Raw genomic sequence first — 57671 nt, 5'->3', positions numbered from 1 at the left:
CGGCTCGTCGCGCATGAAGAACGGCTCCCCGCTGTACTCATTCGCGCCCGGGCTGCCGCCCTGGATGACGAAGTTTGGCGCAATGCGGTGGAAGGTCAGGCCGTCGTAGTAGCCTTCACCGGCGCGGCGCGCAATGCGAAGCACTGACAGTGGGGCGGCATCCACCTCGAGCGAGATGTCGAACGATCCGCGGCCGGCCATGTGGAAGCGGAGCGCCTTGCCGCGAAGCGCGTTGACGGCCGCCATGGTCACGCCCGGCGCCGGCAGCGGCTGCGGCTCTGCCGGGCGCGGCCGGCCGGTCCAGGCCGTCAGCATCTCCGCGGCCTTGGCGGCCACCGCCGGATCGAAGTCCTTGAGGTAACCCTCGATGTTCACCGCCTGCGTCGCATCGCCGTAGGCGTGCAGCCGGTTCAGGATGGCCATCCGCGGATCGCGCGAGGTGTCTTTGTGCTCCTTCGTGATGCGGCCCAGCGCCGCGATCAGCGGCGCGGTGGCCTTCGGCGCCAGCGTCTTGTCTTCCAGCGCGCGGACGGCGGACAGCACCAGTTGATAGTCGCTGCGGCTCAACGAATCGATCGCCGCCGGCACCACCTCGGGACGCTTCAGTTCGATCAAAGCGGTCAGCGCGGCTTCACGCACGTTGTCGACGCGGTCGCCCATCAGCGTGGTGAGCGCCGCCACGGCGCCCAGCGCGGCCGCGGCGCGGGCGGCGTACATCCGCACCTGCCACGTCGGGTGTTCGATGAAGCGCGGCAGCGCCTTCCGGGCGTCGTCCGGCTGCGTGCGGGCGAGCGACACGACGGCGTGCGCCGGCGCGTGCCACATGCGCGGCTGCATCGACAGCGACTCGACCAGTGCGCCCAACTCAGACGACGGGCCTTCCGCCGCGGGGCAGCCGGCGCCGAGCTGATCGATGGCCTGCAGCCGCACGTGCGGGTCGGCGTCCTTGAGGGCGGCGCGGACCGGCGCGCACGACGTCTTCTGCAACTGGCGTCCCCACCCGCGCAGGCCTTCCAGCCTGACGCGCGCTTCCCTGTCGGCCATCGCGCGCTTCAGGAGCGCGTCGCGATCGCTCAACGCCGCATCAGTGGCCGCGGCTGCCGCCGCGAAGCGACGGACTTCCGCATCCGCATCGAGCAAGCCGCGCTCGATCACGGAAGGGGTCGCCTGGTTGCCGGTGACGAGCGCCGCCATTGCCAGACGGCGGGTCAACACTGATCGCGGATCGGCCGCCGGCCGCTGCGCGGTGGCCGCCCACCGCAGCAGATCCCAGGTCCGCTGGCCCAGTGGCGGCAGTTTCTTCGCGCGCACCGTGCGCGCCAGCGACTCGAAGCCGCGCGCGGATCCGATCAGCGCGGCCGAGTCCACGTCGTTCATCGAGTCGGGCGACGGCAGGCCGGTCACCAGCACGGCCTCGGCGGCCGCCGCCTGTTCGGCGGTATCGTACGGCAGCCGGCCGAGCGCGGCGGCGATCTCGCCCCAGGGCTCCCACGTGTTGAGTTCGGCGTCCACGGCCGCCCGGTCGAGGAGCAGCTTCTCCACGTCGATCACCGCCGCGGGCGTGCGCGCCATTTGCGCGAGCGCGTTGGCGGCCTCGGCGCGAATGCCGACGCCATCCGCCAGCGCCGGCGCGATCAGCGGGATCAGCGCCGGCCGCTCGAGCCGGCCGATCGCTCGAATCGCGGTGCGCCGCCCGTTGCCCTTCAGGCCTTCGAGCAGCGGCGCCAGCCCCGGTTCGGTGGCCGGCCGTGCATCCTCGGCGACCAGCATCCGCTCCTGCAGGGACTGCGCGGCTGCCGGCGTCGCGAGACAGATCAAGAAAACCAGCAGTTTGTTCATGAAGCCCGTCGCCCTGAGTACTCCAGCATCTGCGCCGTGAGATCGCAAGGGTATGAGATCTTGACGTCCGTGACGGCGCCGGATCCGTCTTTGACAGCCTCGAGCCTCGGCATCACGAAGCCGGTGTACGACGGCAGCTTCAGGTGATCCACGCGCGCCACCACTTCGTCCCTGAGATCCGGGTCGAAATGCACCCCGTAGGATTCGAACAGCTCGCGAGCCGCCTGGTAGTCGCCCTGCGACTTGATCCGCTGGACCTCGGCGAGCAGCCTGGCCACTCCGGTCCGGAACGCATCCGAGTCGATCATCACGAAATAGGTCTTGCCGTCGCGCCGCCGCACGTCGATGGCCTTGGTGTTGGCGAGCAGCCAGTGAACGATGGCCTGGCGGTTGCGCATGTGGTCTTCTTCGAGCTGCGCGCCCTCGCGGACGCGCCGCAACTGGACCAGCGCATTGCGGGCGTAGGCCTCGTACTCGGTCTGCACCACCGCTTGCTGCTCGTCGGCGGGGACCAGCCCCATCTCCGCCAGATACGGATCGGCGACGAAATACAGCGCCACCAGGTCGGCGCGCGACTCCTCGAGCGCGGAGTACTGCTCCTTCAGCAGATCCTGCGGCGTCGCCTGGATGCCGTCGGCCATGCGGCCGGAGCCGTGCCCGAGCACCTCGTGAATCTCCGTGGTCAGCTCGCTCGCGAACGCGCCCCACCGCTTCGCCCGCTCCACCTCCGCATCGTCCCACGCGAACTCGTGGCGGAAGGTGTCGGGCATGGAGCGCTCGTAGGCCTCGAGCACGTTGGAGAGCGACACCGACTTGCTGCCGTGCACTTCGCGGATCCGCTGATCGTTCGGCAGGTTCACGCCGATCGGCGTGACCGGGCCCGAGTCGCCAATCTCGACCACCACTTCAATGGCCATGGCCGACACGCCCTGCACCTTCGGCTTGCGGTACCTGGGATCGATTGGCAGGTGATCCTCGAACCACTGCGCGTGCGTGGCCAGGGCGCGGATCTTCTCGGTCTTCTCGTGGTTGGCGTAATACACCACGGCTTCCCACGCGCCCTTCATGCCGCGGGCGTCCATGTAGACCTCGATGAAGCCGTTCATGGTGTCGACGGCGGTGTCGCGGTTCTGGACCCAGGCAATGTCGAAGGCCTCGCGATCGGCGTCGTCGCCCGTCTGGTAGAACTTGATCAGCGCCGCCAGCGCCTTACCCAGCGCCTCCGGCGCAAACGGCAGCGCGTCGCCAAGATGGCTGACGATCCGGCGGATCGGCGCATCGTACAACCCGCCGACGCGATACACCTCCTCGACCAGCTTGCCTTCGCGCATGGCGAGCCGCGAGTTCAGTTGGTGCTTCTCGGCAAACCCGTCGAGGTCGGCCATGGTGACGCCGTCGTAGAGGTTGTTGGCGCTCGAGGCGAGAATGTCCTGGCCACCGCCCGGGGTCTTCTGGGTGACCATGGGCTCGAAGTCAGGATCGAAGAACATGCGGGCGTAGCGCTCGACCCGCTCCCCGATCGTTTCACCCTCGCCCAGCGTGAAGTCGGCGCCGTTGCGCGCCGCGATTTCCATCGCCTCCTTGACGCGCCCGCGATCGAGATTCAACAGGAACTTGCGCGCGGTCAGGTTGTTGTACGGGCCGGTGTTGAGCCAGACCAGTTTGGTGTAGCGCGTCAGCTCCGCCAGCGTCTCGGCCGGCACGCCCTGCGCGTGGGTCAGGACCTCTTCGAGCAGATCACGGATCCCCAGGTTGTGGCGATGGCGCTGGTCGTAATAGATGTCGCGGCCGGCAATCGCCGCCTGGTAGAGGTGCCAGACCAGCGTCTTCTCCTTCAGGGTGAGTTCGTCGAAGCCGTCCGCGTACAACTGGACGACGGCGGCGTCGGCGATCTGTTCGAGCAGGTACGGGCGGGTGGGCGTCATGCGTTACAGCGGAAGCTCGACGGTTTGTCCATGGGTCGGGATCTCGACGTTCCAGGCCAGTTCCTTCTGGATGGTCGCTTTCAGCACGTCCTGGGCAGCAGGCTCGCCGTGGACGAGGTACGTGATCTTCGGGGCTCTCGGGATCGTGCGCAACCACTTGATGATCTCACCCGAGTCGGCGTGCGACGACATGCCGTTGATCTTGGCGACCTTGGCGCGCACCGGCACCTCCTGCCCGTACATCTTGATGTAATGCGCGCCCTCGATCAGGTTGCGGCCGCGGGTGCCCACGGCCTGGTAGCCGACAAACAGCACGGTGTTCCGCTCGTAGGGCAGCTCGGCGAACAAGTGGTGCACGACGCGGCCGCCGGTGGCCATGCCGCTCGACGCGATCACGATCGAAGGTCCCGGCGTCTGGACCAGGCGCTTCGACTCATCGGCGGTTTCCACCGCGGTGAAGCGCGGCAGGGTGCGCTGCATGGTGGACACATCCTGGTCCAGTTCGTGAGACCGGCGCCGGTAGAACTCGAGGCCTTCGAGGGCCATCGGGCTGTCCACGTAGATCGGCAGCTTCGGGATGCGGTTCTGGTCCTCGAGGCGGTACAACCAGTAGAGGAGCTCTTCGACGCGGCCAATCGCGAAGGACGGGAGAATCAGCTTGCCTCGCCGCGTCACCGTGTCGTTGACAATGGCCGCGAACGCCGCGCCGTCGTCTTCGGGCGGGTGGAGGCGATCGCCGTAGGTTGACTCGACCAGCAGCACGTCGGTTTCGACGCCGGGCGACGGATCGGGAAGGATCGGCCGGTTGTAACGGCCCAGGTCGCCGCCGAACAGGACGCGACCGCCGCCGTTGCCGCGCCGCGTGGCCAGCACGAACGACGAACCCAGCAGGTGGCCGGCGTTGATGAACTCAACGTCCAGGTGATCGGCGACCTGGACCTTCTTCTCCATCGGGCACACCTTGAATCGGGAGAGCGCCGCGGTGGCGTCTGCTTCGGTGTAGAGCGGCAGCGCGGGATGATGTTTCGAGAACCCGTGCTTGTTGGCATGGCGGGCATCCTCTTCCTGGATGCGGGCCGCATCCGGAAGAATGAGCTTCGACAGATCGTGCGTCCCACCGGTGCAGTACACCTTCCCCTTGAAGCCAGAGGCCACCAGGCGCGGAACCAGCCGGTATGGTCCAGGTGCGCGTGTGTGAGGACGACGGCGTGAATGCTGTCGGCGGGAACCGGCAGCGCCGCCCAGTTGCGCAGGCGCAGCTCCTTGAGCCCTTGAAACATTCCGCAGTCGAAGAGGATGCGCTGCCCGTCGATCTCGAGCAGGTGCTTGGAACCGGTGACCGTGCGCGCGGCCCCAAGAAACGTGAGCGAAGGCATGGACGTATCATAAACAGCAATCGCCATGAAAAAACTGCTTGCTTCCCTCCTTTTGCTGCCCGGGTTGGTGTTTGCGCAGGGACGGGCACTCACCATCGACGACCTCTACGACCCGGCCAAGCGGATCGACTTCTCAGGCGGCGCGCCGTCCGGCTTGGCCTGGATGTCAGACGCCGAATACGCGTGGCCGAAGCCGGGCGAGCGCGGCAGCGTCGAGTGGGTCAAGGTGGACGCCGCCACCGGCGCCAGCACGCCCCTGTTCGACGCCGCGAAGATGCGCGCCGCGTTCGATGCCTTGCCGGGCCTGCGCGCCGAGGACGTGGCGCGGCTGCCCAACTCGCGCGGCCTCGAGATGAACCCGGCCCGCACGGCGGCGGTGGTGTCGATCGGCGACGATTTGTACTACTACCCGTTCGGGACCGACCGCGTGTTCCGCCTCACTTTCGACCCCGCGGCTGAAGAGGAATTCTCGTTCAGCCCCGACGGCAAGCTCCTGGCCTTCCTGCGCGGCAACGACCTCTACGTGATCGAGGTGGACCAGCGCCGCATCGAGCGCCGCCTCACCACCGACGGCGGCCCGCAGCTGCTGAACGGCAAGCTCGACTGGGTCTACCAGGAAGAGATCTACGGCCGCGGCAACTACCGCGCGTACTGGTGGAGTCCGGACTCCGTCCACCTCGCCTACCTGCAGCTCAACGAAGCGCCGGTCCCCGAGTTCACGGTGATCGATCACCTGCCGAAGCGTCTCGGCATCGAGACCTGGGACTACCCGAAGGCCGGCGACCCCAATCCCACCGTGAAGCTCGGTGTGCTCCCGGTGGCCGGCGGCGCCACGCGCTGGGCGAACCTCGAGAAGTACGCGCCGGCGGAGTTCCTCATCGTCAACGTGAGCTGGACGCCGGATGGGAAGCAGGTCGCCTACCAGGTGCAGAACCGCGAGCAGACCTGGCTCGACCTGAACCTGGCCGAGCCGAACGGCGGCGCGCCGCGCACCATCCTGCGCGAGACCACCAAGGCGTGGGTGGATCCGATTGGCCCGCCGACGTTCCTGAAGGACGGCACGTTCGTGTGGGCGAGCGATCGGTCCGGCTGGCGGCATGTCTACCACTACAAGATGGACGGGTCGCTGGTGCGCGCGATCACCAGCGGCGCGTGGGACATCAAGGCGTTCCACGGCGTGGACGAGACCGGCGGCTGGCTGTATTTCTCCGGCACCGAACGGAGCTACATCGGCAGTGATGTGTATCGCGTGAAGGTGGATGGCACCGGCCTGACGCGCTTGACGCAGACGCCCGGATCGCACCGCGCCGCCTTCTCACCGGGACTCGCCCACTACATCGACAACTTCAGCGACCTCACCACGCCGCCACAAGTGCGCATCCATCGCGCCGACGGCACCCAGGTGCGCCTGGTCCACGAGAGCAAGGTGGATCTGTCGCCGTTCAAGCTGTCGAAGCCGGAGCTGCTGCAGGTGAAGGCGCGCGACGGCTTCGCGATGGAAGCCATGTTGATCAAACCGGTGGACTTCAACCCGTCGCGGAAGTACCCGGTAATGCAGTTCACCTACGCCGGCCCGGCGGCGCCGATGGTCCGCAACGCGTGGCCTGGCGGAACGATGATGTATTACCAGATGCTGGCGCAGCGCGGCATCGCGGTGTGGATCATGGACAACCGCTCGGCAAGCGCCAAGGGCGCGCAGTCGGCCTGGGGCATCCACAAGCAGCTCGGCGTGTCGGAACTCGCCGACATCGAAGACGGCCTCACCTGGCTGAAGAAGCAGCCGTGGGTCGATGGCTCGCGCATCGGCCTCGACGGCTGGAGCTACGGCGGCTTCATGACCACCTACGCGCTCACTCACAGCACCAGCTTCGCGATGGGCATCGGCGGCGGCAACGTCACCGACTGGAGCCTCTACGACAGCGTCTACACCGAGCGCATGATGCTGATGCCGCAGAACAATCCCGAGGGCTACGAGAAGTCGTCGGTGCTGAAGGCGGCAAAGAACCTGCACGGCCAGTTGCTGCTGATCCACGGCGTGATCGACGACAACGTGCACATGCAGAACACCATGTCGCTGGCGTACGAGCTGCAGAAGGCCGGCAAGCCGTTCCGGCTGATGACCTACGAGCGCTCGCGCCACGGCGTCGCCGACCCGGACCTGGTGAAGCACATGCGACAGATGATGCTGGACTTCACGGTGGAGACGCTGCTCAAGCTAGTGCCGCAAGCAGCCACGACTGCATCGAAGTAATCACCGGGGACTGAAGTATCCTGTTTCGCATGTATGCCATGGTGATCGTCCGGTACCGCCGGCCCATTGAAGAAGTGCTCGCCCAGCAGGAGGCCCACCGGGCGTTCCTGCGGAAGCTCAAGGAAGAAGGCACCCTCCTCGCCGCCGGCCCCAACGAGCCGCGCTTCGGCGGCATGTTCCTGGTGCGCGTGCCGGACGAGAACCCGCAGCAGGCGCTGGATGCGATTCGCGACGCGGACCCGTACTACCTGGCCGGTGTGGCGCAGTACGAGTTGATGCAGTGGAATGTGGTGATCGGAAAAGACGCGCTGGACAAGCTCTAGCATCGAGACCAAGAGGCCTTAACAGGAGGCCAGAAGATCAGAAGAAGAGTTGTTACTTCTGGACTCCTGTTACTTGTCTTTACGCTGACGCAACCACTCCCCGAGCGTCCACGACCCGACCATCAGGGCGATCACGGCGAGGAGCGCGACGAGGAGGGGGCGGCCGGCCACTTACGCCTTCCGCGGCCCGGTGAACTCGCTGATGATCATCCCGGCCACGAACACGACGACGGCGCCGATCAGGTTGTGCCAGAGGAAGGCGATCGACGTGAACACGGTGACGTAGCCGACCACGGCCATGCCGGTGATCAGCCCCACGAACGCGCCGGTCGAGTTGGCGCGCTTCCAGCCGATGGCGAGCAGGAACACACCGAGGATCGATCCGTAGAAGAACGATCCGAAGCGGTTCACCACTTCGATCAGCGACCCCAGCTCCGCCGCCCAGATCGCGACCACCGACGCCAGCACGCCCCAGAACAGCGTCGCCACCTTCGAGACCCGCAGCAAGTGCTTCTCATCGTCATCGTCTCGCACCCAGCGGCGGTAGAAGTCGATCACGGTGGACGTGGAGAGGGCCGACAGCTCCCCTGAAATCGTGGACATCGCGGCGGCGAAGATGGCGGCCATCAGCAGGCCGATCAAGCCCACCGGCAGGTGCGTGACGATGAAGGTCGGGAAGACGTAGTTGATGTCGTTGTAGGTCGAGTCGCCCGACACGTCCTTGACGAGCGTCACCGCCTCGGCGCGCACGGCCTGCACGCGCGCCTCTTCGGCGTTGAACGCCGCCGACCGCGCGTCCCTGGCTGACACGTCGCCCGACCGATCGGCCGCGGCGAATTGCTCGGCGGCCAGCTTCCTGGCGGCGATCGCCTCGCCAAACTTCTGCTCGAGCGCAACGTACTCGCCCGCCCGCGCGCTCTCGCGCACGCGCTGGTCGTGCGCCGGGTTGAACAGCATCGGCGGCGGCGTGAACACGTAGAACATGAACATGAACACGCCGATGATCATCACCAGCGCCTGCAGCGGAATCTTCCAGTAGGCGCTCATGAAGAGCGACGAGCGGGCCTGGTCGATCGACTTGGCGGTCAGGTAGCGCTGCACCTGGCTCTGGTCGGTGCCGAAGTACGACAGGAACAGGAACAGCGCCCCGATCGTGCCGGTCCAGAACGTGTAGCGCACGCTCGGGTCGGTCGAGAAGTCGAACACCTGCAGGCGCCCGGTGGTGCCGGCGATCCGCAGCGCCTCACCGACACTGACGTTGTCGGGCAGGCCCAGCATCAGCGCGAGGCACGCCGCCACCAGGCCGCCGATGATCAGGTACATCTGCTTGACGTCGGTCCAGGCCACCGCCTGCACGCCGCCGAACATCGTGTAGATGGCGGTGGGCACGCCCATCAGCAGGCAGGTGGTGGTGACGTCGAGGCCGATCATCACCGACAGCACCACCGCCGGCGCCGAGATCACGGCGCCGCACGCGAGTCCCCGTGAAAACAGGAATAGCAGGGCGGTGAACGAACGCGTCTTCGCGTCGAAGCGCTTCTCGAGGTACTCGTAAGCGGTGAAGATGCGCGCGTTGTGGAAGAACGGGACGAAGGTGACGGCGATGATGATCATCGCGATCGGCAGCGCGTAGTACTGCTGCAGCAGGCTCATGCCGACGGCATAGCCCTGGCCGGTGGTGCCGATCATGGTGATGGCCGACAACTGCGTCGCCATCACCGACAGCCCGATGGCCCACCACGGCAGGCTGCGGCTCGCCAGGAAGTAGCCCTCGAGCCCGCTGGTGTTCTTGCTGAGGCGGATGCCGTCCCAGATCACCCACGCCAGGTAGACCGCGATAATCGTCCAGTCGATCGCGGACATCAGCGTGTGAAGTAGGTCTGGAACATGTAAAGGGCGGCCAGGGTGACGGCCCACACGACCGCCACCTTGAGGTAGGTCCGCGACATGGCGGTCACAGTTGCGTCACCAGCGCTTTGAGGTTGGCGCCGGCTGAATCGAGCCGCTCGCGGCGGATCGACCAGTTCTCCCGATCCATCTCCAGCAACCGCTGCGAGGCGGCGACGGCCCGCGCCGTGACCTCCGGGGCCGGGCCGCCGTGGGTCTTCCTGACGGCGACGAAATGCGCGGGGCTCAGCACCGTCTGCAACTCCGCCTCGGAATATTCCAGCGGACGTCCAAGGATGGCGCTCGACGCGCTGTGAAGCGCCGCCGACAGCGACACGTTCGGGTCCTCGGTCCGCGCCTTGAGCAGCAGCGCGGCAATCCCGTGCGCCGACCGGAACGGCAGGTTGTGATCGCGGACCAGCGTGTCGGCCAGCTCGGTCATGGTGGTGCCGCCGTGCGCGGCCCGCGACGCCAGGTGTTCCACGTTGAAGTCGGCCAGCCGCATCGCCGCCGCCACCAGCGTCACCATGCGGATGGCATCCCCGAACATCGACGCCACCAGCGGCTGCAGGTCGTCTTCGGTATCGACGATGTCGCCGAAGGGGGTGTTGTGGACGGCGGTGGTGATGGCCTGCGCCTGGCCCACGGCCTTGCTGCCGATGGCGCGCGCGTGCTCGAGGGCGACCGGGTTCCGCTTCTGCGGCATGATGCTGCTGCCCTGCACGAAGCCGTCGCTGAGGCGCAGGTAGCCGAACTCCATCGTGCACCAGAGCAGGAAGTCCTGGATGACGCGGCCGAGGCCGACAATCAGCACGCTGGTGGCCGACACGCTCTCCAGCAGGTAGTCCACCGTGGCAATGCTGCCGTAGGTGTTGCCGGTGGGGCCGCTGAAGCCCAGCAGCTCGCTGGTGCGGTGGCGATCGATCAGAAAGCCGGTGCCGGTGATGGCGCAGGCCCCGAGCGGATTGTGGTTCGTGGACTCGTACGCCGCCGCCAGCCGCGTGGTATCGCGCTCGAGTTGTTCGATCACCGCCAGCAGGTAGTGCGCGATGGTCGAGGGCTGCGCCGGCTGCGTGTGCGTGTGCGCGCCGTAGACGGTGCCGGTATGGCGCCCGGCCAGGACCAGCAGGTTGCCGCGCAGGTCGAGCAGGGCCGACGCCAGCGCCGCGATGAACTCGCGCTGCCGGATGCGGTACATCGTCATGTCGATGTCGTTGCGGCTGCGCGCGGTGTGGAGGCGGCCGGCGACATCTTCATCACACGACTGCTTGATCAGGCGCTCGATATAGAAGAACAGGTCTTCGTAGGTGCCGTCGTAGAGGACCTTGCGGACACTGTCGAGGGAGATGCCGTCGAGCGCGGCGTGGAGGGCACGGGCATCCTCCTTCGTGATGATGCCCTGCTCGGTGAGCATGACCAGGTGCGCGTAGTGAATCGCCATCAGCGGCGACAGCAGCAGCTCTTTGGCGTCTTCGAAGTTCTCGTTGAGTACGTTGGCCACGTACTCGGGGGCAAATTTCATTACTAGCAGTATATTGCGGGTCATGAAGCTTCGACCCATTGCCGTCGTGCTCCTCTTGGCCCTGACATCGGCCGGCAGCAGTGCCCTGGCCCAGGCGCCGGCCACCAGCCTCCAGATGGCCGGGCTCAGTCAGCCCGTGGAGATCATCCGCGACCGCTGGGGCATCAACCACATCTATGCGCAAAACGAGGCCGACCTGTTCTTCGCGCAGGGGTATGCGGCGGCGAAGGACCGCCTGTTCCAGTTCGAGATGTGGCGGCGGCAGGCCACCGGCACGGTGGCGGAGATTCTCGGACCGCGGGAAGCGCGCCGCGACCAGGGTGCGCGCCTCCACATGTTCCGCGGCGACCTCGATGACGAGCTGAACCGGTATCACCCGCGCGGCAAGCTGATTGTCGAGGCCTACGTGCGCGGCATCAACGCCTACGTCGCCGAAACCGAGAAGAACGCCGCGCTGCTCCCCATGGAATTCAGGATGCTCGGCATCACGCCGGGCCGATGGACGCCGGCGGTCGTGATCTCGCGGCACCAGGCCCTGGCGTCCAACGCCAGCGAAGAGGTGCGGTCGATTCGCGCGATCAAGGCCATCGGCCTCGACCGAACGCGAGAGCTGCTCTACTTCCAGGGCGGCGATCCGCGCTTCGACCTCGATCCCGCCATCGATCCGAAGGTGTTCCCCGACAACGTGCTGGACATCTACACCGCGTTCCGCGCCAGCATCCAGTTCAGGCCCGAGGATGTGTTGCCGCAGTACAGGGGAGGCGCGGTGATCGCCGGCGGCGCCCCGAATGCCATCGCGGCCGACCCGGCCGGACCGCTGTCGCTCGAGGCGGATCCGCGGGACATCGGATCGAATAACTGGGTGGTGTCGGGTTCGAAGACGGTCAGCACCAGACCGATCCTCGCCAACGATCCGCACCGCGTGATCGCGGCCCCGTCGCTGCGCTACTGGGTGCACTTGGTGGCGCCGGGCTGGAACGTGATCGGCGGCGGCGAGCCCGTGCTCCCCGGCGTCTCGATTGGCCACAACGAACATGGCGCGTGGGGCCTGACGATTTTCGGACAGGACGCGGAAGACCTGTACGTCTACGACACCAACCCGGCGAATGCGAACGAGTATCGCTACAAGGGTGGCTGGGAGCCGATGCGCGTGATCGCCGACACGATTCCCGTCAAGGGCGCAAAGCCCGAGCCGGTGGAGTTGAAATACACGCGTCACGGTCCGGTGGTGTTCGAAGACCGCGCCAACCGCAAGGCCTACGCGCTGCGCGCGGGATGGATGGAGCCCGGCGGCGCGCCGTATCTCGCCAGCCTCCGGATGAACCAGGCCAGGAACTGGGAGGAGTTCCGCGAAGCCTGCAGCTTCAGCCAGATGCCGTCCGAGAACATGGTGTGGGTCGATCGCAGCGGCACCATTGGCTGGCAGGCGGCGGGCATCCAGCCGATCCGGCGCAACTGGAGCGGCGTGCTGCCGGTGCCGGGCGATGGCCGATACGAGTGGGACGGCTACCTGCCGATCAAGGCGCTGCCGTACGACGCCAACCCGTCACGTGGCTTCATCGCCACGGCCAACAACTACCTGCTGCCCGACGACTATCCCAATAAGGATCTGTTGCACGTCACCAACTGGGCCGATGCGTTTCGCGCCTCGCGCATCACCGAGGTGCTCGGCTCGGGCCGGCTGTTCAGCGTCGCGGAAATGACGCGGCTGCAGAACGACGACCTGTCGGTGGTCGCGCGGGCGCTGACACCGCTGCTGAGGCGCGTCACCCTGTCGAACGCCGCGAGCGCGAGGGCACGAGACCTGCTGACGAATTGGGATTTCGTGCTCGACAAGGATTCAGTCGCCGCCGGCGTGTACGCGATGTGGCAGCGACGCATTCTCGACAATGCCCGGCAGGTGGTCGTGCCGGCTGAGGCGATCAAGGCGGTGGGCGCCAACCTCGTGTCGACCAAGCGGGTCATCGATTGGCTCCATGCACCCGATGGCCGCTTTGGCGCCAACCCCGTCGCCGGCCGCGATGCGCTGGTGGCGCGCAGCATCGACGAAGCGGTCGCCGAACTGACCAAGCGGTATGGCCCCGACATGCAGGGCTGGAAGTACGGCCAGGAGCGCTATCACCACGCGCTGTTGCGTCACCCCTTATCGGACGTCGTCAACGCCGTCACGCGCGCGAAGCTCGAGGTCGGTCCGCTGCCACGCGGCGGTGACGGCATGACGGTGAGCGCGACGGGCAATGCCGACAACCAGGCGTCGGGCGGGTCGTTGAAGATCATCGCCGACACCGACGACTGGGATAACTCGGTTGGCCTCAACACCCCGGGCCAGTCCGGCGATCCAGACAGCCCCCATTACCGCGACCTGTTCGAGCTGTGGGCGCAGGGGACGTACTTCCCCGTGGCCTACTCCCGCAAGAAAGTGGAGTCGGTCACCGAGGGGGTGACGCGCTTGGTACCAGGCGCGCGCTGAAATTCAGACGCCATACCGTTCGTGAAGCACGCCCAGATGATGCTGCGCGTGGCCGGGAATGATCCAGCAGATGGCCCGGGCCGTCACGGGGCTGTTGTTGGCCACACCCGCGTTCGCCATCGCGGTGTCGTCCAGGGATTCGATCAGCGCGATGGTGGATCGCCGGACGGCGATGAGCTCGTCAACGACGTCGGCCAGCCGGCGCTTGCCGTGCGGCGCCACCGCGGCCCAGGCGTTCTCGTCGAAGCCGGCCAGTGGCGCCTGGTCGGCGCGGGCGATGCGGAGCAGGCGGTAGGAAAACACGCGCTCGGTGTCGGCCATGTGGCCAACCAGTTCCTTCACGCTCCACTTGCCCTCGGCATAGCGGTGGTCGCCGACGGTCTCGGCCAGGCCGCGGAGCTTCTCGAACGCGGCAATCTGGTCCTTGAGCAACGCGACCGGGTCGCTGACTTTGCCGACGTAGCCGGCGTAGAAGGGGTTGAACTCGGAGGCTGCGGGGCGGGCGATGGTCATCGTGAGAGAGCTCCGTTAGGTATGAGGATGTCGGACAAGGCTTCAAGTGTTTTGACGCCGTGTACGTCTGAAGGTAACTGCGGCACGCGGACGCGCGACAGCTTCGCGAACCGGCGGTCGATCTCGTCGAGGTAGACCACCTCCTGGGCGTGGCGCGACTGCAGGAACGGGTCGGGGCTGGTCGCCGGCAGCACGCGGTTGACGACCAGGCCGCCGATGCTGACGCCGGCCTCGTTCAACTGCTCGATGGCGCGCGCGGTCTCTTCGATGGGCAGGCGCTCGGCCACCAGCACCAGGATGAAGGCGCTCACGCGCGGGCTGAGCAGCCGGGCGCGGAACTCGCGCAGGCCCTCGAGGCGCGCGGTCAGCGAGATCATCACCGGGTCGGTCTTGTCGTCCTGCTCGATGCCCAGCATCGCCTGACGCGAGCGTGACAGCGCGCGAATCCACGCCTCCATCAGCTCCGGCATGCGGATCAGGCGGAGGGTGTGTCCCGTCGGCGCGGTGTCGAAGATGATCAGGTCGAAGCGCGTGTCTTCGCCGCGGATCAACCCGCCGATACGGTCGAACAGCGCCATCTCCTCGGCGCCGGGCATGCTGGCGGCGAGGTCAATCTGCTTGTTCGCTTCTTTCAGGATGTGATCGCCGAACAGGCCCTTGATCTGTTCCTTGACGTTGGCGACGTAGCGCTGCGATTCGATGGCACCATCGATCTCGAGGCCGCTCAGGTTCGGCAGCAACTCGACCGGCTCCGGGCCAATCTCGCGCTCGAAGATGTCGGAGGTCGAGTGCGCCGGGTCGGTAGACACCAGCAGCACGCGTTTGCCGGCGTGACTGGCCGCCAGCGCCGTCGCCGACGCGCACGTCGTCTTGCCGACGCCACCCTTGCCGCCGAAGAAGAGGACTTTCTTCTCGAGTAGATTGCGCATCGTCAGCAGCAGGGCAAGGTGCCGAGGGGTGAACGGTCCATGCCCATCCGCTTGTGCCACACGTGGAACTGCTCGAGCAGGTAGGGATAGACGTCGAGCAGGTAGAGCGTCGCCGGATTCGGGAGCCCGACGATTTCCATGTAGCAGAGGAGCAGGAACAGGTCGTTCAGCTCGGCGGCCTGCATCCGCAACTCGCGTTCGTAGGCGCCATAGGCGGCGCCGTGGAAGAAGTCGCGGATGTTCTGGCGGACAGACATTGCTCGATGATAGCCCCTAGATATTTCCCTGGCGCTTGAATGTGCGCACTATAATCTTTTCAGTAATCATTTCACATTGTGGCTATTTGTGGCAGTTTAGGTTATAAATAGCTGTTTTTGTGTGTGATATTATCATTTCATAATGAGCGCCATAACTGAGCAGTTGAGCCGCGGGGTCCTGCACTCGGCTGATCTGCGCCAGAGGCTTGGCGTTTCGTCGGCGACGCTCATGCGGGCCGTTCGGAATGCGGGGCGTGACGTGGTCCGAATCGGTCGAGGTCGCGCCACGCGCTATGGGTTGCGCCAAACGTGGCCAACCCTCGATGCCGCGAGCTTCCCGCTGTTTCGAGTGACCGAAACCGGAACTGCCCGGTCGGACGGCGAGTTGCTCACCCTGGCCGCGCGGCAGACGGTGTCGATGCCCGCGGGCACGGTGTCGAACGGGCTCCCGATCGAGCTCGTCGATGCGCGCCCCTCAGGATTCCTGGGACGGCACTTCGGGGCGATGCACGCCGACCTCCGGCTGCCGGCGCGCCTGGCTGATTGGTCTGATCATCACATTCTGATCGCGATGTCGCGGCGTGGCGAAGACCTGCCGGGCAATCTCGTCGTCGGCGACGAATCGTTTGCGCGTTGGCAGGCACTCGAGATGGCCGGCACGACCCGTGACGATTACCCGGCACTGGCAGCCGCCACGATCGCGGGACATCCTCCGGGATCGTCCGCCGGTGGCGAGCGGCCAAAATTTGGCGTGCTCGTGGACGGACGGCATCAGCTCGTCAAATTCGCCACACGCGGAGGCACAGGCGATGTGGTGGCCAGACGCTGGTGCGATCTGCTCGTGCTCGAAGCGCTGGCGCTGGCCGCCGTGTCGGCGCACGGCATCGCCGCCGCGATCACGACCATCGTCGAGACACCGTCGCACTGCTTCCTCGAAAGCGAACGATTTGATCGCGTGGGCGTACGCGGACGTGCGGCGGTGTTGAGCCTGGCGGCCGTTCACGACGACCCCGCCGACACCTGGGCCCGGGCGGCCGCGCGGCTGGGGGACGCTGGCCGTCTCGCCGGCGAAGATGCGCGCCGCCTCCGCTGGCTTGATGCCTTTGGTGCGCTCATCGCCAACACCGATCGGCATCAGCACAACATTGTCTTCTTCGCCGATGGCGCCGGTCTTCGCCTGGCGCCGGCGTTCGATCAGGTATCGATGCAGTACGCGCCGTCGGCGGATGGCCAGTTGCCCGCGCGGCCCTTTGCGTTGCCGTATGCGACCGCCGACACGCTGGATGTGTGGGACGATGCGCGCCTGGCGGCGCGGGAGTTCTGGCAGCGGGCCAGCGATGACGGCCGCGTGTCGGATGACATGCGGCACTGCTCTGCCGCCAACGCCAGGGCGCTCGCGAACTGAACCAGTTCCAGATTCCCGCGGGCACTCGAGGTGCCTTCCCGACGGGCGGCACCCTCCCGACGAGAGGTGCCCTCCCGTCCAGGATTGCCCTCCCGACAAGGAGCGCCCTCCCGGCAGAAGTTCTCCTACATGTTTAGCCAGTAAGAGAACTTGATGAGAAACACGTTGTGTGACGGCGCCGCGAACACGCCCCGGAAGTCGCGGCCGAAGCGGAAGTCGCCGAAGTCCTCGTAGTCCGACTTGCCCTGCTGCCACACCAGGAACAGCGCCGACCCCGGCTTGTATTCCCACCGCAGCACGTTGGTGGTCCGGAACGAGCGGATGTTGAAGTCGGGGTTGCCGTCGTAGGCGAGCGGACGATAGCGGTCGCCGTAGTTCGCGGCGCGGCCGTCCACCAGCTCCTTGAAGTTCGAATACCCGCCCGCCGACACGAACGGCTCGGCGTAGACCTGCAGCGACAGGTTGGGCGACATCGTGTAGTTGAAGCGCGTGTTGATCGACACCGTGCGCTGGTTGATGCGCCCGAACACGTAGCGCCTGGCGCCGTTGTCGAGGTCGAGGTTCTCGACCCACTGCGAGTCGTCTTTGTTGATGCTGTAGCGCAGGCCCATGTTGAGCGACATCGACGAGGTCGCCCGCCAGTTGAAGCCGGGGCTGAAGCCATGGCGCGTGGTGTTGAAGCGGTCGCCGCCGTGGTCGCCGTTGTAATAGAACGACAGGTTCTTGCGGTTGTCGGTGTTGGCGTAATACCAGAAGCTCTTGCCCGGGTTGCCGAGCACGCCGGGGCCGCCGCGGGTCACGCGGTCGCGGAACGGCGCGGCATCCACGTTGAGGCCGCCGCCGATGCTGTAGTAATTCGTGAACGTCCAGTGCGAGTTGACATTGGCGCCGGAATACAGCCGGTCGCCGCCGAAGTTCCACGCCGCCCACTGGTTCAGGTTGAAGTTGCGCGTGCGCACGTACTTGCCGGGCTTGAAGTCGCGCCACTGGAACCAGTTCCCCATCGTCTTTTCGTCGGCGCGGCGCATGAAGCCCAGGTCGTTGCTGTCGAAGCCGGGCGACTTGTAACCGAAGTTCGAACTGAAGCGCGTGCTCTCGCCGGAAATCTTGCTGAAGGACAGCGAGCCGGCATGGCCCTGCAGCGTCGTGGCGTCAGCGTTCAAGTCGACGTAGTCCGCGTCGGGACGCTGGAAGCCATGCACCGTGCTCTCCTGGAGCCGCGTGATCGCCTCGGGGCTGCCCTGAATGCGGCTGCCGGCCCAGTAGCCGGTCACGCTGTACATGGGCGACAGGCGCATGTCGTAGTCGACACCACCCGCCAGCGCGTTCTTCGACAGGAACGACACCGCATCATCCAGTTGCCGATTGGTGGACGTCGCCATGAGGCCGATCGACGACTGGTTCTTGAACTCCTTGCGCGCGCGCAGCACGGTGTAGCCGGTCAGCGGCTCCACGGTCTGATCGCGGTGGGCGATCGAGTGGACCGACGCGATTTCCGCGTCTTCGCGCGCGGTCACCGCGGTCAGCGCGCCCAGTGAAAACCCGCCGAGCCGGCCCGTCAGCTTGCCGGCGCCGACGATGGTGGCGGCGTCAGGCGCTTTCGAATACTCGTTGTCTCCCGCATTGGCCGAGCCCTGCGGGGCGCGGCCGATGCGGCGCGAGTAGAACAGGCCGGTGCATTGGCCGTCGTTGCAGTCCATGTTGAAGCGGAACGTTCCGGAGCCTTCCACGAAAAACGGGCGGCGCTCCGGGAAGAAGGTTTCGAAGGCGTCGAGGTTGACCACGGCGGGGTCCGCTTCCACCTGCCCGAAGTCGGGATTGGCCGTGGCCGTCAGCGTGAGACCGGGCGTGACGGCGTACTTCATGTCGAGGCCGAACGATCCGCCCGCGTTGGGAGAGTCGGTGAGCGGATCAAGGATGTCCACGTCCCGCGTGTCGATCTTGCCGACCGCATAGGGCAGGATCTCGAACTTCTTCGGCGTGCCGGCCACCTTCAGGCCGCGCATTTCGCCGAACTGCGACACGAAGCCGTTGGCGTTGCGCGACAGCAGCGGCCAGCTCACGGTTTCCGCCAGGCGTCCCACTTCGCGAATCACGGCAAAGCCCACTGGGCCGCCGGCCATCGTGTTGAAGCGCAGTTGCGAGAACGGGATGCGGAACTCGGCGCGCCAGCCTTCGGCGTCTTTCTCCACTTCCACGTCCCATACCGCGTCCCAACTGTCGTCGTTCTGGCCGTCGTTGAAGTAGTAGCGGTCGGTCTTCACGCCAACCGGGTTGACGCCAAACTCGTAGGCGGAACGCTTGTCGAAATAGGAGTCGATGACAATGCGGATCCAGTCGGATGGCGACCGCTGATCGCGGCGGGTGAGGATGCCGGAAATCTTGCCGGCATCGGTGTCGAACGCCCGCACCGCCACGTAGAGCGCGCCATCGTCGTAGGCGACGCGCGCTTCGGTGCGCATGGTGGGAGGGTTGCCCTCCGCCGGCTCGCGCTGTTGGAACTCGCTGATCACCGGCGCCTGCTGCCAGGTCTCTTCGTTAAGCTTGCCGTCCACGACGATGGGGCCATTGGTGGGCACCGCCATCGCGTCAATGGCCATGGTGACGACGCGCCGTTCGGCGGACGCGGTTGCCAGTGTGGGCACGAGTAGAACAAGGGCGGCAAGCGCGCCGCAACGCATGAATTGCATAACCACGTTAATAGACGGAAGTTCTTCCGGAAAGGTTGGGAGCGGGTGGGGACGGGGCGCATTCCAGGCGTGACGAACCCCTGAAAATGCGCCCAACGCTGGCGGTGCGCGCGGTTTTCTAGCTGTTAGCCGTTACTTCCAACTTCCCTATTGCCCGATCCACGCCGCGAGCCGGGCCTTCTGCTCGTCGGTGGCCGTCGGTGAGACCTCGAGGCGCCACGTCCGGCCCGGTTCGGCGCCGAGCGTGACCTCGAGCTTCGTGAGCTTGTCGCGGCGGGCGACCAGCACCGTCACCTTGTCGCCGGGCTTGTACTGGTCGAGCCGGGCCGCCAGCCCATCCGCGCGCACGCGCACGTCGTCAATCGCCAGAATCTCATCTTCCACGTTGAGACCGGCGGCAATGGCCGGCGTGCCGCGGCGCACGGAGGTGATCACCAGGCGGCCCGCGTCGTTGCGCGAGCCGGCGCCGATGTAGGCGCGCGCGCCGCGCGTGTCGACCGGGCGGAAGCGGAGGCCGAAGACGTCGAGCGCCTCGGTGTAGTCCAGTTCGTCGGTGGACTCGGCCGCCCTGGCAAACCAGCCCTTGAGGTCGGAGCCGGCCGCTTCGCTCATCACCTGATAGAACTGGTCCGGCGTGTAGCCCTTGTCGCCGGAGTAGCGCTGCATCGCCCACTGCATGCCGGTGTCGAGGGTGCGCTGGCCGTTGCTGCCCTTGCGGATCTTGGCATCGAGCAGGAAGGCGATGACCGCGCCCTTCGGGTAGTAGTTCACGCTGGTGTTGGCAGTGTTCTCGTCCGGGCGGTACTGCTTGATCCAGGTGTCGTACGACGCCATGTTCACCGGCGCCACCAGGCGGCCGGGCGTGGTCTGCACCTGCTCGATCGAATCCGACAGGCCGTCGAGAAACTCTTCGCGGGTGGCCAGGCCGGCGCGGCGCGGCAGCACTTCCCCGTAGTAGTCGGTGAAGCCCTCGGCGACCCAGAGCATCTTCACGTAGTTCTCGTTCTCGTAGTCGAAGGGACCCAGTTCCAGCGGGCGCAGGCGCTTCACATTCCAGTTGTGAAAGTACTCGTGGGCGACCAGGCCGAGCCATCCCATGTAGGACCGGTGCGTGCGTGTGGTGTAGCGGCCCGACATGCCGAGAAAGCTGTTCTTGTGCTCGAGTCCGCCGCCAGACTCGGTGACCATGTTGAGGAAGTAGTAGTGCGGATACTGGAGCGGTCCCATCACGGTGCGGCCCGCTTCGACGATCTTCTTGACGTCGGCGGCGGCGCGATCGGCGTCGAACAGCGACGGATCGCCTTCGAGCACCAGCGCGTGCTTCTTGCCGTCAACCGTGAACTCGCGGACCACCGGGTTGCCGATGATGATGGGGCTGTCAACCAGCGTGTCGAAATCGTCGGCGCGGAACGTGTTGGCGGCGCCGGCCACCGGCATCAACGGCGTCTGCACGCCCTGCCAGGCAGCGGGCAGTTCCACCTTCACTTCGTGCGCTCGCGTCGCGCGCTCCGGCAGCGTCAGGAAGGTCGGGGCGCCGTTGATCATGGCGAAGCCGGCTTCCACCCAGTTGTTGCGCACGGTCATCTCGCGGCTGTAGACCTTGTAGCGCAGCGTGACGGTGCGGGCGCCGCCGGTGGTGATCTTCCAGCGGTTCTTGCGCGACTTCTCCACCGCCAGCGCGGTGGCGCCGTTGGCGGCGGTCACCGCCTCGACGTTGCGCTCGTACTCGCGGATCAGGTACGACCCCGGCGTCCACGTCGCCATGTAGACCTCGACGTCGGGCCGGCCGGCCGTGGGAATGCTCGCCTCCACCTCGACGTAGTGCGTGTGCGGCGCGGGAAAGCGCAGCGTGTAACGGATCGGCTCCAGCGCCTGCGCGCTGAGCGGCCCGGAGGTGATGACGGCGAGCAGGCAAGCCGCCGCGAGGGCAACGAGGGTGGTGCGCTTCATGGCTCGTTATTCTAGCCGACACGGCTAGAATCAACTTCGTGCGCTGGACCGACCACAAGACGGTGGGGCTGCAGTATGGCCTGACCGCCCTTTGTTTCCTCCTGGTCGGGTTCCTCCTGATGATCCTCATGCGCTGGCAACTGGCCTGGCCCGGCCAGCCGCTGCCGGCGTGGCTGGTGCCGATGCTCGGGGAGGCCAACGCGCCCGGCGGCATCATGCTGCCGGAGTTCTACAACCAGCTCGTGGCCATGCATGGCTCGGTGATGGTGTTCCTGGCCGTGGTGCCGCTGGCGGCGGGTGCGTTCGGCAACTATCTCGTCCCGCTGCAGATTGGCGCCCCCGAGATGGCGTTCCCGCGGCTCAACGCGCTGAGCTACTGGCTGTATCTCACCGGCGGCCTGGTCATGGTGGCGAGCTTCTTCGTCGAGGGCGGCGCCGCGAACTCCGGGTGGACGTCGTATGTGCCGCTGGCGGTGATTGCCACGGCCGGGCAGGACTTCTGGCTCGTCGGCATCTTCCTGATTGGCCTGTCATCCACGCTCGGCGCGGTCAACGTGCTCGTCACCATCGTGCAGCGGCGCGCGCCGGGCATGACGTGGACGAAGCTGCCGTTTTTCGTGTGGTCGCAGCTCGTCACGGCGTTGCTCCTGCTGTTGGCGTTCCCCGCCCTGCAGGCCGCGGCCATCTTCCAGTTGATGGATCGCCTGGCCGGCACCAGCTTCTTCATGCCGAGCGGCCTGGTGATTGGCGGCATGCCGCTGCAGGGCGTGATGGGCGGCGGCAATCCGCTGCTGTGGCAGCACCTGTTCTGGTTCCTCGCGCACCCTGAGGTCTACGTGCTGATCCTCCCGGCCATGGGAATCGTCGCCGAGGTGATTACGGTGAACGCGCGGCGTCCGCTGTGGGGCTACGGGTTGATGGTGGCGTCGGTGCTGTTCATGGGCGGCATGTCGATGGTGGTGTGGGCGCATCACATGTTCCTGAGCGGCATGGGCGCGTCGCTCAGCACCTTCTTCCAGATCACGACGATGATCATCTCGATCCCGTCGGTGGTGTTGATCTCGTCGCTGGTGATGTCGCTGTGGGGCGGCTCGATTCGCTTCACCACGCCCATGCTCTTCGCCCTGGCGTTCCTGCCGATGTTCGGCATCGGCGGCCTGACCGGCCTGCCGCTCGGTCTCGCCGCCAGCGACGTCACGCTGCACGACACCTACTACGTGGTCGCGCACTTCCACTACCTGGTAGCGCCGGGCACGGTGTTCGCGCTGTTCGCCGGCATCTACCACTGGTTCCCGCGCATCACCGGGCGCATGCTGGACGAGCGGCTGGGGAAGATCCACTTCTGGGGATCGTTCGTCTGCATGAACCTGATCTTCATGCCGATGTTCGTGGTCGGCCTGATGGGCGTGAACCGCCGCCTCTACGACGCCGGCGCCAGCTACGCGCTCGCCCAGCCCACGCTGATGTGGCAGGCGCACATGACGTGGGCGGCCGTCCTGCTGGGCGTGTTCCAGTTGCCATTTCTCATTAATCTGCTGAAGGGATGCCTGGGGTCAGGTCACGGAAATCACACTTTGGGATTAACGGGGACAGGGCTCTACAACCCGTGGGGAGCGAGGACGTTGGAATGGGTCGGTGACCTGTCCCCGTTAATCCCAAAGTGTGATTTCCGTGACCTGACCCCAAGCATCCCTTCTGCGGCTGTGGTCCGGGCGGATACAGGCACGTCGTCATCGGCGTTAGGGATGGGGCTCTTCCTATCCTCGGAGGCGATGTTCTTCGGCTCGCTGTTCTCGGCCTATGTGATGCTCCGCACCGGGTCCACGAGCTGGCCCGAGCCGTTTTCGCTGTTCCCCTGGCTTGAAACCGCGCTCCTGATCGGCGCCAGCGCATCGTTCGGCGACACGCGCATCCGGCTGATCAGCTCCAACGCGCTCGGCCTCGCCTTCGTGGCGGTGAAGCTGCTCAACGACGTGGTGATGATCCGAAAGGGCCTGCTGCCCTCCGCCAGTCTGCAGCTGGCCTGCTGGTTTACCCTCGGCGCCGTTCATGCCGTTCATGTGTTCGCCGGTGCCATGTTCACCGGGTGGCTGGCGGGACCGGCGTTCCGCATCAAGGCGGATGATCGCGCGCGGTGGACCGCACGCATCGAGGCGACGCGCCGCTACTGGATCTTCGTCGATCTCGTGTGGCTCGCCCTCGTCGGGAGCTTCTACATATGAGCTGCCCCATCTGCGGACCATCGGAAAGCGCGGCGCTGGCAGCCGGCGTCCGTGCCGGTGTCGGCACGCTGATCCTCGTCACCGCGATCGTCGGCCTCGCCATCGCGCGATTCGCCTGGCGGCTCTGGACCCTCAGGGAACGGGCATGATCGATCGCTGGCTCCCCGCCGCCGCGTCCGCCCACGCCGCCACCCTGGACGTGGTGCTGCGGAGCATTCACTGGCACATCTTCGTGATCTTCGTCGTGTGGCTGGCGCTGTTCGTCGTCATCCTGATCAAATTCCGCAGCGGCGCGAATCCGGAGCCGCGCCAAGCCGGCGTGCGCGGCCTGTGGCCGGCGATCGCGATCGGCGCGGTCATTGTCGGTGACGTGTTCATCCTCGCGACGCAGGCCTTGCCGGCATGGTCGGCACGCGTCGCGCCGCCGCCCGCGGGCGTGACGCCGATCGAGGTCCGCGTGACCGGCGAGCAGTTTGCCTGGAACATCCACTACCCAGGGCCTGACGGCGTGTTCGGACGCACCGACAACGCCATGATCAACGCGTCGAACCCGATCGGCATCGATCGAGATGACGCCGCCGCCAAAGACGACGTGGCGCTGCAGAACATCCTGACGACTCCGGTGGACCGGACCGTGGTCATCCAGTTGACGAGCCGCGACGTGATCCACAGCTTCACGCTGAACGAGATGCGCGTGAAGCAGGACGCCGTGCCCGGCACCACGGCCCGCGTGTGGTTCACGCCGACGATCACCGGCGACTGGGACATTGCCTGCTCGCAACTGTGCGGGCTCGGGCATTACCGCATGCGCGGCGAATATCACGTGGTCACCATGGACAACTGGAACAAGTGGATGGCCGACGAGCAGGAGCGATTGAGACGATGACCACTCGCAGGGACTTTGTCGCCATCGGCGGCATGGACTGCGATCCCGGGAACGGATTCGGGTCGCTGACGGTCGAGGACGCGCTGATCGAACACGTGAAGCCCCTCGGCGTGCCGGCGTGGAGCGGCGCGCAGATCGGCCACATCGACAAACAGTTCACGCTGCCGATGGGTGTGGAGGTCGAGGTGGATGCGGTGAAGGGGACGACCAAGGTGGTCGAGCCCGCGGTGAGCTAATTTCGGTCCGGCTAAAGCCGGACGCCACATCAAAGCCGGACTCTACTTCTCCACTGCTTCGCCACTCGCGACCCAGCCGTCCCAGCCACCCTTGAGCGCCTTGGCGCCGGGGATGCCCTTCGCCGCCAGGTCGACGGCGGCGCGAGCCGCTGTCATCTCGTTGGCGCAGGCGCAGTAGGCCACAATCGTGCGCTTCTCGCCCGCGAATCGGTCCGCCTGCTTCAGCACCTGCGTGTAGTCGATGTTGATCGCACCGGGAATGCGGCCCTTCTCGAACGCCGCCGGCTCGCGGACGTCGAGCACGACCACCGCCTTCTCCTCCATCAACACCCTGAGCTCGTCGATCGTGATGCGCGGCACGGCGCGGATGGCCTGCCCCTCCGTCGCCAAGGCTTCCGCCTTCGCTGAAGCTACGGCGGACGAGACGGAGAGCAGGGCCAGCACTAGGCCGGCGACAAGTACGAGGGCTAGCGTCTTTGCGAGTTGAGCCATGACTCCCTGAACCTCCGCTGATCGCCGGTCAGCGTGCCGCCGGCCTTTTCGACGGTCACGATCTCCACGCGCGGATCTTCAACCAGCGTGACCGTGCCGTTCACGGTCTCGCCGCTCCGGCGAACGAAACGCAGCGGCACGGTGTCGCCAGGCTTCCGCTTCGAGAGAGCCTCTTCGAAGATCGCCATCGACGTCAGGTCCACGCCGCCGAGGCTCACCAGTTGATCGTCCTGCGCGACGCCCGCCTGGTAGAGCGGCGTCTCCCACGGCACCAGGCCGGTCACGCGCAGGGCGCTGCCACCGCCTTGCAGTTGGACCTGGCCCAGGAACGCCTTGCCGGCGGCCCGCTTGCGCAGCACCAGCCCGGCCCGGCCGAGCAGGCGCGTGTAATCCACCAGCTCGCGGCCTTCCACGAACTTGTTGAAGAAGTCGTTGGCAAAGCCGCGGTCGCCCGACACCTTCGCCAGCGTCTCTTTCAGCCCGTCAAGCGTGTAGGCCGTCGCCACCTTGCCGGGTTCCTTCTGCCCGGGCCTGCCGAACTGCGCCCACAACGCCTTCATGAAGTCATCCGCCGTGGTCTTGCCATCCGATCGATCGCGCAGGGACAGATCCAGGCCGAAGCCAATCGCCGATCCGTAGGTGTAGTACGAGATGAACAGGTTGGGCCAGGCCGTGCGATCGATCGACACCGCGGCATCCACGAACGGCGCCAGCCGGCTCATGTCGATCGCGCTGCGGAACTGCCGGCCGGGACTCAAGGTGACGGCGTTGATGATGCCCGCCAGGTCGCCGATGAATCCATCCATGGTCATCAGGCCGGCCCGCTCGAGAATCAGGCCGTCAAAGTAGTTGGTGAAGCCCTCGCCGAGCCACAGGTCGTCGCTCATGTCGGCTTCTTCGAAGTCGAACGGCTCGATGCCCTTCGAGCGCAGGCGCTCCATGTTCCAGGTGTGGAAGAACTCGTGCGACACGGTGCCGAGAATGCCCTGCCGCTGCTGCGGATTGCGCAGCGCCCCGGAACTGGTGAGCGACGTGCTGTTGCGGTGCTCCATGCCATCGCCGCTGGCCCACGGCAAGTACACGCTCAGGAACGTGTAGGTGTTGGTCTCGAACCGCGGCAGCTCGCCGAACACCGGGACGGCTTCGCGGACGATGCGCTCGACGTCTTTGGCGAAGGCATCGGCTTCGGCGTCGGTGCCGTCGTGGGTCAGGGCAATGCGGAAGGTCGGCGGTGGACCGTTCCGCTTCTGGCCGTCGTCCACGGTGAACTCGCGGAGCGTGAAGGCGCTGAAGTCGGTGGGGCTGTCCATCAGGTAGTGGATGTTGGGCGCGGTGAAGACCAGCGGATCAGTGGTCGGGAACAACTGCGTGGCCACCTTCCACGACTTGCCGGACGGCTGCACGAACGTGACCCGCGCCGGTCGCTCGAACCACCCGCGGGCGAACATCAGCGCCGCCGGGATGTTGATGTGCGCGTGCATCGAGTCGATGCCGAGATAGGTGCCGTCGGTGCGGTCGCCGAAGACCTTGTAAGTCACCACGACCGTGCCGTCGTGGCCGGCGATGTCCCACTGGTGGGGATCCGGACGAGCGGCCGTCAGTGGCTGGCCCTTGCCGTTGACCACCGAGACGTCGAACACGTTCTTGGCGAACTCGTGGAGGGCGTAGCGGCCCGGCGAGGTCCGCGCCATCCGCACCTGCAGCACTCCCGCGGGCACCGCGGCGAACTTCGCTTCCACCTGCATCCAGCGATGCTCCGGCGCGGGGAACGAGAGCTTGTATTCAACCGGCGCCTGCGCCCACGCTGTCGAGCGGACCAGGAGAATGAGAACAACCACGAGAAACCGTTTCGCCATTCCGCCTAGCATGCCACGAACATTGGCCACAGAGAGCACAGAGACGCAGAGAAGACAGACGACGGGTCGCTGTGGCCGATCCCGTGGGCTATTATCTCTGCCATGACGAAGCTCTTTCTCGCGGCCACGTTGATCCTGATCGGCATCCAGACGTCGGCGCAGTCGGATCCCAAGACCGCCGCGCTCGGCTGGATCGACAGCAACGCGTCCACCCTCAACCGGGTGAACCGCAACATCTGGACGTGGGCGGAGACGGGGCTCGAGGAAACGAAGTCGTCCGCCGAGTTGCAGGCCCTGCTCCGCGACAACGGCTTCACCGTCGAGGCGGGCGTGGCGAACATGCCCACGGCGTTCGTGGCGAGCTACGGCACCGGCAAGCCGGTGATTGGCATACTGGCCGAGTTCGACGCGCTGCCGGGGCTGTCGCAAGACGCGTCGCCGGAACGCTCGTCGCGGACCGGCGTGATGGCCGGGCACGGCTGCGGCCACAGCGTGTTCGGCACGGCCAGCAGCGGCGCCGCCATCGCCATCAAGCAGGCGCTCGCCTCCGGCGCCATCAAGGGCACGGTCAAGCTGTTCGGCACGCCGGCGGAAGAGACCGGCATTGGCAAGACCTACATGTTGCGCGAAGGCATCTTCAAGGACGTCGACACCATCCTCGCGTGGCACGCCGGCGACTCCACCGCCGCGGCGTGGGACTACTCCAAGGCGATGGTGTCGGTGAAGTTCAAGTTCGAAGGCCTCGCCTCGCACGCCTCGGTCTCGCCGTACCAGGGCAGGAGCGCGCTCGACGCGGTGGAGCTGATGAGCGTGGGCGTCAACTACATGCGCGAGCACGTCAAGGAAGACACCCGCATCCACTACGTGATCACCAACGGCGGCGGGCAGCCCAACGTGGTGCCGCCGTCAGCGGAAGTCTGGTACTACCTGCGCGCCAACAAGCACACCGACGTCGAGGAGTATTTCGTGTGGCTCAGCGAGATTGCCCGCGCCGCCGCGGCGATGAGCCGGACGAAGCTGGTCGAAACGCGCGTGGACGCCGACATGCACGAGGTGCTGCCCAACCGCACGCTGGTGGAGGTAATCCAGAAGAACCTGGAGCTGGTGGGCGCGCCCAAATTCGACGAGCGCGAGAAGGCGTTCGCGCGCGCGACCCAGAAGGACCTCAAGCCGCAGCCGGCGCTCGCCCTCGCCGAGCGCGTCGAGGCGCTGCCCGCCGGGCCACCGAGCCAGGGCACGCACTCCACCGACGTCGGCGACCTCACCTGGTTCTTCCCGGTCGGCCAGTTCACCGCCGCCACTCACACCTACGGCGCGCCGGGACACAGCTGGCAGATCGTCGCGTGCACCGGCACGAGCATCGGCGAGAAGGGGATGATGGTGGCCGCCAAGGCGATTGCCGCGTCGGCGATCGATCTGTATCGCTCACCTGAGCTGATTCAGCGATCGCGCGAGGATCTCAAGAGGGCGATGGCGGATCAGAATTACACGACGCTGATCCCCGAAGGGCAGAAAGCCCCGAAGACCATTCGTTGATGTGGCGTCCGCCTTCAGGCGGACTATGAGCTGAGCCTGGCGAACTCGTCGCGGGCCTGGATGAGCAGCGGCACGTCCGGGTCGGCGTCTTTCCAGAAGTCGAAGAACCGCTGATAGGTCTTGAGGGCCTCATCTTTCTGCCCGCCCTCCGCCTGCGCGCGCGCCAGCGACACCATCGCGTAGGCCCTGGTGGTGCCGAGGCCGCGCTGCGATTTGTCGTCCACCATGAAGCTCAGGCCCTTGATGGCCGCAGGCCAGTCCCTGGTTTGGACGTGGGCGATCGTCCAGATGGTGACTTGCTCGCCATGTTGCGCATCGAACGTCACCGGCTCGAGCAGCGAGATCGCCTCGGCCGCCTTGCCCTCGCCGAGAAACGCCAGCGCCCTCAGCGCGCGTTCGCCGGCGGCGGCTTCGGGGCCGGTGCCGGTGCGCTTCCGGAGTTGCTCAATCGCCGGCGGCAACAACTCGCGAGCTTCGGTCGCATCCGCGTTGACTGCGGCCACCACGAGCCGTTCGTCGATGTTGTCCACCGTGAGCAGCTCGTCGTCGAGCGCGGCAGCCACCCGCGCCCGGGCTGCATCGGTGAGCCCAACCAGCGCTTCGCTGATCGCGAGCGACATCAGGCCCGAGCCGGTCTGTGTCCGGCGGCTGGCGGCGTCCATCCGCGCCTGCCACTCGGTGGCGAAGGCCGCCGCTTCCTTCAGGCGGCCGAGAAACGCCGAGGCCTGGACGCGGACGCCGAGGAAGTCCGCCTCTTCGCGCTTGCCGCGCATCGCTTCGACCTGCGCGTCGGCCAGCGCCTGGTCGCCGGTCAGGATGCCCAGCGTGAAGAGGCTGGCGTGTGACCCCACCGAGTCCTGTAGCTTCAGCGCGGTGTCAAACGCCGCCTTCGCCTCGGGGTAGCGGCCAAGGCTGAAGTAGGTGTCGCCGAGATTGCCCCACGCAATCGGCTGATCCGGCGCGACGCGGGTGGCGGCTTCCTGGTTGCGCAACGCCTCCGCGGCGTCGCCGCGCTGTTTGAGCAGCAACGCCGAATTCGCCAGCGCGGTGTAGTCGTTGGGATACGCCGACAGCCACACGCGATAGACGTCGAGGGCCTTCTGCACGTCGGGCGCCGCCGTCGTGTAGTAGCGCGCCTCGATGTAGAAGCGCTCTACTTCGCTCACCTTGGCGCGGAACTCGTAGGCCTTGGCCGTCATCTTGCGCGCTTCGTCGGACTGGCCGAGATTCGAGTAGACGGTGCCAAGGCGCGCGTAGGCCAGCGCGAACTCGGGATCGAGTTCGACCGCCCGGCGGAAGAACGGCACCGAATCGAAATCGCCGCTGGTGCGCCGCGTGCGCAGGCCCTGGCTGTAGGCCTTGAGCGCTTCGAGCGAGGGCGTACTGGCCTCCTCGATCTTCGCGTCGTAGCGTTGAATGGATCCAAGCGACTCGCCGAGCTTCTCGCGAAACACCGACACCGCGCCGCCGAGCGCCGCCAGCACCGTCTCTTTCGAACTGGCCTGCACCTGCTCTTCCGCCAGCACCCGGCCGTCGACGCAGTCTTGGGCGTTGAGCGTGACGACGTAGGCGGAGCCGAGCATGGCGATGGTGCCGCCCAGCAGCGCCTTGGCGCCGGCGCGCTGGCACACTTCGCGTCCCACCTCGGCGGTGATCGGCGTCATCGGCTCGCGCCCCATCAACCGCAGCGTGGACTGCACCTGCTGGTCCGGCACCACGTTCAGGAACGGCGACTGCCGCAGCTGCAGCGCCAGCGCCTCCCCGAGGGTGTCGTCGAACATGGTGTCGCCGGTGCGGTTCACGACCGACGACAGCACCACGGTGTCTTTCCCGGTCAGCGCCGGCGTGGTGATCGATCGATACAAGAAGAAGCCGCCAACGAGCGCGACCATCACCAGTGGCGTGCCCACGAGAACCCGCTTGCGCCAGGCTGGGGCGGGCGCTGCCGCCTGAGCGGCCGGCACGGTCCGGCTAAAGCCGGACGCCACATTGGCCGTCGCGGCCCTGACGGGCACCCTTGCGGCAGCGGTGGCTCCCGACTCGGTCGTCCGCTTCAACCGCTTCAGGTCGGCGCGCAGCTCGGCGGCGCTTTGGTAACGCGTCTCACGGTCCTTCTCCAACGCCTTGTCGATGATGCGGTCGAACTCCGGTGACACGCCGGCACGCACCTGCGACGGCGGCACGGGTTGCTTGGTGAGCAGGCCCTCGAAGATCGTCGCCACCGTCGCGCCGGGGAACGGCAGCTGGCCGGTGGCCATTTCGTAGAGCACGACGCCCGCCGAGAACACGTCGCTGCGCGCGTCAATCTCCTGGCCGCGCGCCTGCTCGGGCGACATGTACGACACCGTCCCGATCGTCGTCCCCATCGTCGTCAGTTGATCGGTGGCGCCGACGGTGGAGTCGAGATGTTCGTGGCCGCGCGCCGCCTTGCTCAACTTGGCGACGCCGAAGTCGAGCACCTTCAGCGTGCCGCGCCGGGTGATGAAGAGGTTGGCCGGCTTGATGTCGCGGTGGATCACGCCCTGCGCGTGCGCGGCGTCCAGCGCGTCCGCCATTTGCGCGCCCAGCTCCAGCACGTCATCGGGCGGCAGCGCGCCCCTGGCGACGCGATCCTTCAGCGTCTGGCCGTCGAGCAGTTCCATCACCATGAACTGCTGGCCGTTGTGCTCGCCGATGTCGTAGAGGGTGCAGATGTGCGGGTGATTGAGGCTGGAGATGACGCGCGCTTCGCGGAGGAAGCGCTGGACGGCGTCGCCGTCGGAGCCGGCTTCGTCGGGCAGGAACTTGATGGCCACCTTGCGACCGAGGCGGGTGTCTTCCGCCTCGTAGACCACGCCCATGCCGCCCGCGCCGAGGCGCGACAGCACGCGGTAGTGCGAGATGGTCTCGTCGATCACAGGTTCCCGGTCTCGGGCTCGTCCAGCACCTCGCGAATCTTCTTCGCGAGCAGCATCGGCGTGAACGGCTTCTGCAGGAAGGGCTGGCCCTCATCCAGCACGCCGGTCTTGACGATGGCCTCGTCCATGTAGCCCGACATATACAGGACGCGAATCGATGGGCGCAACGCGCGCAGCGCTTCGGCCACCGCCGGTCCGCTCATGTCGCCGAGGATGACGTCGCACAGCGCCAGGTCGAAATGCCGCGTGTCGTCACTGCCCAGCGCCAATCCGGCCCGGCCGGATGCGGCCTCCGTCACTGAGTAGCCCAGTCGCAACAGCAGTTCCTTCGACAGCCGGCGGACCGAGGCGTCGTCTTCCACCAGGAGGATGTGCTCGGTGCCCTCGGGCATTTTCTCGACCGACGGATCCACCGGCGCCGGCGCCGGCGCTTCCGCGCGCGGCAGGTAGATGCGGAAAGTCGTGCCGAGACCGAGCTCGCTCGACACCGAGATGTGGCCGTCGCTCTGCCGAACGATGCCGTAGGCGGTGGAGAGGCCGAGGCCGGTGCCCTTGCCGACGTCCTTGGTGGTGAAGTACGGCTCGAAGATACGGGCGCGCACTTCCGGCGGCATGCCGACGCCGGTGTCAGACACTGACAGCATCACGTAGGGGCCGGGCTTGACGTCCGGCTGATCCGCCACCGCGGCCTCGTCGAGGACGGCGTCGGCGGTTTCCACGGTGAGGCGGCCGCCCTGCGGCATGGCGTCACGCGCGTTGACGACCAGGTTCATCACCACCTGTTCCACCTGGCCGGGGTCGACGCGGACGTGCGGCGTCGTCGCCTTGCCGGTGACCGTCATCACGATGTCTTCGCCAATCACGCGGCGCAGCATCGGTTCCACCTTGCCCAACGCGGTGTTGAGGTCGATGACCTTCGGCTGCAGCACCTGGCGGCGGCTGAACGCGAGCATCTGGCGCGTCAGGTCGGCGGCGCGCATCGCGGCGCGGCCGATCTCTTCGGCGTCGGCGCGCCGTTCGTCCTTGGGGTCGAGCGAGGTCAGCACGATTTCGGTGTAGCCGATGATCGCGGTGAGAAGGTTGTTGAAGTCGTGGGCGATGCCGCCGGCCAGCCGGCCCACGGCCTCCATTTTCTGCGAGTGCCGCAATTGCTCTTCGAGCAGCAGCCGCCGCTCGAGCGCGTCGTCACGCTCCGCCATGATCGCCGCCAGCAACTGGCCGCTGAGCGACCCCAGCCCCAGGAAGGCGAACAACAGGAACTGCGTGAACGCGACCGGGAAGGTGGCGAACGGGCCGACGCCCATGCCGGCAATGGCGACGGCGACCGCCGAGATCAGCGCCACGACGGTGGCGGCACCACGGGCGCCGAAGCGGAGCCCGGCCCAGCCGACAATCGGGAAGAACACGAACCCGACGGGCACGTCGCGATCCGCGAACATGCCCCAGAGGCCGAACATGACCTGCGCGCCGGCCCACAGGGTGACCAGGAGCGCGAGGGCCTCGGCCACGCGCGGCCACTTCCACACCGTGCGGCGGCCCCTGAACCACGCCAGTATCAACGTCGCGGTCACCACGGTTCCCAGCCAGTCACGGAGCCACCACAGGGTGAGCTGGTAGAAGAACTCCCCTGCGGAGACGGTGCCGGCGACGAAGCTGATGCCGACCACGATCACGGCGGCCGCCAACGCGCCGGCCGGGCCGGCCACCAGGGACAGGATGATCGGGTCGCGCACGCGCTCGAGACGCTCGTCGAACTTCAGCGCGCGCAGGATGCGGACGACCAGGATTGGCTGGACCACCTGCGCCAGGGCCATGAAAACCGACCACTGGAGTGCGAACCGGGGATAGTTGACCAGGAACGACCCGAGCACCACGCCCGGCAGCAGGCGGAAACCGCCGATGTAGGTGATGGCCACGGCCAGGCCGACGGGTGGCCAGATCGGCGTGGCGGTGCGGCCACCGATAGTCGGCAACAGCACCAGTTCGGCCAGCCCCCACGCAAGTAGCGCCACGGCAAGGTTGAGCACCACCACCCCGACCCGGTCGTGGGCGGTAAACCAGGCTCGCAGGGAGGTTGTCAGGGCGGAAATCTCGCGCACGTGGGTGAAGCGTATCGGCTGAGGTCCGTGGGCGCAAGGTGGTTGCGCGGACGCCGGAACTGGCTCCCAAGGTACACTCCAAGGGTGAAATTGCCCCTGGAGGATGACATGGTAACGAGACGACGAGCGTTGTTGCTGCCGGTAGCGTGCGTGGCCCTGGTCATGACGGGGGCTCTGGCCCTGTCGGCGCAGTCGGGGGAATCGGTTGATCTCCAGGCCATCCAGCGCATCAAGGAAGAGGCCTTCGATCGCTCGCAGGTGATGGACACCGCGTGGTGGCTCACCGAGGTCCACGGGCCGCGGCTCACCAACTCACCGCAGATGCGCGCCGCCGCCGATTGGACCGTGAAGAAGCTGTCCGAGTGGGGTCTCGCCAACGTCAAGCAGGAGGCCTGGGGCGCCGAATTCGGGCGCGGCTGGAGCAACGAGCGCACCGTGGTCCACGTGATCAAGCCGACCCCGTGGCCGGTCGTCGCCTATGCCAGGGCGTGGACGCCGGGCACCGGCGCCGCGATCACCGCCGACGTGGTGCTCGCGCCGATGGCGGCTGATGCCGACCTCGACAAGTTCCGGGGCAAGCTGAAGGGCAAGGTCGTCCTGTTGCAGGCCGCGCGTCCGGTGGCGCCGCTGTGGGACGCGCCCGCCAGGCGCTTCACCGACACCGACCTCACCGGCATGCAGCAGCAGGAAGTGGGTCCGGCGCGCGGTCAGGGCAACTTCAACCCCGGCCAGGCGCAGGCGTTCGCCGCGAAGCGCAACGCGTTCCTGCTGGCCGAAGGCGTGGTGGCCGTGCTCGAGCCGGGTAACGGCCGCGGCGACAGCGGCAGCGTGCTCACCGGCGGCGGTGGTCCGCGCAACCCGAAGGACCCGCCGGTGCCGGCGCAGTTGTCGGTGGCCACCGAGCACTACAACCGGCTGGCGCGCATGGTGGAAAAGGGCACGCCGGTCACCATCGAGGTGGACGTGCGCAACACCTTCCACGACGCCAACCTCGGCATGTTCAACATCGTCGCCGAGATTCCCGGCACCGACAAGGCGGACGAAATCGTGATGCTCGGCGCCCACTTCGATTCGTGGCACGCGGGCACCGGCGCGGTAGATAACGCCTCGGGCTCGTCGGTGATGATGGAAGCGATGCGCATCCTGAAGCAGTCCGGCGTCAAGCTGCGCCGCACGGTGCGCCTCGGCTTGTGGACGGGTGAAGAGCAGGGCCTCATCGGCTCGCGCGAGTACGTGAAGGCCCACTTCGCAGATCCCGCCAACATGCAGTTGAAGCCCGAGCACGCCAAGCTGGCCGGCTACTTCAACATGGATAACGGCACCGGCGCCTATCGCGGCGTTTACCTGCAAGGCAACGAGGCTGTGGCGCCCATCTTCCGCGCGTGGATGGAACCGTTCCGCAACATCGGCATGACCGACCTGACCATTCGCAACACCGGCGGCACCGATCACCAGGCCTTCCACGCGGTGGGCCTGCCCGGCTTCCAGTTCATCCAGGACCCGGTGCAGTACTCGAGCCGCACGCACCACTCCAGCCTCGACGTCTACGACCAGCTGATCGCGGGCGACCTGATGAAGAACGCGGCGATCACCGCGGCGTTCCTGTACCACGCCGCGAACCGCGAGCAGATGCTGCCAAGGCGCGCGCTGCCCAAAGCAACGCCGGCCACCAGGTGATCGCGAATTTCGCGATCTGGTGAGTTGGCGACTTGTTGATTTGAGCCCGACCCGCGAGCCGAGGGAGGCCGAAGGCCGCCCGATGGCGAGCCAGAGGGATTCGCGCTGTGGGCCGGAGGGCGAAGCCCGACGGCCCATTGAACCCGAAGACCTGCCGAACCGCGAGTGAGGCCGAAGGCCGAATGGTGGCGATTGTCGAGGGATTCGCACTATGGCCGGCGCGAAGCGCTGGCCATTGAACCCGAAGACCTGCCGAGCCGACGAATGAGGCCGCAGGCCGAATGATGGCGGTGAGGCAGGGATTCGAACCCTGGGTAGGGGTTTAAATCCCTACAACGGTTTAGCAAACCGCCGCCTTAAGCCTCTCGGCCACCTCACCAGCTGACCTCTAAGTATACGGCCCGCAAGCACATACGCGAACGCCCTTTTCGCGTGCCGGGAATCGGCCGCAAAATCCCCTGTGCCCTATTGAACACTTCGAGACCGGGGCAAGTGGCAGCCTTGTCGATATGAGGTCCCTCGATCCAAGCTCTGCAGTCGTGGCGTCTCGCCGCGCAGCGGGCGAGATGGGAGAGGCTTCTCCTCGTTTGGCGAGCCGCGACAACAGGGCGCCGATGAGCCGGCTCGTCCTGCTCGCGTTGTTCGTCCTGTCCGTCGCGTCGCCGGGCCTCGCACAGACCCGTCCGCCGGACCTCAGTGAGATGTCGCTCGAGGACCTGATGCGGATCGAAATCACGTCGGTGTCGCGACGGGAACAGCCCGCCTCGGACGCAGCGGCTGCGATTTACGTGATCACGCACGACGCCATTCGTCGTTCTGGCATGAGCACGATCCCGGACCTGCTGCGGCTGGCGCCCGGCGTCAACGTCGCGCAGGGCAATTTCAACAAGTGGGCCGTGTCGGTGCGCGGGTTCAACGGGTTGTACTCGAACAAGTTGCTGGTACTCGTCGACGGCCGCAGCATCTACAACCGGTTGTTCTCCGGCGTGTTCTGGGAAGTCGGCGACCTGATGCTGGACGACATCGATCGGATCGAAGTCATTCGCGGTCCGGGGGCGGCCCTCTGGGGCGCCAACGCGATGAACGGTGTCATCAACATCGTCACCAAGACGGCCGCCGACACACAGGGCGGACTCGTTCGTCTCGACGGTGGGAGTTCCGCGCAACAGGGAGCCGTGCGCTACGGCGGGTCGCTCGGTTCGGCGCATTACCGTCTCCACGGCCAGTGGACCGCCCGGGATGAATCGTCGGACACTCCGGGCTCGGACAAGAGCGACGGCTCCGACAGCGTCGCCACAGGATTCCGGGTCGACTTGGGAAAGAGCCCGGGGGCGTTTACGCTGATGGGTGGCATCGAAGCCGGCCGTGGACGGGGCCTCTGGCCCAATCCGGACCCGCAAGCGGCCGCGCAAGAAGCGTTTTTCAGCGATCCGACGGAAACCTGGGGCAGCTACATCCTGGGAAGATGGACCAAGACGCGCGACAGCGGCGCGTCGATGCAGATCCAGTCGTTCGTCGATGTCGCGGGCCGGCACGAACCCGTTGGTGAATTCCGCCGGCACGCGTTCGACGTCGACACGCAATACTCCATGCGGCTCGGTGCGCGTCACCAACTGATTGCCGGCGCGGGCTACCGGTTCACCAGCGAACGATTCGACGGCAACGGCGAGTTCTTGCTGATTCCGCCCGAAGACAACGCGTCGCTGGTGACCGGCTTCGTTCAGGACGAGATCGCGCTGCTCTCGAACCGGCTGGCGCTCATCCTTGGCAGCCAGGTGCAGTACGACTCGTATTCGGGTATGGGTGTGCAGCCCACCGCGCGCCTGATGTGGAGGGCCCGGCCTCGCCAGCGTGTGTGGGCCGCCGCGTCTCGCGCCTTGCGAACGCCGTCGCTGATCGATCGCGGCCTCAGAGACGACTTACCCCCGGCGCCGGGCCCGGGCGGATTCCCGCTCTTCGTCACGGTCCTGGGGAATCCTGCAGCTAGAACCGAGCAGTTCATCGATGCCGAAGTCGGGTACCGGCTCACGATCGGTTCCTCCGCATCAATCGATGCGACCGGATTCGCCGGTCGTTACGACGACCTGCGCACCCTCGAACCAAACCCGCCCGTCGTCCGGTTCATTCCGTCGCCGCGCGTCGAGGTCATTACGACGCTCGGCAACGAGCTCAAGGCGACGACTCGCGGTTTCGAGATCGCGGCTCACTGGGACCCGGTCCCTGCCTGGCGCCTCGAAGCCAGCTACTCGCGGTTCCACCTGACGCCGGATCTGTCCCCGGCGAGCGGGGATCCCGACGGCGCTCTTGAAGACGGGAGCGCGCCGCGGGGGCAATGGCAGGTGCGGTCAGGGTTCTCGGTGGGCACGCGCGGAACGCTCGACCTCGCCGTCTTCCACGTGGGCCCGCTGGAGCTATTGCAGGTTGATTCGTACACGCGAGCGGATGTCTACGCAGAATGGAAGTTCACGTCCGGGCTCTCGCTCGTGGCCATTGGACAGAACCTCCTTGACAAGGCGCATTTCGAGTTCCTCCTGACCGAACCGGCGTTGCTCACGACCAAAGTGCCCCGCAGCGCCAGCATTCGGGTGCGATGGACCTTCCAATGACGACCGCCAGGCGTGGGCATCTCGGGGCGCCCGGCCTTGCCGGCATCGTGATGGCCACCTGCCTGCTCACGCCCGTGATGGCGGTCGACCTTCACGCCCAGGTCGCGCCGGGCGCAGCCGTCAAGGCGGCCTTCATCTACAACTTTGCCAAGTTTACGGAATGGCCGGCGCTGGCGCCGGGCCTACCGATCGTCGTCTGCATTGTCGGGGACGACGGCATCGGTGCGGCGTTCGCCGAGACCGTCCGCGGACAGAGCATCAACGGCCACTCCCTCGAGCTCGGGCGGCCGAAGGACAGCACCGAGTGGCCCGGCTGCCAGGTGCTGTTCGTCGCCGAGGCCCAGATCCGCCAGGCGACGAGCGGACTGACCGCGGTCCGGACGGCGCCGGTCCTGACGGTCAGCGACAACCGAGGCTTCGCGGAATCGGGTGGCATCATCGAGCTCTACGTCGAAAGCGGACGCATGCGCTTCGCCATCAACGTGGACGCGGTCGAACGCTCGGGGCCCCGCCTCAGCTCGCGTCTGCTCGGGCTGGCCAAAGTCATTCGAGATCGCAGTAGTCAATAGCCTCAGCGCCTGGTTCGTGACGTGACGGACCGCTGCTCTCGACGTACATGCGCGCGGGCGTATGCCGTCCTCCCCGAGAATACGTAGCTAGTGATCCGGGCCCCCGATGAGGCATCCTTGCGGCATGCGCCTTCTGCTTGCTTGCGTGCTGGTGTCCGTGGCGGCGGGCCAGGCCCTGGCCCAACCGGGAGCGACCGGGCCGGTCGCCTCGCTCAATGCCGAAGCCAAGGCGCTGAGCGACACCGACCCGGACAAGTCGCTGGCGCTGGCGCTGAAGGCCCGGTCAGCGGCCCGTGCGGCCCGCGACGTGCGCGGGGAAGCCGAAGCGCTCAACTACGTCGCCTACGGCTACCGCAGCCAGAGCCTGCTCGACCTCGCCCGGCAGAACGCCCTCGAATCGGTGCGCCTGTATGTGCAGGCCGGCGATGAGTGGGGTGAGTCGCAGGGCTACAACACGCTGGGGCTGACCGAAGCCGACGCGGCGCGCTATCCCGAGGCCCTCGACTACCACCTGAAGGCCCTCGCGATTCGCGAGCGCACCAGCGACAAGGAGGGCCTTGCCTACTCCTTCAACAACCTGGGCAACGTGCACCGCAACATGCGCGAGTACGACCGGGCCCTGGCGCGGCACCAGCAGGGACTCGCCATCAAGATCGAGCTGGGCATGAAGGCGAGCGAGGCGTATTCGCACCAGAACATCGGCCTGGTCCACTTCGAGAAGCACGACTACGCGGCGGCGCTGGCGGCGTACCAGCGCGCGCTGGCGATTCGCGAGCAACTGGGTGACCATCGCGCCATGGGCGTGTCGCTGAACGCGATCGGCCAGGTGGAAGCGCAGACCAGCCCGGCGGCCGCGCTACGGACTTACCAACGCGCGCTGGCCCTGCGGCGCGAGGCCGGCGACGAGCGCGGCGAGATGGCGACCGAGCTGAACCTCGGCGACGTCTATCGCCGCATGAGGGACCTCACCAGCGCCACGGCCGCCTTCAACCGCGCGCTGGCCCTTGGCGGCCGCATCGACGCGCCGCTCATGCGATCGAACGCGCTCAAGGCGCTGGCCGAGGTCGAGGCGGCACGCGGCGACTACCAGGCCGCGTACCGGCACCAGCTCGAGCAGCAGGAGGCGCGCGACCGGATGTTCAGCGTCGAGAACGCCGCACGCTTTCAGCGCCTGCAGGTGGCCCAGGAGGCCGAGCGCCAGCAGCGCCAGATCCTGGTCCTCGAACAAGAAGGCGCGTTGCGCGACGGCGAGCTTTCGCGGGAGCGGACGACCCGCACCGCGCTGGGCGTCATCACCGGCCTGGTCATCATCAGCCTCGCGGCGCTCTACGCGCGGTACCGCCTGAAGCACGAGTCGGAGGCGCGCTTGCGGGCGCAAGCCGAGACGCTGTCCGACGCGCTCGATCGGGTCCAGACGCTGAGGGGAATGCTGCCGATCTGCGCCTGGTGCAAGAAGATTCGCGACGATCAGGGCTACTGGACGCAGGTTGAGGCCTACGTGTCCCGTCACACCGCCGCGGAGTTCACCCACAGCATCTGCCCGGCGTGCACCAACGACACGCTGAAACCGGACCGCGCCTAGGATGCTCGCCTACTTCGAACAACTGCTGGTCGTCCTGGCGATCGGCTCCGCGGTGGCCATCATCGCCAAGCGGATCAGCATTCCCTACAACGTCGCGCTGGTCGTCGTCGGCCTGCTGCTGATGCTGATGAACGTGCTGCCCGACACGCCGATGGACCCGACCGTCGTGCTGCTGGTGTTCCTGCCGGTCCTGATCTTCCAGGGGGCGTTGTCGGCGGATGACGTCAGCATGCAGCAGGCGGCGCGGCCGATCCTGACGCTGGCGCTCCCCGGTGTGCTGCTGTCGCTGGTGGCCACGGCGGTGATCGCGGCCTGGGCGATCGGCCTGCCGTTCCCGGTGGCGATGCTGCTGGGCGCGGTGCTGGCGATCACCGATACGGTCAGCGTGCTGCTCGCCTTCCGCAGCGTGCGCGTGCCGCATCGCCTGGCCGCGATCATGGAAGGCGAAAGCCTGTTCAACGACGGCACCGCGCTGGTGCTGGTGAGCGTCGCCGCCACGGTGGTCTTGCAGGGTCATGCCGATCCCGCTCAGATCGGCCGCCAACTGGTGATTGCCATCGTCTTCGGCACGCTGCTCGGCGGCGTCTTCGGCACACTGGGCATGCTCGTGCTCAGGCGCGCGCCGGACGACCTCACCGCGTTGCTGTCGTCGATCGTCACCGTGTTCGCGACCTCGTTGATCGCCGAGCGACTGCACGGCTCGGCGGTCATCGCAGTGGTGATCGCCGGCGTGCTGGTCGGGCACGAGATGCGGGCCCGGCTCGAGCCGTCGCGCGTGCTGGCACTCCAGGGCTTCTGGGAATTCGCCGCGTTCGTGATCAACGTCTGGCTGTTCCTGCTGGTTGGCATGCAGTTGCGCTTCGAGCTGCTGCTGCAGGAAGCGTGGCCCATCATCCTGGCCGTGATCGCGTTGCACGCCGGCCGCGCGGTGGCCGTCTACGGCTGCTTCGGCGCGCTGCACCTGGCCGGGGAGCGCGTCCCCTGGCGCTGGCAGCACGTGATGGTGTTCGGCAACGTCAAGGGCGCACTGTCGATGGCGGCCGTGCTGTCGTTGCCGCAGGGCGTCCCCTACCGGCCCCGCCTGGTCGCGATCGTGTTCGGCGTAACCCTGGTGACACTGGTGACGCAGGCGCTGCCCTTCCGCCGCTTCCTGACGTGGATGGGAGTCGCCGCAGGAATCCAGGACGAACTGGCCGACGACTGCCGGGCGATCCTGATCGGCGCCCGCCGCGGCCAGACCGAGCTCGACAGCCTGCTGGCATCGGGCCTGATCTCGCGCCACGAACATGCGGAACGCTGGGCGGAATTCCAGCGTTCCATCATCGACGCCGAGCTGGCGTTGCGCCGGGCCGGCGAAGACTCCCACGCCAACGTGTCGCTGCCCGCCGTGCTCGCGGCGCGCAAGGCGGCCATTCTCGACGCCGCCCGGCGCGGCCTGATTTCGGATGGCACGGCCGGCCGGCACGTGGCCGGGCTGGACAAGCAGATCCTCGAGGCGGTGGCGAGCGACCACCACGATCACGAGAAGGAAAGCCGATGAAGATCGTTATTGTTGGCGCCGGACGCGCCGGCCTCGAAGTGGCCACGCACCTTACCCGCATCGGACACGCGGTCACCATCATCGACAGCGATGAGGCCGTCACCCGGCGCGCCTCGGCGCAATACGGCCTGGTGGCGCTCACCGGCGACGCCACGATTGCCGCCGTGCTCCACGAAGCCGACATCGCGCAGAGCGACGTGGTGGTCGCCATGCTGCGGCGCGACGCCGACAACCTCGCGGTCGCCCTGCTCGCCCGCGCCGCCGGCATCGAGCGCGTGATGGTCCGCATGCGCGACAACGCCTATCGGAGCGTCTACAACGCGGCCGGCATCGACCGCGTCCTGTCGGAGACCGACCTCATCACCGGATCGGTGGCGACCGCGATCGAGCACGATGCGATCCGGCACGCGATGCTGCTCGGCAACGGCAGTGCCATCGCCTTCGAGCTGACCGTTCCGGCGGGCAGCGCCGCGGCCGGCAAGACCATCATGGAACTCGTCGCGCTCCCGGGCTTTCCCGCGTCCTGCGTGTTCGCCGCGTTGTACAAGGCGGACGGCAGCATCGAGGCCCCCCGCGGGTCCGCGGTGGTCGAGGGCGGCACCACGGTGCTCCTGGTATCGAGGGCGGGCGAGGTCGCGGAGACTGTCAAGGCGATGACCGAACGCGCCCTTTAGCGCCACGCCTCGAAGGCGGCCCGACTAGTCGCGGCGTTCGGTCACCGAGTACTTGTTCAGTAACGCCATCAGCCTGGCAGCGGCCGCGGGCGGGCGCACTCCCGAGGTCACGATGTGGCGATTCTCGAGCTTCTTGCCATACAGCTCGGCGTTGTCATCCAGGTCCTGCCGCAATGTGGCCCCTTCGAGGGCGACACCGGCAAACAGCCCTTGCGAGCGCGACCACGACAGGATGTCGGCACGCATTTGCGCATCCGTTTGAGCCGTGGCCGTGCGTCCCACGGGGCCTGCCGCGACCGAGGCCTCTCCGCCCAGCGTGAACTTGCTCTCCAGCAGTTTCTCCGCGCCGCGTTCACTCATGATCAGCATGATCAAGTCTGTCGAGGAGGCGCCGATCTGGAAGCCGACGCTCCCGCCCTCGATGCGAACCGTCGCGGGCGCAGACCAGCCAACGCCGCCCTTGTTCCGGCAAGACAGGAACCCTTTTCCGTATTTGGCGCCGACGACGAACGCCGCCGTCTTGAGTTCCGGGACGATCACGATGCAATGAGCCTTCCTGACGAGGTCCTGGGGAATGCCCTTGTCGGGCGTGTCCATGATCTCTGAGAAGACTGCCGCCGCCTCGCCAAGTCGCTTGGCCGCATCGTCGTCCGCGGCCAGTAGGGGCGTCAGCGCCATGGTGGCCACGATAGTTGTAGTAATGACGAGTTTCACAGTTACACCTTCCTCGTGAAAGCGCTGCAAGCTGCGTGCCCGGCCCAACATCACCTGGGATTGGGTCAAAGGCGGAAATCCGTCACAGAATCAGCATTGGCGCACTCAACGTCGGCCGCATGTTGGATGTTCTCGGTATCAGGCGCCACGCCACCGCCAACACTCCCAACGCGATGCCGATCGCGGCCGGTGCGGCCGCGGGGCGCTCGATCCGGAACAGCTGGGCCGCCGCCGGGACGTACAGAATCACGAGCAGGCTGACCGCGCTGGCGCACCAGACGGTCCAGAACACGAGGGTCCGCGGAATCAGCGCCAAGGCGACCGCCGGCAACGCCTGTCGCTCGGCAAACATCAGGACCTGGTAGCCGGACAGCAGCACGATGAGCGTCAACGCGCGCGCCTGAGCCTCGCCGAGCGACTCCCACTGCCACCAGTAGACCGCGAAGCTCGTCACGGCGAGCACGCCGCCGGAGGTCGCGGAGCGCATCACCGCCGCGCGCGGCAGCAGCGGCGCCGCGGGATCTCGCGGCGGTCGGTTCATGATGCCGGCCGCCGCCGGCTCCGCTTGAAACACGATGGCCGAGACCGGATGGACGATGAGCTCCAGCCACACGAGGTGGATCGGCAGGAGCACGAGAGGCACGCCGGCCAGGGGCGCCCAGATCGCCAGCACGATGATGGGGATGTGAAACGCAATCAGATAGAGAAACGCGCGCTGGATGTTCTGGAAGATGTGGCGGCCCTGGCGAACGGTCTCCACGATCGAGGCGAAGTTGTCGTCGAGCAGCACGAGGTCCGCGGTGGCGCGGGCGACGTCGGTGCCCCGCTGGCCCATGGCGATGCCGATGTCGGCACGGCGCAGCGCGGGCGCATCGTTGACGCCGTCTCCCGTCATCGCCACGACGGCGCCGGCGCTTTTCAGCCCGTTGACAATGAGAAACTTCTGCTCGGGGTTGATGCGCGCGAAGATGGCGGCGCGATTGATGCGCGCCGCGCGGTCGGCCTCGCCGAGGGCGGCCAGCTCGTCTCCGGTAATGATCAGATCGTCATCGTGCAGGATGCCGGCAGCTTCGGCCACCGCATGCGCGGTCAAGGCGTGGTCGCCGGTGATCATGACGATGCGGATGCCGGCGTGCTGGCACTCGGCCACTGCCGCCGTCACTTCGGGGCGAAGCGGATCCTGGAAACCCAGCAGGCCATACACCGTGAGATCGCGCTCGTCCTCGTCGCGGCCGGCGCCGGGCCGGTCGGTGCGCCGGGCCGCGAGCGCGAGCACGCGCAGCCCCTGCGCCGCGAGCCGGCCGTTCGCGTCGAGCACCGCCTGCCGCGCCACCGCGCCGAGTTCCGTGTGGGCGAGGATGCCTTCGACGGCGCCCTTCGCCGCGACGAGGTAGGCCTGGTCGAGGTCCGGCGCGTGCCACACATGCGACATGTGCTTGCCGCCCGGATCGAAGTCGTAGTCGCGAATCAGCGACCACCGGGTCTCGAGGTCTTGCAGCGAGACCCCGCGAGCGTTTGCGTATGCGGCAATGGCCCGTTCCATCGCGTCGGTCGGATGCCGCTCGCACGCCAGCACCGCGGCTTCCAGAAACTCGCGCTCCGACAGGCCCGGCGCCAGCACCAGGTGATGCGTCACCTGGAACTCGCCGCGCGTCAGCGTTCCCGTCTTGTCCGTGCAGATCACCGTCGTCGAGCCGAGCGTCTCCACGCTGGCGAGGCGGCGGACGAGCATGCCGCGCGACGCCAGCCGCCAGGCGCCCACCGACAGGAACAGCGTGAGGACGATCGGGAACTCTTCGGGGATGGCGGCCATGGCCAGGCTCACCGCGCCGAGCAGCGCACGCGTCCACGACTCGCCGCGGCTGAGGCTCAACGTGAAGAGCCCCACCGCCACCACCACGGCGACAATGCCAAGGCGCCGGACGAGCACGGCCGCCTGTCGCTGCAACGGGCTGATCGCGGAAGTGGTCTGCGACACGAGGGCCGCGATGGCGCCGTAGTGCGTCGCCGCACCAGTGGTGATGACGAGGCCAAAGCCGTGGCCGGAGAGGATTTGTGATCCGGCGAAGAACCGGGCGTCCGCTGGGGCGTTGCCCGGATCGGATGGCCACTCGCGCTTGGACTGGGGCTCGGATTCTCCCGTCAGCGACGATTCGTCCACCGCGAGATTCGCCGCCCACTGCACCACACCGTCGGCCGCAATCACATGGCCTTCGCGCAGCACCAGTAGATCGCCGGGAACGACCTCTTCGAGCGGCACCGACACTACGTGGCGTTGCCGGACCACATCCGCGAACGGCGCGGCGGCGCGGGCCAGCTTGTCCAAGGCGGCCCGGGAGCGCGCCTCGAGCAGCACGTCGATGCCGAGCACCGGGATCAATGCGATGGCGAGCACGACGGCGTCGCGCGTTTCGCCCAGCAGATAGTAGACCGTGGCCGCCACCGCCAGCATCACGGCCATCGGATCGAGCAGGAGGCCGATGACCTCGCGAACCCGCGCCAGCGGGTCCCGCTTCACCCATCGATTGGGTCCGGCCTGCGCCAGACGGCGGCGCGCCTCGAGTGAAGACAGACCATCGAGCCCTTCCGGAATCTCACTGGTCTCGGCACGCGCGACATCGGTCACGCTCAGCCCGCCTTATCATCCTGGACGACCTGCAGGAGGGAAGGATTGACCTTGAGGCGCCGGCCGCGTTCTTCGATGAACCCGAGCTTCTTGAACTTCCCGATGAAGCTGTTCACGCGCGAACGGGTGGTGCCGACCATCTCCGCGATGATCTCCTGGGAAATGTTCGGCAGCAGGCCCCGGCTCGGGCGCCGCCCGTTGTAGCCGGCCAGCACGAGCAGCGTCCGCGCCAGGCGCTGCTCACTGGAATGCAGGATCAGATCGGTCAGGTCGGACTCGAGGCGAGTGTTGCGCGCGATCACATGCGCGATGAACCGATCCGCGATTGGCGACCGTGTTTGCAGCAGCCGGCTCATTTCGCCCTTCGTCACGACGAACACCGTCGCCGGCGTGAGGGCGGTGGCCGTCTGCCGCCGTTCGGTTTGGCCGCTGAGCGCCTCTTCTCCCAGGAACGCGCCGGGCCCCATGAGGCCGCAGACTGCTTCCTTGCCGTTGCGCGCTGCCACGGTCAGCAGAATCTGGCCGCGTTCGATGTGGATGACGGTGTCGGACGCGTCGCCCTGCCGGAACACGACCGCACGCCGAGCGTGTTCGATCCGCGCGAATGGTGTGCCGGTTGACTCGAAGAGGGCGCGGATATTGGATGCGGGGCGACCCAACCTGTCGCCGCCCGGCCGCAGAACGGGCAGGATCGGCAGCCGGCGGGTGGTGGGCGCCGACGATGGTTGCGGCATCGCCGCTGCCTGTAGCAAATGCCGTACCCGTCGGCCAGTGGTCGAATTGGCCCTAATCCTGCGCCTCGGGGAACGTGCAGACGGACAATTTCTTGGCCGGTGCGAAAATCCCAGCGAGGCAGCCCTATGCGGCTGAGGTGGCGGACGGTAGCTGCCCACGCCCGGCGGGCATCGTATGCACCGGGAGGCGCACGGTGAAACGGCTGCCGCGCGCCGGCCCGTCGCTGGCCACGCCAACGCTGCCGCCGTGGAGTTCCGCCAGCCGGCGCACGAGCGCCAGGCCCAGGCCCATGCCTCCACGGGCCTGGTCGCGAGACTCGGCCAGTTGGATGAACGGTTCGAAGATGCTCGTGAGCCGCTCGGCCGGAATGCCGGCCCCGTCATCCTGCACCGACACGACGGCGTCCCCGCCCTCGCACGACACGGCGACCGTGATGTGCCCGGCATCGGGAGTGTACTTCGCGGCGTTGTCCACGAGATTCGAGACGACTTGCACGACGCGAACCGGGTCGGCTTCGACGACGACCGGATCGCTCCCCAACAAGACGGTCAGCACCTGCCGCCGGCTTTCGAGCTCTGCCCGGCGCGCCTCGAGGGCGCTGGCGACGATCGCGCGAAGATCCACGCGCTGGACGTCAAGCAGCAGCTTGCCGTTCTCAATGCGGGCCATGTCGAGCAGGTCGTCCACCAGGCGGCTGACATGCCGGCATTGACGCCCGATCACGTCAACGCTGCGCCGCACGCCCTCATCGTCGCCGGCCCGCATCTTGAGCACCGCGGCGGCAGTGGTGAGTGCCGCCAGCGGATTTCGCAGTTCGTGGCCCAGTGTGGCAATGAACTGGTTCTTGCGCATCTCGTTGTGGGCCGCCGCCTCGCTCGTCCGCCACACCTGCCACGCGGCTGACGCGAACGTGGTCAGGACGCCGACCACACGCGCGTCTTCGCTGTCGAACGTGCGCTCGTCGGTGTGGCTGACAATCCAGACGGTTCCGACCGGGACGCCGTGATCGTGAAACGGCACCAGGAGCGCCTCGGCAAACCGGGGCTGATTCCGCAGCGCGGGGAAGCATCGTTCCGGCACCCGCAGCAGTTGCACACTATTTCGGTCGATGCAGACACCGCACGGACTGGCGTGCCGTGGCATGGTGGTCCCGCGGGCAGCGGCGGCGAGGCCGGCCACGGCTTCCCAGCGGAAGAAATCCCCCTCGAGCAGGCTGATGCCCGCCGTGTCGGCGTGACAGAGATCGAGGGCAACTTCCGCCAATTTCTGGAGCATGTTGCGCGGGTTGAGAGCCAGCTCGGTGATCAAGGCGGTCAGCGCGCGGTGTTCCGCCTCGAAATCCGGCGAGCGCCGGGCGCGTCGATCCAGGTCGGCGGTCACGTCCACGTCGTCAAGGGTGACCAGGGAAGGTAGCGTCATACAGGCCTTGAGGGTCAAGTCAAAGTACCCTCCGGCCAACGATATCGAGTGTGCCGTATTGCACAGTCGTCAAATGGTGGTGAAGGCCTGTTCGAGCTGTGGCACGACCTGCTTCTTCCTCGACATCCAACCATCGACATAGGCGCCGCCCTCGACCAGCGGCCGCCCGATCGCCCGCTCCAGGAGGTCGCCGCGGTCGCCCGCGAACCAGACGTGACTTCCCTTCCGGCTGATGTCGGTCACCAGCAGGATCACCTGCACCAGCCCTTTCTCCGCGCGGACCCGGCGCAGTTCGTCGAAGAACTCCGCGCGGCGGGCCAGCAGCGGCGTGGCGTCGGGCGCCTCAATCTGTGCAATGCCCACGCGGTGGCCGGCGAACGTGAACTCCTTGAAGTCGCTCTCGACCAGGTCCCGCGCCGGGCGCCCGGTCACGTCGCCGCGCGCGGCCATCAGGTCGCGCCCGAACGAGGCCGCGTCGATGCCGGAAATCGCCTCGAGCCGCCGCGCCACGGACCGGTCTTTCCCGGAACAGGTCGGCGACGCGAACACCAGGGTGTCGGAGAGGATCGCCGCCAGCAGCAGCCCGGCGATCGCCGGCGGCAGCTGAATGTCGTGGAGGAAGTACTGCTCGGCGATCAGCGTGGCGGTCGCTCCAACCGGTTCACAGTGGAAGACGATCGGCTCGGGAACATCGAGGTCGCCGACGCGGTGGTGCTCCCAGACTTCGAGCACGGTGGCCTGCCGGATGCCGTCAACGGCCTGCGCCACCTCGTTGTGATCGACGAGGATCAGGCGCCGGCCTCTCGCGTCGGCCAGCAGTTCCGGAGTCGCCAGCGAGAACCGGTCGAGGACGTAGCGCGTCTCGCTATTGAGATCGCCCGCCCGCGCCGGGCGCACGTGCGCCTCGCCAAGCACCTGCTTCAGATGCGCATAGGCGATCGCCGAACCGATGGAATCGGTGTCGGGATGCCTGTGACCGACGACGTAGACGAGTTGCTCCGCCATGGGCGCTCCCCCTATCCTGACGCATCCCAGGCGACGGGTGAGCGCCGAGCGGTTAATAATACCGAGTGGTGCCACGCCTTCGCTTTGCCCCCTCCCCTACCGGTTACTTGCACGTCGGGGGCGCCCGGACCGCTCTGTTCAACTGGCTGTATGCCCGCCGGCACGGCGGCGTCTTCATCCTCCGCATCGAAGACACCGACGTCGAGCGCTCGCAGGCCGAAATGGTCACCGGCATCCTGGACGGCTTGCGGTGGCTGGGCATCGATTGGGACGAGGGCCCCGAAGTCGGCGGCCCTCACGCGCCGTATTACCAGTCGCAACGGTTGGACCGCTACCGCGCGGCGGCGAAGCAGTTGCTCGACAGCGGGCAGGCCTTCGAGGATGGCGGCGCCATCCGCTTCAAAGTGCCGCCCGGCAAGACCACGTTCGTGGATAGCGTGCATGGGCCGATCGAGTTCGACAACGAACACATCGAGAGCTTCGTCATCCTCCGCTCCGACACGCACCCCACGTATCACCTCTCCGTGGTGGTTGACGACATCGACATGGAGATCACCCACGTGGTCCGCGGCGACGATCACATCTCGAACACACCGAAGCAGGTGCTGCTCTACCACGCCTTCGGCAAGACGCCGCCCACCTTTGCGCACGTGCCGCTGATCATGGGCGCCGACAAGCAGCGGCTCAGCAAGCGGCACGGCGCGACCTCGGTGACGGAGTACGAGAAGCAAGGCTACTTGCCGGAGGCGATGTTCAACTTCCTGGCCCTGCTCGGCTGGGGCACCGGCAGCAACGACGAGCTGTTCACCAAGGCCGACCTGGTCCAGCGCTTCAACCTCGAGGGCATCAGCGGCGGCAACGCGGTGTTCAACACCGAGAAGCTCGACTGGTTCAACCACCAGCATCTCCTGCGCCTGTCGGACGGCGAGCTGATTGCGCGCTTGCAGCTGGATGGCAACTCGGCCTGGTTGTCGAAAGTCCTCACGCTCCTGCGGCCGCGGTGCAAGAAGCTGACGGAGTTCGCCGATCAACTGTCGCCGTTCTTCGTCGATCCCGCCGGCTACGACGCAGCTGGCGTGAAGAAGCATCTGTCCTCGCCCGAGGCGAAGGGACATCTGCAGGCGCTGCGAGACGCGTATGCCGTGATCCCGGAATGGACGGAGGTCGCGCTGGAGAAGCGCCTGCGAGAGCTCGCCGAAGCGCGCGCCGCCAAGGCGGCCACGCTGATCCACGGCGCACGCCTGGCCATGACCGGCCGCATGGTGAGTCCGGGGCTGTTCGAGATGCTGGTGCTGCTGGGCCAGGCTCGAGTGCTGACGCGAATGGACCGGCTCATCGCCACACTTCCATGAATCGCCGTGACTTCATCAAGATCGTGGGGGCGTCCCCCGTGCTCGCCGGCATGACCCAGCCGACGGGACGAGACTTCGACTTCATCATCATCGGCGCCGGATCCACCGGCTGCGTCCTCGCCAACCGCCTGTCCGCGGATGCGTCGATTCGCGTGCTCCTGCTCGAGGCCGGCGGCCCCGACAACAACGACGCGGCTATCACAACGCCTGGCCGCTGGGTGTCGCTGATCGGATCGAAGTACGACTGGGGCTACGTCACGGAGCCGGAACCGGGCCTGCAGAACCGCCGCATCGCCTTTCCGCGCGGCAAGGTGCACGGCGGCACCAGCGCCATCAACGCCATGACCTTCATCCGTGGCCACCAGTTCTGCTTCGACAAATGGGAACGCGATGGCAACACCGGCTGGGGTTACGAGACGCTGCTGCCGCTGTTCAAGAAGTCCGAACGCCACGAGATGGGCGAGACGCCGTACCGCGGCGGGGCTGGCGAGCTGGCGGTGTCGCTGTGCACCGATCCGCATGCCGGCCACCGCGCCTTCCTGCGGGCCGCGGCGGAACACGGCTACAAGGCCGACGCGCGCTTCGACTTCAACCTGCCGGCGCCGGTCAACGTCGCCGGCTTCTACCAGAAGAACATCCTCGACGGAAAGCGCCACAGCGCGGCGGATGCGTTCCTCGAGCCGGTGCTGTCGCGACCGAACCTCGAAGTGCGGTCGCAGGCCCAGGCGACCAGGTTGATCATCGAAGCGGGCCGCGTTGCCGGCGTCGAGTACCTGCGCGACGGCAAGCCGGCACGGGCGCGCGCGACCCGCGAGGTCATTGTCAGCAGCGGTGTCATCGATTCGCCGAAGCTGCTGATGCTGTCGGGCATCGGCCCCGCCGATCAGCTCAAGGCGCTCGGCATTCCGGTCGTCGCCGACGTCCCGGGTGTCGGACAGAACTTCCAGGACCACCTGAAGCTGTCGGTCCGCTGGAACGGCAAGACCGAGCTGCCGGGTTCCACGGTCTCGGCGGGGCTGTTCACGCGATCGAGCCAGATGGACTGGGGCAACCCGCCCGACCTGCAGTTCTACGTGGGCCGCGGCGTCGAGACGCCCGACAAGTTCATCACCATTACCGTGTCGCTGGTGCAGCCCCGGTCACGCGGAGAAGTCCGCCTGCGGTCCGCGGATCCGCTGGCGGCACCGATCATTCGCGCCAACTACCTGCAAGAGCAGGCTGACGTGGATGCGCTGGTGCGCGGCGTGAGGCTGGCGCGCTGGTTCGGCGAAGCGGACGCCTACGAGCCGCTGCGCGCGGATGAGCTCCTGCCGGGGCCGGCGATGAAGAGCGATGCCGACCTCGCCACCTTCGTCCGGCGCGACACCGACACCATTTACCACGGCGCCGGCACCTGCAGGATGGGGCCGGCCGCCGACGCCCGGGCGGTGGTCGATCCGGCCCTGCGCGTGCGCGGCGTGCAGGGACTGCGCGTCGCCGATGCCTCGATCATGCCGGACGTGGTGAACGCCACCACGCACGCGGCATGCGTGATGATCGGCGAGAAGGCCGCGCTGCTGGTCAGGCCTTAGCCGCGGCCCGCTCCGCCGCCACCAGCACGCGGCGCAGGATCTTCCCCGACGGCGACTTGGGAATCGCGTCGGCGAAGGCGACGTGCCGCAGCCGCTTGTAGTGGGCCACGTGCAGTTCGACGAAGGCCTTCACCTCGTCGCCCGTCAACGGCTCGCGTATCACCACGATCGCCTTCGGCACTTCTCCGCACTCGTCGTCCGGCACGCCGAACACCGCCGCATCGACGATCTTCGGGTGCCTCAGCAGCAGCGCCTCGAGCTCGGCCGGCGCCACCTGGAAGGCCTTCACCTTGATCAGCTCCTTCAGCCGATCGACGATCTCGAGGTAGCCCTCGGCATCGACCACGCCGACGTCGCCGGTGTGCAGCCACCCGTCAGCATCGATCGTTTGCGCGGTGGCCTCCGGGTTGTTCAGGTAGCCCTTCATGACCTGCGGGCCGCGCACCCATACTTCCCCCGCCTCGCCCTCACCGAGATCGGCGCCGGTCGCCGGGTCGACGACGCGGAGTTCGGTGGACGGCGCCAGCAGGCCGACCTTGCCGGCACGCTCGCCGCCGGCCGGCGTGTAGTGGGTGACCGGGCTGAGTTCGGTCATCCCGTAGCCCTGCCGCACCTTGATCGGCAGGCGCGTCTCGACGGCGCTGGTGATCTCGCTGCCCAGCGGCGCGGCGCCCGAGAACAGCCAGCGCAGGTTCGACAGGTCGTAGCGATCGACCAGGGGATGCTTGGCGAAGGCAATCACCACCGGCGGCACCACGTGCGCCATGGCGATCGGGAAATCCTGGAGGATCCGCAGCACGGTCTCGAGGTCGAACCGCATGAGCGTGACCACGGTGGCGCCGCGCATGAGGCCGAAGTTCATGATCACGACCATGCCGTAGATGTGGAAGAACGGCAGCACCCCGAGAAGTGCCTGCATGTCGTGCGGCTCCATCGCGTCGATCTGCAACAGGTTGGCGATCAGGTTGCGGTGCGTGAGCAGCACGCCCTTCGGCAGGCCGGTGGTGCCGGATGAATACGGCATCACCACCACGTCGTTGTCCGGATCGATCACGACGGGCGGCGGCTCGGCGTCCACCGACATCGTGGCCAGCGACGGCACACCGTCCGCCGAATCGATCGTAATCAGCTCGATGACATTGCCGGCCTCGACGATGGCGGCGCGCGCCTTGTCGAGCAGCGCGGCAGTGGTGATGAGCAGCCTGGCGCCGGAGTCCTTGAGTTGATAGGCGAGCTCGTCGACCGTGTAGGTGGGGTTGACGGTGGTCAGTATGGCGCCGAGGCGAGACACCGCGTGGAAGACCACGGCGTACTCCGGCAGGTTGGGTGACCAGATCGCGACCACGTCGCCCTGGCGAATGCCGCGACCGGCCAGGCCCGCCGCCAGGCAGCGCGTCTGATTGACCAGTTGCGCGTGGCTCAACGCCCGGCCGGTGGTACCGTCCACCAGCGCGGGCGCGTCACCGCGAGCGGCCGAGCCGCCCAGCACGAAGTCGTGAAGGGCGACGCGGGGAATCTCGACCGGGGGAAACGGGCTGCGAAATAGCATCGGCCTCCTTGGCAGCGCCGGCGCTGCTCAACTGGGAGCCGCAGAGTATGTCGCGGACCGGACCCCCGGTCAAATGGCCCTAGTGCGTCGTCGCGCCGCGCGACACTTCGCGCACGAGCTCGCCGACCTCACTCTTGCTCTCGCTGAACGCCACGTCGGCCAGCGCGATGATGCCGCAGACACGGCCGGCGGCGTCGATTACCGGCACGCGGCGGATCTGCTTCGCTTCCATCGTTGACAGCACCTCATCGACCGAGGTGTCGGAGTGCACGGACACGACCGGCTGGCTCATGCAATCCGCCGCGGTCATCGCCGACGGGTTCTTGCCCTTGGCAACGATGCGGCAGACGATGTCGCGGTCGGTCACGACGCCAACCAGGCGCTTGGCGGCGTCGATTACGGGGATTTCGCCGCAGTCGCACTCAACCATGAGCTTGGCCACGTCGTTCAGGGGTGTTTCCGCGGTGCAGCACTGCGGATCGGTGGTCATCACGTCTTTTGCAAGTTTCGACATGACTCGCCTTGCTGCAAGTTTGCAACCACTGAATCCTGCGGTTCAGGACGGTCGAAGGGGCGCTCAGCGCGTCAATGTGAGGCGGGCGAGGGCGAATGTGGGTCGGGCGGGTCGCAGGCCGACGCGCAGCCCGGGCATCCGGGCTTCTGGACGGCCGCACCAGGACTCGTGCGCCGCGAGGCGAACACGCGCCGAAGCAAGGCCGCGGCGGCGGCGATGGCGATCACGGTGACGAGGCCGTCTTGCAGCAGTGCCATGGCTACGCGACTCCCGCGGCCCGCAGGCCCTGGTAAACGGCCAGCGCGACGATGTAAGCCAGGCCCGACATGTAGCCAAGCTGGAGCGCGGCGTAGCGAAGCTTGCCGGTTTCCTTGCGCGTGACCGCGAGCGTGGGCAGGCACTGCATGGCCAGCACGAAGAAGACCAGCGCCGACGCCGCGGTGGCCGCCGAGAACACCGGCGTGCCGTCATCACGCGTCATGCCACGAATGCGCGCGACCACGCCTTCGTCCAGGTTGCCGTCGCCCTGCCCGCCGGCCAGCACCGACATCGTCGACACGAACACCTCGCGGGCCAGGAAGCTGGTCAGCACGCCAACGGTCAGCTGCCAGTCGAAGCCGAGCGGTTCGAACGCGGGAGCCAGGGTGTGGCCGATGCGTCCCGCGAAGCTGCCGGCCTGGTCGGCCTTCGACTGAATGGCGCCGGCTTCGGCGACGAGTGCGGCCGCCTGTTCTCCGCCCAGGCCAGGCTCCGCGGCCCGCACCTGCAGCACCTGCGCGGCGGGCACGAGGTCGACCTTCGGATACGCGCTGAGCCACCACATGATGATGCAGATGGTGACGATCACCGTGCCGGCGGTGGTGAGGAACGAGAGGCCCTGATCCCTCGCGGCGAGCAGGGCGTTCCTGAGCGAGGGCAGCTTGTAAGTCGGCAGCTCGAGAATCATCGGGCGCGGACTGCCCGGCAGGATCGTGCGGCCGAACAGCCAGGCCGTGAACAACGCCGCGGACGCGCCGAGCAGATAGCAGCCGGCGAACGCGATGCCGGCGGCGGCGGGACGCCCGGCAAACAGCAGCGTCGTGAGCAGCACGTACACCGGGAGGCGCGCGGAGCAGCTCATGAACGGCGCCACGAGAATGGTGGCGAGGCGATCGCGGCGATCCGAAATCAGTCGCGCGCTCATGATCCCCGGCAACGCGCACGCGTGCGACGTCAGCAGCGGCACGAACGCGTGGCCCGGCAGGCCGAAGCGCGCCAGCATGCGGTCCAGCACGAACGCCGCGCGCGCGAGGTAGCCGGTGTCTTCGAGCAGTGTGATCAGGAAGAACAGCAGGCAGATCTGCGGCAAAAAGACGATGGTGCCGGCGATGCCGCCGACGACGCCCTGGCTCAGGAGATCGCGCACGGCGCCGGCCGGCATGGCCGCCTCCAACATGCGCTGCAGGCCGGCAAAGGTGGCGTCGATCAAGTCCATCGGCAGCGTGGCCAGCGCGAAGAGGACCCAGAACAGTCCTCCCATTACCGCCATGAACACCAGGAGCCCGAGGACCGGATGCGTCAGCACGCCGTCGAGCCGGTCGGTGAGGGTGTCGGCGCGGCCGGCGTCATCGCCGGACGTGACGCGGCCGGCGACATCCTCGGCCCACGCCATCAGCACTTCGGCCGTCGCCGTTGGCGCGGGAAGGTCCGCGTGAGGCCGGCGGGCGCTGTCGAGCAGCGCGACCCGCAGCGCCGTGAGGCCCGTTCCAGTGCGCGCCACGATTGGGACCACCGGGACGCCGAGGTGGCGCGACAGGGCGGGTGCATCGATGACCAGGCCGCGGCGCGCGGCGAGGTCGCTCATGTTGAGCGCCACCACGACCCGGCGATCGCCGCCCAGCAACTGCGCGACGAGCACGAGGTTGCGGGTCAGGTTGCAGGCGTCCACGACCACGACGACGGCATCGTTGGCGGGGGCGGTGGCGAGGGCGGTGCGGGCAATCGCGCTTTCCGGGGCATCCAGCTGGAGGTCGTAGACACCGGGAAGATCGAGAATGTCCACCGGCTCGGCCCAGCCGGCCCACGCGGTGCGGCCGGTGCGCACGGCCGTGGTCGTGCCGGGGAAGTTGGAGGTCTTGGCGCGCGTGCCGCAGAGCGCGTTGAACAGCGTGGTCTTGCCGGTGTTGGGATTGCCCGCGAGCAGGATGCGATGAATCGCGGTGCCGCCGAGCGGGCGGTCCGCGAGGACGGCTGCTGAACCGGTCGTGCTCACGGAGTTACTCGATGGTGACGAACACTGACTGGGCGACCGCCCGTGACAGCCCGATCCGGGTGGATCGCACCTGTATGATGCAGGGGTCACCGATTTGGCAGAGCTGCAGCCTGGCGCCGTCGGTGAGGCCGAGCGACCGCAGCACGGCGCGGGCCTTGAGGTCGATGACCTCGCGGAGGACGGCGACCGTCCCGATCCCAAGATCCATCAGGGGCATGGTCAGGGCGCGCCCGGCGCCCGGGCTCTTGGCAAGGGTGGTAACTTCAACCATGGAGTCCGCCTATCGTACTACAAGCTGAGACGCAGTCTCACAATGGGTTTTTAGGCCTGAAACTGGAGGGATCGAGATGCTGTTCACGGAACGCAGTCTCTGGACGATGGTTCACGGCATCGGGCTCGGCGGCGGGGCCATGTTGGGACTGGGCGCGGCGTTGTTCTTTCTGTACGCGGCGCGATCATCGAGCGTGACGTCGCCGCCTCCCCCCAACGCTTCGGGTGCTGTTGCCGGGCTGACGGTGTTGACCGCGCTGACGCTGTGGCTGACGGTGCTGGTGGGCACTTTCATCGTGTTCCCGCCCTACCGCGCCACGCCTCCTGCCGGCACCACGGACCTGGCGCAGTTCCCCCGGTCGGCGTTGACGGCAAACCCGGACACCGCCTGGCTGCACGCCTTCGCGATGGAAACCAAGGAGCATGCGCCGTGGATTGCGGCGATGCTGGCGACGGCGGTGGCGTTTGTGGCCGTGCGCTACGGGTCGAAGCTGCTCACCGATGCGGCGCTGCGGAACACGGCCATCATGCTGCTCGCAATTTGCCTCGCGCTGGTCTCCTGCGTGTCGCTGCTGGGCGTGTTCGTAAACAAGGTGGCCCCTCTTCAATAGCCAGATGGAGTTGCAGGTGAACAGCAAATTCGATCCCATCGCACCCACCCTCGCGAACGGGAGCGCCATGGCGGCATTCCTCGGCGCCGGCATCGGCGCGTTCGCGATGGGCGCTTTTGTCCTGCTGAACGAGGCTGGCGTGTTCTCGGCTCCCGCGCTGTACGGGCCGGCTGGAGGCCTCTCGGGCCGCGCCGCCTTTGCCACCATCGCGTGGCTGATCGCCTGGGGGGTGCTCCACGCCCGATGGGCGGGCCGCGAGGTGGCGCCAGGGCCCGTGTGGCTGCTCACCCTGGCGCTGACCGGGATCGGGATTCTGGGCACATTTCCGCCCGTGTGGGCGATCTTCTAGTTGTTCGCCTTGCCCGGGCTTCCGGGACTTCATATAATCGGAGGTTCTTACCCCTACTGGGAGGTCGTTCAACGGTAGGACAGCAGACTCTGACTCTGCTTATCGGGGTTCGAATCCCTGCCTCCCAGCCAATCACTCCAATTCAGGCGAATTTCCTAGGATTTTCGGCCGTTCAGGGCCCGAAATCGACGTAAGTGACATTGTTGAGTGACATTCTGAAAATCTACCAAGACCGTTCCGGCCACTCTTCTGAACTACCATCCTCAAGAGATTCGTGAGGGAATCGCAGAGAGAAATCCCTCCGAATTGCCAACCTGAAGATTCAATGTTCTGCCCGGTTTGCGATTATTGCTACTTCGAGGGCTGGGGGTGTAGAGCGACAGTGATATTGACCCCCTTGCGACACTAATGCTGACCCCCTTCAGGAGGAGGGTTCGAATGGAGCAGGAGCAAGGAGTTCTGGTATCTCCGAGTGCGGAGGTACCGGTGGTCGAAG

General features: G+C 67.0%; 43 protein-coding genes and 2 tRNA genes (1 of these 45 running past the window's edge). 20 read left to right on the top strand and 25 right to left on the bottom strand.

Annotated features, from left to right (window positions below; all coding sequences use genetic code 11):
• The 3 genes in view from WC815_19450 to WC815_19440 are tightly spaced (at most 3 nt apart) and all read right to left on the bottom strand, a layout consistent with a single transcriptional unit that may run on beyond the window.
• Positions 1-1839, bottom strand: partial view of a peptidylprolyl isomerase gene (locus WC815_19450; GenBank protein ID MFA5910958.1) — the 5' portion only. The gene continues 201 nt to the left of window position 1, outside the view; only the first 1839 of its 2040 coding nucleotides appear in the window; the start codon lies at positions 1837-1839; its stop codon lies beyond the left edge, outside the window.
• Positions 1836-3764, bottom strand: coding sequence for a hypothetical protein (locus WC815_19445; GenBank protein ID MFA5910957.1), 1929 nt, complete (start codon positions 3762-3764; stop codon positions 1836-1838). The genes WC815_19450 and WC815_19445 overlap by 4 nt, the downstream gene beginning before the upstream one ends.
• A gap of 3 nt (positions 3765-3767) precedes the next feature.
• Positions 3768-4919 carry an MBL fold metallo-hydrolase gene (locus WC815_19440; GenBank protein ID MFA5910956.1) on the bottom strand — a complete coding sequence of 384 codons (1152 nt, stop codon included), beginning with the start codon at positions 4917-4919 and terminating at the stop codon, positions 3768-3770.
• Between the two features lie 246 nt (positions 4920-5165).
• Here WC815_19440 and WC815_19435 point away from each other — a divergent pair, with 246 nt between their 5' ends.
• The gene (locus WC815_19435; protein ID MFA5910955.1) at positions 5166-7391 is read left to right on the top strand and encodes a S9 family peptidase; all 2226 of its coding nucleotides are present in this window, start codon (positions 5166-5168) and stop codon (positions 7389-7391) included.
• 29 nt (positions 7392-7420) lie between these two features.
• The gene (locus WC815_19430; protein MFA5910954.1) at positions 7421-7714 is read left to right on the top strand and encodes a YciI family protein; all 294 of its coding nucleotides are present in this window, start codon (positions 7421-7423) and stop codon (positions 7712-7714) included.
• A gap of 171 nt (positions 7715-7885) precedes the next feature.
• Here the strand turns inward: WC815_19430 and WC815_19425 are convergent, their stop codons facing one another.
• Positions 7886-9577 (bottom strand): sodium:solute symporter, encoded by a 1692-nt coding sequence (locus tag WC815_19425; GenBank protein ID MFA5910953.1) that lies wholly within the window; start codon positions 9575-9577, stop codon positions 7886-7888.
• 91 nt (positions 9578-9668) lie between these two features.
• Positions 9669-11123: an argininosuccinate lyase gene (gene argH, locus WC815_19420; protein MFA5910952.1), complete on the bottom strand. Its 1455-nt coding sequence runs from the start codon at positions 11121-11123 to the stop codon at positions 9669-9671.
• Positions 11124-11145: 22 nt separating this feature from the next.
• Between argH and WC815_19415 the strand changes: the two genes are divergently transcribed.
• On the top strand, positions 11146-13593 hold the full coding sequence (locus WC815_19415) for a penicillin acylase family protein (protein ID MFA5910951.1): 2448 nt from the start codon (positions 11146-11148) through the stop codon (positions 13591-13593).
• A gap of 3 nt (positions 13594-13596) precedes the next feature.
• On the opposite strand, the gene WC815_19410 is transcribed toward WC815_19415, so the two are convergent.
• The 3 genes from WC815_19410 to WC815_19400 are packed head-to-tail and all read right to left on the bottom strand — an operon-like array spanning position 13597 to position 15292.
• Entirely contained in the window at positions 13597-14106 is a 510-nt protein-coding gene (locus WC815_19410) for a DinB family protein (protein MFA5910950.1), read from the bottom strand.
• Entirely contained in the window at positions 14103-15035 is a 933-nt protein-coding gene (locus tag WC815_19405) for an ArsA family ATPase (protein MFA5910949.1), read from the bottom strand. Before WC815_19405 ends, WC815_19410 begins: the two co-directional genes overlap by 4 nt.
• A gap of 2 nt (positions 15036-15037) precedes the next feature.
• Positions 15038-15292 (bottom strand): cory-CC-star protein, encoded by a 255-nt coding sequence (locus WC815_19400; GenBank protein ID MFA5910948.1) that lies wholly within the window; start codon positions 15290-15292, stop codon positions 15038-15040.
• A gap of 142 nt (positions 15293-15434) precedes the next feature.
• Between WC815_19400 and WC815_19395 the strand changes: the two genes are divergently transcribed.
• On the top strand, positions 15435-16697 hold the full coding sequence (locus WC815_19395) for a HipA domain-containing protein (protein ID MFA5910947.1): 1263 nt from the start codon (positions 15435-15437) through the stop codon (positions 16695-16697).
• A gap of 125 nt (positions 16698-16822) precedes the next feature.
• On the opposite strand, the gene WC815_19390 is transcribed toward WC815_19395, so the two are convergent.
• Positions 16823-19342, bottom strand: a complete 2520-nt coding sequence (locus WC815_19390) for a DUF5916 domain-containing protein (protein MFA5910946.1) — start codon at positions 19340-19342, stop codon at positions 16823-16825.
• 192 nt (positions 19343-19534) lie between these two features.
• Positions 19535-21337: a PDZ domain-containing protein gene (locus WC815_19385; protein ID MFA5910945.1), complete on the bottom strand. Its 1803-nt coding sequence runs from the start codon at positions 21335-21337 to the stop codon at positions 19535-19537.
• 38 nt (positions 21338-21375) lie between these two features.
• On the opposite strand from WC815_19385, the gene WC815_19380 reads away from it, so the two are divergent.
• The 4 genes from WC815_19380 to WC815_19365 are packed head-to-tail and all read left to right on the top strand — an operon-like array spanning position 21376 to position 24681.
• A complete protein-coding gene (locus WC815_19380; protein ID MFA5910944.1) occupies positions 21376-23559 on the top strand; it encodes a cbb3-type cytochrome c oxidase subunit I in 2184 nt (727 codons plus the stop codon).
• Positions 23556-23708: a hypothetical protein gene (locus tag WC815_19375; GenBank protein MFA5910943.1), complete on the top strand. Its 153-nt coding sequence runs from the start codon at positions 23556-23558 to the stop codon at positions 23706-23708. The genes WC815_19380 and WC815_19375 overlap by 4 nt, the downstream gene beginning before the upstream one ends.
• Positions 23705-24445, top strand: coding sequence for a hypothetical protein (locus tag WC815_19370; protein ID MFA5910942.1), 741 nt, complete (start codon positions 23705-23707; stop codon positions 24443-24445). Before WC815_19375 ends, WC815_19370 begins: the two co-directional genes overlap by 4 nt.
• Positions 24442-24681 (top strand): hypothetical protein, encoded by a 240-nt coding sequence (locus WC815_19365; protein ID MFA5910941.1) that lies wholly within the window; start codon positions 24442-24444, stop codon positions 24679-24681. Before WC815_19370 ends, WC815_19365 begins: the two co-directional genes overlap by 4 nt.
• A 42-nt stretch (positions 24682-24723) precedes the next feature.
• On the opposite strand, the gene WC815_19360 is transcribed toward WC815_19365, so the two are convergent.
• The gene (locus WC815_19360) at positions 24724-25173 is read right to left on the bottom strand and encodes a rhodanese-like domain-containing protein (GenBank protein MFA5910940.1); all 450 of its coding nucleotides are present in this window, start codon (positions 25171-25173) and stop codon (positions 24724-24726) included.
• On the bottom strand, positions 25149-27029 hold the full coding sequence (locus tag WC815_19355; protein ID MFA5910939.1) for a hypothetical protein: 1881 nt from the start codon (positions 27027-27029) through the stop codon (positions 25149-25151). Before WC815_19355 ends, WC815_19360 begins: the two co-directional genes overlap by 25 nt.
• Positions 27030-27131: 102 nt before the next feature.
• Here WC815_19355 and WC815_19350 point away from each other — a divergent pair, with 102 nt between their 5' ends.
• Positions 27132-28565, top strand: a complete 1434-nt coding sequence (locus WC815_19350) for an amidohydrolase (protein MFA5910938.1) — start codon at positions 27132-27134, stop codon at positions 28563-28565.
• 23 nt (positions 28566-28588) lie between these two features.
• On the opposite strand, the gene WC815_19345 is transcribed toward WC815_19350, so the two are convergent.
• Both WC815_19345 and WC815_19340 read right to left on the bottom strand, forming a co-directional pair.
• Complete coding sequence (locus tag WC815_19345; protein ID MFA5910937.1) at positions 28589-31462, bottom strand: serine/threonine-protein kinase; 2874 nt, start codon at positions 31460-31462, stop codon at positions 28589-28591.
• On the bottom strand, positions 31459-33561 hold the full coding sequence (locus WC815_19340; GenBank protein ID MFA5910936.1) for an MASE1 domain-containing protein: 2103 nt from the start codon (positions 33559-33561) through the stop codon (positions 31459-31461). The genes WC815_19345 and WC815_19340 overlap by 4 nt, the downstream gene beginning before the upstream one ends.
• Before the next feature lie 84 nt (positions 33562-33645).
• Between WC815_19340 and WC815_19335 the strand changes: the two genes are divergently transcribed.
• Positions 33646-35238, top strand: coding sequence for a M20/M25/M40 family metallo-hydrolase (locus WC815_19335; GenBank protein MFA5910935.1), 1593 nt, complete (start codon positions 33646-33648; stop codon positions 35236-35238).
• Between the two features lie 285 nt (positions 35239-35523).
• Here WC815_19335 and WC815_19330 read toward each other — a convergent pair.
• Positions 35524-35617: transfer RNA gene (locus WC815_19330), tRNA-Ser, on the bottom strand.
• Positions 35618-35852: 235 nt separating this feature from the next.
• Between WC815_19330 and WC815_19325 the strand changes: the two genes are divergently transcribed.
• The 5 genes from WC815_19325 (at position 35853) to WC815_19305 (ending at position 42209) form a co-directional block, all read left to right on the top strand.
• Positions 35853-37844 (top strand): TonB-dependent receptor, encoded by a 1992-nt coding sequence (locus WC815_19325; protein MFA5910934.1) that lies wholly within the window; start codon positions 35853-35855, stop codon positions 37842-37844.
• Positions 37841-38413 carry a YfiR family protein gene (locus WC815_19320; GenBank protein ID MFA5910933.1) on the top strand — a complete coding sequence of 191 codons (573 nt, stop codon included), beginning with the start codon at positions 37841-37843 and terminating at the stop codon, positions 38411-38413. Before WC815_19325 ends, WC815_19320 begins: the two co-directional genes overlap by 4 nt.
• Positions 38414-38537: 124 nt before the next feature.
• The gene (locus WC815_19315) at positions 38538-39995 is read left to right on the top strand and encodes a tetratricopeptide repeat protein (GenBank protein ID MFA5910932.1); all 1458 of its coding nucleotides are present in this window, start codon (positions 38538-38540) and stop codon (positions 39993-39995) included.
• A 1-nt stretch (position 39996) separates the two neighbouring features.
• Entirely contained in the window at positions 39997-41535 is a 1539-nt protein-coding gene (locus tag WC815_19310) for a sodium:proton antiporter (GenBank protein MFA5910931.1), read from the top strand.
• Positions 41532-42209, top strand: a complete 678-nt coding sequence (locus WC815_19305; protein MFA5910930.1) for a TrkA family potassium uptake protein — start codon at positions 41532-41534, stop codon at positions 42207-42209. Before WC815_19310 ends, WC815_19305 begins: the two co-directional genes overlap by 4 nt.
• A gap of 24 nt (positions 42210-42233) precedes the next feature.
• Here WC815_19305 and WC815_19300 read toward each other — a convergent pair whose 3' ends face one another.
• The 5 genes from WC815_19300 to WC815_19280 form a co-directional block, all read right to left on the bottom strand.
• Complete coding sequence (locus WC815_19300; protein ID MFA5910929.1) at positions 42234-42992, bottom strand: lipid-binding SYLF domain-containing protein; 759 nt, start codon at positions 42990-42992, stop codon at positions 42234-42236.
• Between the two features lie 13 nt (positions 42993-43005).
• The gene (locus tag WC815_19295; protein MFA5910928.1) at positions 43006-45549 is read right to left on the bottom strand and encodes a cation-transporting P-type ATPase; all 2544 of its coding nucleotides are present in this window, start codon (positions 45547-45549) and stop codon (positions 43006-43008) included.
• Positions 45550-45551: 2 nt separating this feature from the next.
• Complete coding sequence (locus WC815_19290; protein ID MFA5910927.1) at positions 45552-46283, bottom strand: Crp/Fnr family transcriptional regulator; 732 nt, start codon at positions 46281-46283, stop codon at positions 45552-45554.
• Between the two features lie 124 nt (positions 46284-46407).
• Positions 46408-47703 carry a HAMP domain-containing sensor histidine kinase gene (locus tag WC815_19285; protein ID MFA5910926.1) on the bottom strand — a complete coding sequence of 432 codons (1296 nt, stop codon included), beginning with the start codon at positions 47701-47703 and terminating at the stop codon, positions 46408-46410.
• Between the two features lie 69 nt (positions 47704-47772).
• Entirely contained in the window at positions 47773-48708 is a 936-nt protein-coding gene (locus WC815_19280) for a manganese-dependent inorganic pyrophosphatase (protein MFA5910925.1), read from the bottom strand.
• Between the two features lie 68 nt (positions 48709-48776).
• On the opposite strand from WC815_19280, the gene gltX reads away from it, so the two are divergent.
• Both gltX and WC815_19270 read left to right on the top strand, forming a co-directional pair.
• Complete coding sequence (gene gltX / locus WC815_19275) at positions 48777-50060, top strand: glutamate--tRNA ligase (GenBank protein ID MFA5910924.1); 1284 nt, start codon at positions 48777-48779, stop codon at positions 50058-50060.
• Positions 50057-51631 carry a GMC family oxidoreductase N-terminal domain-containing protein gene (locus WC815_19270; GenBank protein ID MFA5910923.1) on the top strand — a complete coding sequence of 525 codons (1575 nt, stop codon included), beginning with the start codon at positions 50057-50059 and terminating at the stop codon, positions 51629-51631. Before gltX ends, WC815_19270 begins: the two co-directional genes overlap by 4 nt.
• On the opposite strand, the gene WC815_19265 is transcribed toward WC815_19270, so the two are convergent.
• The 5 genes from WC815_19265 to WC815_19245 all read right to left on the bottom strand — a co-directional run bounded on the left by WC815_19265 (position 51621) and on the right by WC815_19245 (position 56216).
• On the bottom strand, positions 51621-53180 hold the full coding sequence (locus WC815_19265; protein ID MFA5910922.1) for a 4-coumarate--CoA ligase family protein: 1560 nt from the start codon (positions 53178-53180) through the stop codon (positions 51621-51623). The two genes, WC815_19270 and WC815_19265, sit on opposite strands and share 11 nt — an antisense overlap.
• Before the next feature lie 79 nt (positions 53181-53259).
• A complete protein-coding gene (locus tag WC815_19260) occupies positions 53260-53694 on the bottom strand; it encodes a CBS domain-containing protein (protein MFA5910921.1) in 435 nt (144 codons plus the stop codon).
• A gap of 71 nt (positions 53695-53765) precedes the next feature.
• Positions 53766-53951 (bottom strand): hypothetical protein, encoded by a 186-nt coding sequence (locus tag WC815_19255; protein MFA5910920.1) that lies wholly within the window; start codon positions 53949-53951, stop codon positions 53766-53768.
• Positions 53952-53953: 2 nt separating this feature from the next.
• Complete coding sequence (locus WC815_19250) at positions 53954-55945, bottom strand: ferrous iron transporter B (GenBank protein MFA5910919.1); 1992 nt, start codon at positions 55943-55945, stop codon at positions 53954-53956.
• Positions 55946-55949: 4 nt separating this feature from the next.
• Positions 55950-56216: a FeoA family protein gene (locus WC815_19245; GenBank protein ID MFA5910918.1), complete on the bottom strand. Its 267-nt coding sequence runs from the start codon at positions 56214-56216 to the stop codon at positions 55950-55952.
• A 76-nt stretch (positions 56217-56292) separates the two neighbouring features.
• Between WC815_19245 and WC815_19240 the strand changes: the two genes are divergently transcribed.
• The 3 genes from WC815_19240 (at position 56293) to WC815_19230 (ending at position 57306) form a co-directional block, all read left to right on the top strand.
• Entirely contained in the window at positions 56293-56826 is a 534-nt protein-coding gene (locus tag WC815_19240; protein MFA5910917.1) for a hypothetical protein, read from the top strand.
• Between the two features lie 16 nt (positions 56827-56842).
• Positions 56843-57175, top strand: coding sequence for a hypothetical protein (locus tag WC815_19235; protein ID MFA5910916.1), 333 nt, complete (start codon positions 56843-56845; stop codon positions 57173-57175).
• Between the two features lie 57 nt (positions 57176-57232).
• Positions 57233-57306 (top strand) — tRNA-Gln (locus WC815_19230).
• Positions 57307-57671 lie beyond the last annotated feature (365 nt).

The sequence above is a fragment of the Vicinamibacterales bacterium genome, from assembly GCA_041659285.1.
Taxonomy (GTDB): domain Bacteria; phylum Acidobacteriota; class Vicinamibacteria; order Vicinamibacterales; family UBA2999; genus 12-FULL-67-14b.
The sequence above is the reverse complement of the archived record's forward strand: the minus strand, read 5'-3'. Positions and strand labels throughout refer to the sequence as shown.

What these genes read in the sequence shown, in the direction of transcription:
- WC815_19425 (MFA5910953.1), bottom strand. Translation starts at nt 9,577, where the DNA reads ATGTCCGCGATCGACTGGACGATTATCGCGGTCTACCTGGCGTGGGTG.
- WC815_19415 (MFA5910951.1), top strand. Translation starts at nt 11,146, where the DNA reads ATGAAGCTTCGACCCATTGCCGTCGTGCTCCTCTTGGCCCTGACATCG.
- WC815_19270 (MFA5910923.1), top strand. Translation starts at nt 50,057, where the DNA reads ATGAATCGCCGTGACTTCATCAAGATCGTGGGGGCGTCCCCCGTGCTC.
- WC815_19310 (MFA5910931.1), top strand. Translation starts at nt 39,997, where the DNA reads ATGCTCGCCTACTTCGAACAACTGCTGGTCGTCCTGGCGATCGGCTCC.
- WC815_19375 (MFA5910943.1), top strand. Translation starts at nt 23,556, where the DNA reads ATGAGCTGCCCCATCTGCGGACCATCGGAAAGCGCGGCGCTGGCAGCC.
- WC815_19395 (MFA5910947.1), top strand. Translation starts at nt 15,435, where the DNA reads ATGAGCGCCATAACTGAGCAGTTGAGCCGCGGGGTCCTGCACTCGGCT.
- WC815_19350 (MFA5910938.1), top strand. Translation starts at nt 27,132, where the DNA reads ATGACGAAGCTCTTTCTCGCGGCCACGTTGATCCTGATCGGCATCCAG.
- WC815_19405 (MFA5910949.1), bottom strand. Translation starts at nt 15,035, where the DNA reads ATGCGCAATCTACTCGAGAAGAAAGTCCTCTTCTTCGGCGGCAAGGGT.
- WC815_19280 (MFA5910925.1), bottom strand. Translation starts at nt 48,708, where the DNA reads ATGGCGGAGCAACTCGTCTACGTCGTCGGTCACAGGCATCCCGACACC.
- WC815_19325 (MFA5910934.1), top strand. Translation starts at nt 35,853, where the DNA reads ATGAGCCGGCTCGTCCTGCTCGCGTTGTTCGTCCTGTCCGTCGCGTCG.
- WC815_19290 (MFA5910927.1), bottom strand. Translation starts at nt 46,283, where the DNA reads ATGCCGCAACCATCGTCGGCGCCCACCACCCGCCGGCTGCCGATCCTG.
- WC815_19360 (MFA5910940.1), bottom strand. Translation starts at nt 25,173, where the DNA reads ATGGCTCAACTCGCAAAGACGCTAGCCCTCGTACTTGTCGCCGGCCTA.
- WC815_19285 (MFA5910926.1), bottom strand. Translation starts at nt 47,703, where the DNA reads ATGACGCTACCTTCCCTGGTCACCCTTGACGACGTGGACGTGACCGCC.
- WC815_19445 (MFA5910957.1), bottom strand. Translation starts at nt 3,764, where the DNA reads ATGACGCCCACCCGCCCGTACCTGCTCGAACAGATCGCCGACGCCGCC.
- WC815_19255 (MFA5910920.1), bottom strand. Translation starts at nt 53,951, where the DNA reads ATGGCACTGCTGCAAGACGGCCTCGTCACCGTGATCGCCATCGCCGCC.
- argH (MFA5910952.1), bottom strand. Translation starts at nt 11,123, where the DNA reads ATGAAATTTGCCCCCGAGTACGTGGCCAACGTACTCAACGAGAACTTC.
- WC815_19245 (MFA5910918.1), bottom strand. Translation starts at nt 56,216, where the DNA reads ATGGTTGAAGTTACCACCCTTGCCAAGAGCCCGGGCGCCGGGCGCGCC.
- WC815_19320 (MFA5910933.1), top strand. Translation starts at nt 37,841, where the DNA reads ATGACGACCGCCAGGCGTGGGCATCTCGGGGCGCCCGGCCTTGCCGGC.
- WC815_19240 (MFA5910917.1), top strand. Translation starts at nt 56,293, where the DNA reads ATGCTGTTCACGGAACGCAGTCTCTGGACGATGGTTCACGGCATCGGG.
- WC815_19410 (MFA5910950.1), bottom strand. Translation starts at nt 14,106, where the DNA reads ATGACCATCGCCCGCCCCGCAGCCTCCGAGTTCAACCCCTTCTACGCC.
- WC815_19260 (MFA5910921.1), bottom strand. Translation starts at nt 53,694, where the DNA reads ATGTCGAAACTTGCAAAAGACGTGATGACCACCGATCCGCAGTGCTGC.
- WC815_19355 (MFA5910939.1), bottom strand. Translation starts at nt 27,029, where the DNA reads ATGGCGAAACGGTTTCTCGTGGTTGTTCTCATTCTCCTGGTCCGCTCG.
- WC815_19315 (MFA5910932.1), top strand. Translation starts at nt 38,538, where the DNA reads ATGCGCCTTCTGCTTGCTTGCGTGCTGGTGTCCGTGGCGGCGGGCCAG.
- WC815_19400 (MFA5910948.1), bottom strand. Translation starts at nt 15,292, where the DNA reads ATGTCTGTCCGCCAGAACATCCGCGACTTCTTCCACGGCGCCGCCTAT.
- WC815_19305 (MFA5910930.1), top strand. Translation starts at nt 41,532, where the DNA reads ATGAAGATCGTTATTGTTGGCGCCGGACGCGCCGGCCTCGAAGTGGCC.
- WC815_19430 (MFA5910954.1), top strand. Translation starts at nt 7,421, where the DNA reads ATGTATGCCATGGTGATCGTCCGGTACCGCCGGCCCATTGAAGAAGTG.
- WC815_19370 (MFA5910942.1), top strand. Translation starts at nt 23,705, where the DNA reads ATGATCGATCGCTGGCTCCCCGCCGCCGCGTCCGCCCACGCCGCCACC.
- WC815_19385 (MFA5910945.1), bottom strand. Translation starts at nt 21,337, where the DNA reads ATGAAGCGCACCACCCTCGTTGCCCTCGCGGCGGCTTGCCTGCTCGCC.
- WC815_19265 (MFA5910922.1), bottom strand. Translation starts at nt 53,180, where the DNA reads ATGCTATTTCGCAGCCCGTTTCCCCCGGTCGAGATTCCCCGCGTCGCC.
- WC815_19435 (MFA5910955.1), top strand. Translation starts at nt 5,166, where the DNA reads ATGAAAAAACTGCTTGCTTCCCTCCTTTTGCTGCCCGGGTTGGTGTTT.
- WC815_19365 (MFA5910941.1), top strand. Translation starts at nt 24,442, where the DNA reads ATGACCACTCGCAGGGACTTTGTCGCCATCGGCGGCATGGACTGCGAT.